The sequence below is a fragment of the Variovorax sp. YR266 genome (assembly GCF_900107295.1).
Taxonomy (GTDB): Bacteria; Pseudomonadota; Gammaproteobacteria; order Burkholderiales; family Burkholderiaceae_C; genus Variovorax.
This window is the reverse complement of record NZ_FNPM01000006.1, coordinates 283682-336572: the sequence shown is the minus strand read 5'-3', so window position 1 is coordinate 336572 and position 52891 is coordinate 283682. Positions and strand designations below refer to the sequence as shown.

The window sequence follows — 52891 nt, the reverse complement described above, 5'->3', positions numbered from 1 at the left end:
GGCACGCCCAGGTCTTCCACGATGGCCGAGCGCAGCGCTTCCATGCCCAGCGGCGGCGCATAGGCGTGAAAGCTCTCGTCGTCGATGGCGTCGTGCAGCGCCTTTCGCACGGCCGGGTGCAGCGGAAAGTGGTTGGTGTTCTGGCCCAGCCACATCAGGTCGGGGTTGGTGAACAGGCGGTCGAAATACTGGTTGCGGGTTTCGGCGTCGCTCGTCACGGCCGGCACTGCAACGGCGGGGCTCAGCGCTGCGTTCATGCCGCGAGCCTCCGGGCCTGCTCGGCCTCGACCACCTTCTTGCTGGTCTTGATGATCGAGCCGCGCGCCGCGATGCCGCCGTCGATGGTCACCACCGTGCCAGTGATGTAGCCCGCACGCGGCGAAGCCAGAAACACCATCAGCTCGGCCACCTCTTCCGGCGTGGCCGGGCGGCCGCCGGGGTAGTTGTCGAACAGCTCTTCCCAGCGGCCTTCGTCGCCATGGGTGTCGAAGGCGCGGCGCTTCATGAGCTTGACCATGCGATCGGTCGCCACGGGGCCGGGGTTCACGCCCACCACGCGGATGCCGTCGTCCAGGCTCACACCGCCGAGCGCACGCGTGAAGGCCATCACGGCCGCATTGCCGGTGGAGCCGGCGATGTAGTTGGCGTCCCAGTTCTCTCCGGAGTTGCCGATGTCGTTCACGATCACGCCGCCGCCCGCGGCCTTCATGCGCGCGTAGTAGATCTGGCTGAGCTCCATGTAGCCCAGCACCTTGAGCTGGAAGCCCCGGCGCACCACGGCGAAGTCGAGCGATTCGATGGGGCCGGCAGGAATGTCGCCCGCGTTGTTCACGAGGATGTCGACGTGCCCCACAGCTTCGGCCAGCTGCGCCATCGCGCCGGGCGCGGCCAGGTCCATCGGGTGGATGCGCACGTTGATCGGGTAGATCTTCTCGATCTCTTCCTTGGCGGCCGCCAGGGCGGCGCCGTCGCGTGCGGCCAGTTGCAGGTGGCAGCCTTCGGCCGCGAACGAATGGGCGGCCGCAAGGCCGATGCCCTTGGAGGCGCCGGTGATGAGTACGGTCTTGCCTTCGAGTTCGAGTTTCATGGAGTGATGTCCTGGGATGCGATCGAAAAAGGGTGGCGTTGAGTGCGTTGAAAGAAGGGGCTCAGGCAGCCCCGTTGTCCTGCTCGGACAGTGCGGCGATCAGGTCGACGATGTCGTCCTCGAGCAGGCTCACGTGGTCGATGGCAGCGTTGAATGCGGCGCCCGGGTCGTTGCGCCGGATGGCGTCGAGGATGGCGCCGTGCTCGCCGATGGTGGCGGTCATGCGGCCGGGCTGGAAGGTCACGTAGCGGCGGTACACGCGCACGCGCTTGCGCAGCGCGCGCGTCTGCTCGGCGAGGTAATGCGTGTTGGAGGCTTCGTAGAGCGCGTCGTGAAAGTCCTGGTTCACGTCGTAGAAGCGCGAGTGGTCACCCGAGGCGAGGATGCTCGTCAGCTCATCGTGCAGCTGGCTCATGCGCTGCTTCTGCGCCTCGGTGGCGCGGCGCGCGGCGAACTTGGCGCACAGGCCTTCCATCACCGCCATCATCTGGAACATCTCGATGAGCATGGGCAGCGAGATGCGTGCCACGCACACGCCCCCCTGGCGGCTGCGCAGGTCGACAAGGCCGGTGGCGGCCAGCGCCTTGAGCGCCTCGCGCACCGGCGTGCGCGACACCTTGAAGCGTTCGGCCAGCTCGGCCTCGTCGAGCCGCGCGCCGGGCTTCATGACGCCGCTGACGATCAGGTCTTCGAGCGTGTCCTTCAGTTCGTCGGACAGCGTGGCACCCTTGCCGCGCTGGCGCTCGCGTCCGCGCAGCGCCGGAGGTTCTGCTGCCATCTCGGGTTCGTTCGGTTCCATGCTCTTGCCTTCTTTGTTGTGCTTGTCTTTGTCGGTTTTCAAACGCGGGGCCTGCTCGGCGGATAGGAATCTCAGAAGGGGCGGTCGCCAGCCACGGTGGTGCGATGCATCACGCGGCGGTACACGTTGTCGTCGTACGGCGTGGCGCGGTGCATGGTGCAGCGGTTGTCCCACACCAGCAGGTCGCCCGCGAGCCACTTGTGGCGGTAGCTGAACTCCGGCGAGATGGCGTGCGCGTTCAGCTCGGCCAGCAGCGCGGTGCTCTCATCGGCGGGCAGGCCGTCGATGTGCTTGACCACGTCTTCGCCCACGTAGAGCGATAGGCGACCGGTTTCGGGGTGCGTGCGCACCAGCGGATGCACCACGTCGGGCGTGGCCGCCAACTGCTCGGGCGTGAGCGGGTTGCGGTCGGCGAAGGCCTTGCCGTAGTAGTTGGCGTAGCTGTGCGTGGCCGTCATGGGGCGGATGCGCGCCTTCATGTCGTCGTCCAGCGCTTCGTAGGCGGCATGCATCGAGGCGAAGAAGGTGTCGCCTTCGACCGGCGGCACTTCGAGCGCGTAGAGCAGCGCACCCATCGAGGGCTCGGCCTTGTACGAGAGGTCGGAGTGCCAGTTCCAGCCCTCCTTGTGGTTGCCGATGGGTTTGCCGTTTTCCGACACGTTCGACAGCACGTAGACCTCGGGGTGCTCCTTCTTCAGGAACTGCGTGAGCACGTGCCCGAGCAGCGGCCCGAAGCGGCGCGAGAAGGCCACGTGCTGCGATTCGTTGATGCTCTGGCCGCGAAACAGCAGCACCGAACGCTGGTTGAGCGTGTCGCGCAGCACCGCGAAGTCGGCGTCGCTCACGGGCTCGCGCAGGTCGATGCCTTTGACTTCGGTGCCGATGAAGGAGGTGAGGTTCTCGAGTTGCATGGTCGAAATGTGTCTCTGGGAATGAAGAGGAAAGTGCCGGCGTTCAGAGCCGGTAGTCGGGCTGGGTGCGCTCCAGCATGCGCAAGAACGCAGGCCATTCGCGCGTGCCGGGCGGCAGAATGTCGCCAGCGAATTCGGTGAACTGGCGCGCGGCCAGATCGCTCACTTCGGGCTGCGGGTACACCAGCGATTCGCCCGGCGCCACACCGCCCTGCGCGAGCAGTTGCACCTTGGCCGCCTTCTCGAAGTAGTACATGAGGATGAAGGCCTCGGGAATCGTGCGGCCCACCGTCAGGATGCCGTGGTTGCGCAGCACCAGTGTGTGGTGCGGGCCCAGATCGCGCACCAGCCGCTCGCGCTCGCCGGTTTCCAGCGCCACGCCTTCGTAGTCGTGGAAGGCGGTATGGCCCTGGTAGCGCATCGCGAACTGGCTCAGCGGCGTGAGGCCGTTGGGCATGGCCGCGATGGCGGTTCCGGCCTCGGAGTGGGTGTGCAGCACGCACAGCGCATCGGGGCGCCCTGCATGGATGGCGCTGTGGATCACGAAGCCGGCCTGGTTGACCTCGGCGTCCGTGTCGTCCACCTTGTTGCCGTCCAGGTCGATCTTCACCAGCGACGAAGCCGTCACCTCGGAGAACAGCAGCCCGTACGGGTTGATGAGGAAGTGATGCTCCGGCCCCGGCACGCGTGCCGAGATGTGGTTGTAGATCAGGTCGTCCATGCCGAAGTGCGCCACCAGCCGGTAGCAGGCGGCGAGCTGCACGCGCAGTTCGGCTTCAGTGTCGGGGTATGCCGCGGGATTCGTCTTTGCCATCAGCGCCACCACACCAGTTTCTGGTCGATCCACACCAGCAGGCCGTAGAAGACCATGCTCGCGATCGACGCAACGAGCACCGCCGACCACACGCTCAGCAAGTCGACCTGCTGGGTCGATTCATAGATCATTCGCCCGAGCCCCGCATAGGCGCCCAGCATCTCGCCGACGATCGCGACGATCATGCTGCGCGGCACGCCGATGCGCAGCGCTGTGACCACCGAGGGCATGGCCACCGGCAGGCGCAGGCGCCACACGATCTTCAGCTGCCCTGCCCCGAAGCTGCGCATCAGGTTCACCGCCGAGATATCGGCCTGCTTCAGGCCATGCAGTGCATTCACCAGCATGGTGAAGCCGACCGCCAGCGCCACCAGCGCGATCTTCGAAGCAGCGCCCAGGCCGAACCAGATCAGGAACAGCGGCGCATAGGCCACCGTCGGCACGGCATTCACCGCAACCGCCAGCGGCATCACGATGCGCTCCAGCGGCGGCGCCAGCAGCAACACCACTGCCAGCAACAACCCGAGCACGCTGCCCAATGCATAGCCACCGAGCGCCTCGCCCAACGTGGCCAGCAGCGCGGCCATCAGGCGCCCGGTGTCGGTGAGCGCATGCTGCACGATCGTGCCCAGGCTGGGCAGCACGAATGGCGGAATATTGAAGAGCAATATCGCGCCCTCCCACACCGCGAGCAGCACGACGATGCCCAGCACCACCGGCACGACGGGCGACTCCATCAGCTTTCGCTGCGCCACCATACGAGCCTCCTTTCCACGAAGGTGAGCAGCCCGTAGAGCAGCGCACCCATCAGCCCGCAGGCAAACATCACCACCCACAGGCGCACCACGAGGTCGGCGTTCATCGCCTCCATGAGCATCACGCCCAGGCCCACGGTTTCGCCGAACCATTCGCCAACCACCGAGCCGATCAGGCTGAGGCCAATGGCCACGCGCAGCCCGACCATGATCTGCGGCAGCGCCGAAGGCACGGCCAGCTTGAAGAACATCACCAGGCGGTTGGCGCCGAAGCTCTTCATCAGCGCGATGCGCTGCGGGTCGCACGACTTCAGGCCGCGCAGCGTGTTCACCGTGACGGGGAAGAAGGTCAGGAAGAACGCCGTCATCACCTTGGCCAGCAGCGAGTTGCCGAACCAGATGACGATGAGCGCGCCGAAGGCCACCACCGGCACCGTCTGCGACACCACGAACAACGGGAACACCGAGCGCTCCATCCAGCGTGAATAGGTGAACACCGTGCCGCAGGCGCAGCCGAACACCGCTCCCATCGCAAAGCCGAGCACGGTTTCGAGCAGCGTGCGGCCGAAGCCACGCGCAAGCTGCGGCCACACTGACCACGCGTCCTGCGCGATGGCGCTCAGCGCCGGCAGGTAACGCGGCGACGGCGCGAAGGCGTGTACGCAGATCTCCCACACCAGCGCCAGGCCCACGAAGGCCAGTGCGGGCGAGCGCACCGCGCGCTGCAGCATGGCGTTCACGAGGCGGTGCCCTCCTGCGCAAAGGTCTTCTGGCTTTCTTCCTCGATCTCGGCCAGCAGGCGCTGCTTGATGCGAATGAACTCAGGCGACAACACCACCGACGGGTCGCGCGGGCGCGGCAGGTCGATCACGGTCTCGCTCTTCACCGTGCCGGGGCGCGCCGTCATCACCAGCACCTTGTCGCCGAGCAGGATCGCTTCGTCAATGTCGTGCGTAATGAAGAGCACCGTGCGGCGATGCCTGGCCCAGAGCTCCAGCAGCCAGTGCTGCATGCGAGTGCGCGTGAGCGCGTCGAGCGCGCCGAAGGGCTCGTCGAGCAGCATCAGGTCGCGCTCGAACAAAAAGGTGCGCATCAGCGCGACACGCTGGCGCATGCCGCCCGAGAGCTGGTGCGGATAGTGATTGGCGAAACCCGCCAGGCCGAACTCGGGCAGCATGGCGCGGGCCCGTTCGCGCGCTTCCTTGCGCGGCACGCCTTCCACCTCGAGCGCGAGGATGGCGTTGTCGAGCACGGTGCGCCAGGGGAACAGCAGGTCGCGCTGCGGCATGAACGACACCTTGCCGAGCAGCTGGCCGTCGCGCTGCGGTGCGCCACCGAACAGCAGTGAGCCGTCGTCGTCGGGCGGCAGCAGGCCCGCGATCATGTTGAAGAGGGTCGACTTGCCGCAACCCGAGGGGCCCACGAGCGTGACGAACTCGCTCTTCGCGATCCGCAGGTTGACGCCCGACACCGCGACGGTCCTGGCCTGCGCTTCGCCGAAGCGCTTCCATACGTTGACCAGCTCGAGCATGGGCGGCGCCGTGTCGCTCACGGCGGGCGGCATCACTTCGTGAGGCATGAATTTCATGGCTGCGGCGATGCGGCTCAGAACTTCTTGTCGGCGGCGGGCACCTGCGTCCAGAAGCTGGCGTCGTAGGCCTTCGACAGATCGGCCGGCGCCTTCAGCGCCTTGTAGCCGACGAGCTGCGCCTGCATCTTCTCCACCGTGGGCAGGTCGATGGCGAGGATGCCGTCGGTGGTGCCCTTGCCGGCCTTCACGAGCTTCTCGAATTCGTCGAGCATGGCCTCCTGGTGCGCGCGGTTCAGGCTGGGGGCGGCGGCCATGACGATGTCGATGGCTTCCTTCTTGTTCTGCAGCGCGTACTTCCAGCCCTTGATGGTGGCGGTCAGGAAGGCCTGCACCTGCTGCGGCTTCTCGTTGCGGTACTTCTCCGAGACGAGCACGGTGTCCTGCTGCACGACCACACCGTAGTCGTCGGGCTTGATGAGCGTGAGCTTGTCGCCCAGGCCCTGCTCCTTCAGCGTGTTGAGCTCGTTGTAGTAGGTGGCCGCGGCCACGTCGAACTGCTTCTCGACGAAGGGCGCCATGGAGCCCGACTGGGGAACGATGGTGAGGTCGCTCTGCTTCACGCCCGCCGAGGCCAGCATCGAGTACAGCGTGTACTGCGTGCCGGTGAACCAGGTCGCGACCTTCTTGCCCGCGAAGTCCTTCACCTTGGTGATGCCGGAGTCCTTGTAGGTCACGTATGTGAAGGGCGTGTTCTGCACGGTCACGCCGATGCAGACCAGCGGCAGGCCTTTCTCGCGGGCGAGCAGCACGGTCTCGGTGCCGCCGGCGAGGCCGAAGGTGTCGTTGCCGGAGGCGACCAGCGTCTCGACGTTCAGGTTGGGGCCGCCCGGGTTGATCGTCAGGTCGAGGCCGCCCTGGTCATAGAAGCCCTTGGCCTTGGCTACGTAGAAGCCGGCGAACTGCGCCTGCGCCAGCCACTTGAGGCGCAGCGAGACCTTCTCGGCGGCAGACGCGGGCATGCCCGCCAGAAGAGCCATCGACGTTGCGACGGCGGCCAGGATACGCAAGGACTTGAAAGACATTGGATGGCCTCATGGATACAAAAAACTCTCAAAGCAGTATTCATGCCATGCAGTTTCAGCCTGTTTTCTGGCGCCAGAATCGCGAATTGGCCCGAAACATGCACCGGAGTGCAGCTTCCGCCCCACTTCGAGCCTTCATGAACCGAATCCATGCGCTGACCGATCTTTCCGCCCGCGAAGCCGCCGGGCAGATGGCGCGCGGCGAACTGCGCCCCACCGACTACGCGCAGGCGCTGCTGGAACGCGCCGGCGCAATCGCACCCTTCGGCGCCCTGCTCCACCAGGACCCCGCGGCGCTTCGCGCAGCCGCCGCCGCGCTCGATGCCGCACCGCGCCCCACGCCAGGAACGCTGCCCCTATATGGCGTGCCGTTGGCCTTCAAGGACAACATCGACGTCGCCGGCATGCCGACCACAGCTGGCAGCCCGTGGATGGCGGACCACCGGCCGCGCATGCACGCCGGCGTGACGCAGCGGTTAATCGACGCAGGCGCGCTGGTGCTCGGCAAGACGAATCTGCACGAGTGGTCGCAGGGCGTTACCGGCAACAACCACGGCTTCGGGCCGTCGCGCAATCCGTTCGACGCTGCACGCGTCACGGGCGGCTCCAGCGGCGGTAACGCTGCGCTGCTGGGTCTGCGCGCCGCGCCGGTGGCCATCGGCACCGACACGGGCGGCTCGGTGCGCGTGCCGGCCGCGCTGTGCGGGCTGGTGGGCTTCAGGCCGACGGTGCACCGCTGGCCGGACGAAGGGCTGGTGCCGATATCGCCGACCTTCGACACCGCCGGCGTCATGGCGCGCTGCGTGGACGACTGCGTGCTGGTCGACCACGCGGTGGCCGGCGGGCCGCTGCAGATTGCCTCGACACCGCTCACAGGCGTGCGCCTTGGCGTGCCCGAAGCCTACTTCTGGGAAGAGGTCGATCCGCCCGTGGCCGAACTGGCCCGCGAGCGCCTCGAACTATTGCGCGCAGCCGGCGCCGTGCTGGTGCCTTGCGACCTGGCCGAAGCCGGCGCACTGTTCCAGGAAGGATCGATGACGATCTCGCTGCACGAGATCCTGCCCGCGCTGGCCGCCTACTTCGCGCGGCACGACCGCCCCTTCGACGCTCGCACGCTCACCGACGCGGTGGTCAGCCCCGACGTGCGCCCGCTGTTCGAACGCCTCTTCGGCGCGACGGCCATCACGCCCGAGGCCTACGCCCACGCGCTGCACACCCTGCGCCCGCGCATGCAGGCGGCGTACCGCAATTGCTTCGCGCGGCACGACCTGGCCGCCCTCGTCTTCCCGACCAGCCCGCTGACGGCCGCGCGCATCGGAGAGGACGTGGAAGTAACGCTGTGCGGCCGCCCCATCTCTGCTTTTTCGGCCTACATCCGCAACACCGGCCCGGCCGGCATGGCGGGCTTGCCGGCGGTGAGCCTGCCGATGGGCCTCGCCTCCAACGGCCTGCCTGCCGGGCTGGAATTGACCGGCGCGCAAGGCACCGACACGGCGCTGCTGGCACTGGCGCTCGGCATCGAAGCCGCGCTGCCTGAAGCACCAATCGCCCCAAGCGTGCAGAAGTTGGCAAGCCACTGAACACGGCGTCGCCAAAACACTACGCCCCTTCGCGTAACAGGCCTTCACGGCTTGATGCGGGATCGGCGATGCTCAAGGCATGCTCGCAAATTCACGACCGCCCCAACGCCCCGGATGGCGCGCCGCCGCACTGATCTACACGATCACCGGCGCCGTCTGCATCCTGGCCTGCGCCGTCGTGCCCGACAGCGAGGCCGGCATGCTGGTCGCCATCGCGGGCGGGTTGCCGTGGTCGCTGAGCCTGCTGACGCTCGACCTCTCGCCCGGCGTCGCGAACACGGCGCTGATGATGCTGGCCGGTAGCTGGGCGATCAATGCCGCGCTGCTGTGGTGGCTGGCGCTGCGGCGGCCCGGGCACCATGGGCCGTCGCACCCGGCATAGCGTCACCCTCCGCGGCATCGGCATCCAGCCCCAGGTAGGCGCGCCGCAGCTCCGGCCGCGCCATCAGTTCTTCCGGCCGGCCCAGCGCGACGATGCGCCCTTCTTCCAGCACCGCGGCGCGCTCGGCCACATCGAGCGCCATGCCCACGTTCTGCTCCACCAGCAGCACCGCGATGCCGTCGGCATGGATGCGCCGGATGGCGGTGAACATGTCGAGCACGATGCTCGGCGCCAGCCCCAGCGAGGGCTCGTCGAGCAGCAGCAGCTTGGGGCGCGCCATGAGCGCGCGGCCGATGGCCACCATCTGCTGCTGGCCGCCCGATAGCGACCCGGCGGGCTGCTCCAGCTTTTGGGTCAGCGCCGGGAACAGCGTGCAGACGTGCTCCATCGAGCGAGCGCGCTCCAGCCGCGCCGCGCGCAGGTAGCTGCCGAGCTCCAGGTTCTCGCGCACCGTCATCTCGGTGAACAGGCGCCGCCCCTCCGGCACCAGCGCAATGCCCTGGGCGCAGAAGCGATGCGGCGCCAGGCGCGAGATGTCCTGCCCCTCGAAACGCATGCGCCCGGCGCTGATGCGGTGCAGCCCCGCCACCGCATTGATGAGCGTGCTCTTGCCCGCGCTGTTCGGCCCGACGATGCACAGCAGTTCGCCCTTGCCGATGGACAGCGACACATCCCACAGCGCGGTGGCCTGCCCGTAGGCGACGCGGATGGATTCGAGTTCAAGCATGGGCCAGCTCCCTTTCGACACCCACCGCGGACGACTCGGCAGTTGGCGCGGCGGGCGCCTCCGGCTCCATGGCCTGGCCCAGGTAGGCCGACACCACTTCGGGCCGCTGCATCACGTCATGCGGCGCGCCTTCGGCCAGCACCTCGCCGCGGTTGAAGACCACGATGCGGTCGCACAGCGCCATCACCGCGCGCATCACGTGCTCGACGAAGACGATGGTCGCGCCCTGGTCGCGGATGCGGCGGATCAACGCCACGGCCTCGTCGATTTCTGACGGAGTGAGGCCCGACAGCACCTCGTCGAGCATCAGCACCTGCGGCCGCGAGGCCAGTGCGCGCGCGAACTCCAGGAACTTGCGCTGGTGCAGGTTCAGTTCCGCCGGCAAGGCGTGCGCGCGCTCGGTCAGGCCAGTGAAGGCCAGCCATTGCCAGGCTTCGGCCTCGGCCGTCCTGCGGTCGAGCGCGGCGGCGCCGAACATCGCCGGCAGCGCCACGTTCTCCAGCACCGTCAGGTGCGCGAAGGGACGCGGGATCTGGTACGTGCGCGCAATGCCGCCCTGCGCGATGCGGTGCGCCGGCACGCCCGAGATGCGTCGCCCCTCGAACTCGATGACCCCGGCGGTCACCGCATAGTGGCCACTCGCGACATTGATGAAGGTCGACTTGCCAGAGCCGTTGGGCCCGAGCAGGCCGAGGATCTCGCCGCGCCGCACTTCGAGGCTCACACCGCGCAGCGCGTGCACGCCCTTGAAGGACTTGCGCACGCCCTCGGCACGCAGCAGCACCTCGCCTGTGATACCCGCGGGCTTCCGCACTTCATCAGCCACGGCCACGTGGACCGGCGCGGACGAGGCGGCGGGCGCACCGCGCCGAGCGCTCCACCACTTCAGCGCCTGCCCCAGCAGGCCTTCGGGCATGAAGAGGATCACCACGATCAGCACCAGCCCCGTCATGCCCTTGCCGATGATCGCGCTGTCGCCGCCCGTGAAGGCATACAGCAGCAGCGTGATCGCCGTCGCGCCGACGATCGGCCCGGCCCAGTGGCGCGTGCCGCCGAGCACCGACATCAGCACCACCGTGAGCGGCATCGCGATGGTGAAGGTATCGCCCGTGGTCACGTACGACACGAAGAGCGCATGCACGCCGCCCACCACGCCCGCCAGCCCGCACGAGAGCGCGAAGGCGCCGAGCTTGAAGCGGTACGTCGGCACGCCCATCACCTCGGCCACGTCTTCGTCGTCATGAATGGCGAACAGCCCGGTGCCGAAGCGCGAGTGGTACACGGCCAGCGACGCCAGCACCGTCAGCACTGCTACGCCCAGCGCCAGCAGATAGAAGGTGCCCGAGGCCGTCGGCCCGATCTGCGGCACCGCCACCGCGCTCATGTACACGCCGGGGCCGCCATCGATGGGCGTGTTGAGGATGATGGTCGCCACCACGAAGGTCGCCGCCAGCGTGAGCAGCGAGAACAGCTCGGCGCGCACCGCCTGCACGCGGAAAGCCACGGCGCCCAGCAGCGTGCCGAACAGCGCGGCCACCACGGCGGCGGCCAGCAGCGTCCAGAGAAACGGAATGTCGAAGCGCGTTGCCAGCGTGGCCGTGGTGTACATGCCGATGCCGAAGAACGCACCGTGCCCGAACGAGAAATACCCCGAGTAGCCCGACAGCAGGTTCCACGAGGTGGCCAGCGCGACCCAGTGCAGCACCAGGTACAGGATCGACTCATAGAACGCCGGCAGCCCGAGCCACGGCACCACGGCAAGCCCCGCGCCGGCCGCAAGAATCAGCAGGAACGAGCGCTTCATGCCACCCTCCCCGGCCGCACCAGCAGCACGAACATCAGCAGCGAGAACGACACCAGCGGCGCCCACGATGGCGCGGTGACGGTCATGGTGACGGCCTCGGTCACGCCGATGATGCAACCCGCGATCAGCGGCCCGAGCGGGCGGCCGAGCCCGCCCAGCATCACGGCCGCGAACACCACGCCGATCCACGCATAGATCTGCGAGGGCGACAGCGTGTACGCCAGCGCAATGCACACGCCCGCCACGCCGGCCAGCGCCGCGTTGAGGCCCGAGAGCATCAGCGCCAGCGCGTTCTGGTTCACACCGAAGGCGGCGGCGATGGGTGCGTCTTCAGCGGCGGCGCGCATCGCCTTGCCCAGGTCGGTGCGGCGCAGCGCGAACCACACTGCCAGCGATATGCCCACGCCCAGCGCCAGCGTGATGAGCTCGGGCACCGGCAGGTAGAGCGGGCCGATCTGCAGCTTGTGCTCCGCGTAGCTCGATTCGAGCTTGCGGTAGTCGGCCGTCCAGGTCCACTGCAAGAGCGCCTCGATGATCACTGTGATGCCGAAGGTCACAAGCAGCGAGTTGAAGGGGCTCACCCGAAAGCGCGTCAGTACCCAGTGCAGTGCCACGCCCAACACGAAGAACAGCGGCACGATCACCACCAGCGTGAGCAGCGGATCGACACCATGGTGGCTCGACAGTTCGTAAGTGAGATAGGCGCCAAGAAAGGCGAGCGCGAAGTGCGCGAGGTTGATCTGCCGCAGCATCCCCCACGACAGGCTGAGGCCGAGCCCCAGCAGGCCGTAGAGCGCCCCGGTGAACAGGCCCGCCAGGATCGACTGGGCCAGCAGCGTGGCACTGGGGAAGCTCATTAGCTGGTCACCCCGCGCGTCTGCAGCTTCGCGCCGGGGGCGGCCCACTCCTTCGGCCACACCACCACCCACTTGCCGTTCTGCACCTGCTTCACCTTGCCCAGGTCGTCGCCGAAGTTGCCGCGCTCGTTGAAGCGCAGCTTGCCCTGGATGGTGTCGACCTTGTTCGCGCGCAGCCAGGTGGCCATGGCCTTGTCGTCGATGCCCTTGGTGGCGACCACGGCGGCCTCGATGATCTGCCAGGCCGAGAACGACGCGGCGGCTTGTGTCTCCACCGCCGTGTCGGGCATGCCGGCCTTGGCCGCGCGCTCGCGGTAGACCTTCACGAACTCGGCGGCCGTCGGGTTGTCGGTAAACGGCGGATGGTCTTCGAAGATGGTGGTGGCCAATGCGCCGTTGGCCTCGGGCGCCTTGAGCATCGGCGCGGGCGCGGGCACGTGATAGAAGTGATGCAGCGGCGCGTAGTCGATCTTCTTCATCGCATCGAGCAGCTGATTGCCCTCGAGGCCGATGGCGCCGTTCCAGATGAAGTCGGGGTTGGCCTCCTTCAGCCGGCCTGCGATGGGGCCGAAGTCGCGGTTGCCGAAGTCCCATTCGAGGAACAGCACTTCCTTCAGGCCGCGCTGCTTGGCCACCTCGCGCGCGCCCAGCGCCACGAAGTGCACCGAGGGGAACTTGCTGGTGACGATGGCGATGGTCTTCGGCGGCTTGGGCGAGGTGGCCAGCGCATCCATGACCATGGCGGGCATCGTCTTCTCGGGGTCGGGGCCGAGCGACCACGCCGGAAACTGCTGGTCGTACTTGGCCAGGCTCGGAATGCCGAAGGTGTGGTGCACCAGCGTCTTGTTGTAGCGCTGGGCCACGCCCATGGCCGAAAGAATCGCGCCCGTGGCATACGGGCCGATGAGCAGGTCGACCTTGTCGGCCGTCACGAGCTGCTCGTACAGCGTGCGCGCGAGGTCGGGCTTGGACTGGTCGTCCTTCAGCACCCACTCCACCGGCCGGCCGAGCAGGCCGCCGCGCTGGTTGAGCGACTCCACGTAGATCTCGCCCGTGAGCTTGTGCACGAGCCCCGTGGCCGAGAGCGGCCCGGTGAGCGCCAGCGTGCCGCCCACGCGGATGGGCTTGCCCGAAGGCTGCTGTGCGGCGGCGGTGCCGCTGAACAGCGCGCCAGTGCCGAGGGCACCGAAAGCGCTGGCGGCCGCGACGAAGGAACGACGATCGATGCTCATTTTTTGTCTCCGTAATTGTTTTGGTCAGCGCGGCCTTGGTGCTGCTGCCGCTGCTCAGTCTCCGTCGACGACGGGGTTCGAAAGAAGGCCCACGCCTTCGATCTCCACTTCACACACGTCGCCGGCCTTCATGAAGATCTGCGGCTTGCGCGCCAGGCCCACGCCCGAGGGCGTGCCGGCGATGATGATGTCGCCCGGCTGCAGCGCGAAGGGCTCGGAGCACACCGACACCAGCGTGGCGACGTCGAAGATCATGTCGCGCGTGTTCGCGTCCTGCAGCACGGTGCCGTTCAGGCGCGTCTGCAGCTTCAGGCCGGTGGCGCCCGCGGGCAGCTCGTCGGCGGTGACGAACTCGGGGCCGAAGGAGCCCGAGCGGTCGAAGTTCTTGCCCATCATCCATTGCGCCGACTTGAACTGGTAGTCGCGGATGGAGCCGTCGTTGAACACCGAGTAGCCCGCCACGTGGTTCAGCGCATCGCCCTTTTTGATGTAGCGCCCGGCCTTGCCGATCACCACCAGCAGCTCGCCTTCGTAGTCGAACTGCGTCGACACGTGCGGACGCACGATCGGCTGCTTGTGGCCGACCCAAGACGACGGAAAGCGATGGAACAGCACCGGGTAGGTCGGCGGGTCGAATTTGCTTTCGGCCGCATGGTCGATGTAGTTGAGGCCCACGGCAATGGCCTTGGAGGGCGATTGCACCGGCGGCAGCCAGTCGATGCCTGCGAGCGGCAGGCGCGCGCGGGCCGCGTCGCCGGCCTTCTTCGCGGCGGCCATGGCTTCGGGGCCGGCGCGCAGCAGTTCATCGAGCGTGGCGGGCAGGCCTTCGGCGGTGAGGTCGACGACCTCCTGGCCGAGGCGCAGGCCGAGGGCCGGCTTGCCGTTATGGTTGAAGGCGAGGAGACGCATGGGATTCCTTTGTGATTCGGATGCAGAGAAGAAACGGTCTCAGGCCTTGGCGGCCTCGACCTCGAAATTGGTGACGAAGTCCTCGGGCACTTTCGGGCCCCAGGCGTAGAAGGAGTCTTCGGGCGGGTGGTCGGCGGCGCGCCAGTCGTAGTCGCCGGGCACGAAGTCCATGTCGCAGGAGTACTCCGAGTAGCTGCCCCACGGGTCGCGCACGTAGTGGAAGTAGTTCGAGCCCAGCACGTGGCGCCCCACGCCCCAGCCGCGCACGTGGCCGGCCGCATACATCTGCTCCATGCCCCGGCCGACTTCGTCGATGTTCGCGACGTCCCAGCTCAGGTGGTGCAGCCCCGGGCCGTTCGAATGCGCCATCGCAATCAGGTGGTGGTCGCTGCCGTGCACGCCGTGCATGAACACGATGAGATCGCCCGAGCGGTCGGTAACGCGCAAGCCCAGCGCGTCTTCGTAAAAGCGCAAAGCCTCTGGCACCTTGGCGCAGAACATCAGGATGTGCGAGAGCCGGCGCGGATGCACCTTCGGAATGCGCGCGCGGTTCGGCGAGGCGCCAGTGCCCACGGGCGGGCGCGGCGCGACGACGGGCTCGCTGCCCGCGTCCGGCGCGCTCTTCGCGGCCACGACGACCTGCACCGGAAAACCCTCCGGGTGCAGCACCCACAGGCCGCGGTCGTCGCCCAGCGGGTGCGGCGAGCAGCGCGGCACGCCCAGGCGCTCGATGCGCGCGGCGATGGCGTCGAAGTCTTCCGCGAAGCAGGCGAAACGCAGGTACTGCAGCTTCTTCACCCCGGGCGCCTGGTACAGCGAACCCCAGGCGTGCGGGTGGCCTGCGGTGTACAGGTCGAGCCGGTCGCCCTCACGTTTCGGCTCCAGCCCGAAGGCGTCGTAGAAGCGCGCGGCCTCGTCGAGGTCGGGCACGGTGAAGACGAAGGCATCGAGCGAATGAACGCTGTGCAACGCCGCGCGCTCGGGGCTTTTGTGGGTGCGAAGCTGGATATCGGCCATGTCGTATGTCTCCAATCGGCTATCCATGTTGGAACAAATAATATATTCTTTCAATGTTAGTCTATTGTTTAGCCATCCATGGATCATTAGGGTTAACAAGTAACATCAGGCCGTTTTTCGCGGTGACGGGAGTGCAATGAACGAAAAAACGAAAGGCATGAGCCAGACACGACAGGTGTTCACCGAGCTGCGCACGGCCATCGTGGGCGGGCGGCTGCTGCCGGGCTCGAAGCTCAACATCGCCGCGCTGGCCGAAGAGCTGGACGTGAGCGCAGGCGCGGTGCGCGAAGGCCTCGCCATGCTGGAAGCCGAGGCGCTGGTGGTGTCGGAGCCGGCGCGCGGCTACCGCGTGAGCCCCATTTCAGCGACCGACCTCGAAGAGCTGGTGAAGGCACGCATCGAGATCGAAAAGCTGTGCCTCGCTGAAGCCATCCGCCACGGCGACCTCGCCTGGGAAGGCAGCGTGGTCTCGGCGCACCACCGCCTCTCGCGGCTGGCCGAGCGCGACGCGGCCATGCCCACGATGCTGAGTGCCGAATGGACGGCGAGCCACGCGGAGTTCCACAACGCGTTGGTGGCGGGCTGCCCGAACGGTTGGCTGCTGCGCATGCACCAGATGCTCTACCAGCAGAGCGAACGCTACCGGCAGCTGTCGGCGCCGCTGTCGAAGCAGGCGCGTGACGTGGGGGCCGAACACCAGGCGCTGCTCGATGCGGTGCTCAACCGAGACATCCAGGCGGCGCAGACGCTGATTGCCGAGCACCTGCAGACCACCGGCCGCCTGCTGATGACGGCGCTGAAGGCGAGCCCGCCGGCCGACAGATAGGAGGCAGGCATTTCGGTGCGATCATCTCGCCCCGATCTCCTCCACAAAGCGCCTCCACGAAGGCTTTTCCCCGATGCCCCAAGACCTGCTGCAAGTCAACGCGCCGCTGATCGGCGTTCCCGGCGGACGCCATCTTCTCGACACCCCCGCCCTGCTGATCGAGCTGCCCGCGATGACGCGCAACATCGAACGAATGGCTGCCTTTGCCAAGGCCCACGGCGTCAACCTGCGCCCGCACGTGAAGACGCACAAGTCGGTCGAGATCGCACGGCGCCAGGTGGCGGCCGGCGCCGTCGGCGTGAGCTGCGTCACGCTGGGCGAGGCGGAGGTGATGGTCCAGGGCGGCATTCCGGGCGTGCTCATCACCTCGCCCGCAGTCACGCCGAGCAAGATCGCGCGGCTCATCAAGCTGGCGCAGCGCGCGCGCCCAGGCGACGTGATGGTGGTGGTCGACAACCCGCAGAACCTGGCCGACCTGGCGCGCGCCGCGAGCGAACTCACGCACCCGCTCGACGTGCTGGTGGACTACGGCGCGGGCTACAACCGCACCGGCGCCGCCACGCAGGCGAAGGTGCTCGAGCTGGCGGCGCTGGCAGCTGCCGAGCCACGCCTGCGACTGCGCGGACTGCAGTCGTATGCGGGCAACCTGCAGCACATCGTGTCGCGCGACGAGCGCAGCGCGGCGGCGGCCGGCCTGCGCGAAACCGTGGCGGGCATCGTCGCGGCGGCAAAGCGGCAGGGCCTGAACTTCGACATCGTGACGGGCGCGGGCACCGGCACGCACGACCTCGATTCGCAGGAAAACGCGTTCACCGAACTGCAGGCGGGCTCGTATGTGTTCATGGACGCCGAATACACGAGCGTGCTGGCCAGCGGCGAACAGCCCTCGCCCTTCGACGTCTCGCTGTTCGTGCAGACGGCGGTGGTCAGCACGAATGCGCCCGACTGGGTGACGGTGGACGGCGGCACCAAGTGCTTCTCGACCGACAGCGGCGTGCCGCTGGTGGCGAAAGGCGCCGACGCGTCGAGCCGCTACGCCTTCTTCGGCGACGAGCACGGCAAGCTGATGCTGCCCCCGGGCTCGCAGGCGCAGCGGCCGGCGCTGGGCGCTCGCGTGGAGTTCATCACCCCGCACTGCGACCCCACGGTCAATCTGCATGACGCGTACCACGTGGTCGAAGGCGGCACGCTGGTCGCCATCTGGCCGGTGGACGCGCGCGGCCGGCGGTAAGGGATAGGAACGGGCGGCATAAGAAAACTCGAAAAGCGTATTTCACAAGGGCCCCGCCACGGGGGACAGTCGGGCGCCTGTCTCTCTCCTTCCGGGCGCCCTTCCGGGGCCGCCCAGCCTCCATGGAATCCATCCAAGCAACGACGCGGCCCGCAACGCACGTCCCAGGCGTGCAAGCGCCTTCCTCGCAGCAGCTCGCAGCCCGCTTCCGCCCCATCTTCCAGCGCATCGCCGAGCATGCGGCGCAGCGCGAGAACGAACGCGAGCTCGCCTACGAGCCCGTGGCCTGGCTCAACGCAGAGCGCTTCGGCGCGCTGCGTGTGCCGCTCGAACATGGCGGCCTGGGCGGCTCGGTCGAACAGCTCTACGACCTGCTCGTCGAACTCGGCGAGGCCGACTCCAACCTGCCGCAGATCCTGCGCGCGCATTTCGGCTTCATCGAACGGCTGTTCGCGGAGATCGACCCCGCCCTGCAAGGCCCGTGGATGCGCCTCGCGGCCGAGGGTGTGATCTTCGGCAACGCCACCACCGAGCTTGGCGAAGGCCCGCTCGGGGCACTGCAGACCACGCTGAAGCGCGACGGCGACGCGTGGCGGCTCGATGGCGACAAGTACTACAGCACCGGCACGCTGTACGCCGACTGGATCTCGGTTTCAGCCCAGCGCTTGAACGACGACGGCAGCAGCGATCGCGTGATTGCGCTCGTGCCGGCCGAAGCACAGGGCGTGGAGCGCGTGGACGACTGGCGCGGTTTCGGCCAGCGGCTGAGCGCATCGGGCACCACGCGCTTTCGCAACGTGCGGGTGAAAGCCGAGAACGTGCTGCTGTACGTGCGCGACCAGCCCACTCCGCTGACCGCGCATTTCCAGCTCACGCACCTCGCCACGCTGGCCGGCATTGCCCGCGCCATCGTGCGCGACGCCGTGGCCTTCGTGCAGCCGCGCAAGCGCGTCTACAGCCACGGCAGCGGCGACACGCCGCGCGAAGATCCGCTGGTGCAGCAGGTCATCGGCCAGCTTGCGAGCACGGCGTTCATCGCGACCTCGACCGTGCAGGCCGTGGCGCGCGGGCTGGGCGAAGTCGACCGCTTCCGCCAACGCGGCGAAGCCGTGCCCGAAAGCCTGCTGTTCGAGGTAGAGCTGAACACCGCCAAGGCACAGGCCGGCATCGTTGATGCGGTGCTGCAGGCGGGCACGCGGCTGTTCGACATCGGCGGCGCCTCGGCGCTGCAGGAAGACCGACGGCTAGACCGGCACTGGCGCAATGCGCGCACGCTGGCGTCGCACAACCCGACCATCTACAAGGGGCGCGTGGTGGGCGACCATCTGCTCAACGGGGCAAGGCCGACTTTCTATTGGGCGGTGGGAAGCAGCAGCGCTTAAAGTCGCGGGTCTTTCACCCGACCCGTCTTCTTTCATGCGCCGATTGCTGCTCGCCCTTCTTCCCCTCGCCACCGTCATTGCCGGCTGTGCCACTCCCGTGACCGGCGTGGTGCGTCTCTACGACGGGATCCTTCGGGCGGCGAGTCCGCAGGAAGCGGAGGCCTACTGCCGCAAGGACGGAAACCCGATCCGCTTTCTGGAGCAGGCCGATGCGCCGAACACACCGGGCAGCGGCGTGCTCTTCAGGTGCGACTGAAGGAAGTGCGTCAGACGCGCGGAAGCGCCGCCAGGAAGGTGGACACGACAATCGCGGCGGCGCGGTCGAGCTGCAGGATGTCTCCCACTTCGAAAGCGTGCGGCGCTGTGCGTCCACTCGAACCGAGTGGTTTGCGGATCTCGACAAGAACTTCGGCCGCCAGCTCGCGGTCACTGCGCGGCTGGCCGTCGGGGTGCATCACCCATTCATCGACTTGATCGAATGGAATGCTGCGAAAGACCCCCACGATGGGGATGTACTTGTAGCGATCCTCGCCCACCAGAATGGGCACGCTGAGGTTGCAAAAAAACGTGGTCGTCGACATGCAGGATCGCCGTCGCTAAGCAAAGCTTTCAATTGTTAATGAGTGCGCTGTCAGGAGCCATCCTCCGCGGAAGCCATCAGAGAGGAAGACGTGACCTTCTGCACACAAATTGCCTCCATTCCCGTCCATTCTCCCTTTAAAACAACTACTTAATTCTTACACAAAGACACTTAAAAAGCACTTTGCATTCTTTTCGGCTGTTTGGGCGCGAGATTGAAGGGCCCGCCCACAGGCAAACGCGGGCTCGACTGCACCCGTAGAAGATGGGGTGCGAGGGTGCGCGAAGTTCGGCCCCCGCGGGCTGGGGGATTACCCGGCTGCCCGGGCACAAATGATGAGTCGCACGGGCCCGGGAGCCCGGCGGATCAGGCCGGAGCGCTGAAACGCGGCGCGCGCCGCTCGATGTTGGCCTTCACGGCTTCGACCTGGTTCGGGCTGCCGATCAGGGCCTTCTGCTCTACCGACTCGGCCAGCAGCATCTCGGCTGCGCTGTGCGATGCCGACGCGTTGAGCAGCCGCTTGCCGGCGCGGATCGCGTCGGGGCTCTTGCCGGCGATCTCGTGTGCCATCTGCAGTGCCTCGGCCAGCGGATCGGCTGCGACGCGGGTGGCGAAGCCGATGCGCAAGGCTTCCTCGCCCGAGAAGATGCGGCCCGTGAAGGTGAGTTCGCGCACCACGTCGCTGTGGGCGAGTTCGCGCATCAGCACCATGCCGGCCATGTCGGGCACCAGGCCCCACTTGATTTCCATCACCGAAAGCTTGGTGTCGGGCGCGACGATGCGGATGTCCGCACCCAGCGCTACCTGCAAGCCGCCGCCGAAGGCCACGCCATGCACGGCGGCAATGACCGGCACCGGCACCTCGCGCCAGACCATCGCCACCTGCTGCGCGGCGTTCGAGATACCGTGTGTGCGCACCAGCAGGTCGGCGCCGGCAGCGCCCTCGCCCAGCACTCCGGAGCCCGCGCCTTGCTTCTGCATGCGCTCGAAAGACGCCATGTCGAGCCCCGCGCAGAAAGCCTTGCCGCGGCCCGAGATCACCACGGCCCGCACCGCCTTGTCGTCGCGCAGCGCCTCGCCGGCTTCGATCAGCGCGTCGAACATCGCGGGGTCGAGCGCGTTCATCTTGTCGGCGCGTGCGAGCTGCAGTTCCACCACGCCGTCGGCGTGGCGGGTCCATTCGATGCGGTCGGTCATTCGATGTCTCCTGGGCGGTTGCCGCGCCAGTATCGCCGGGTGCGGCGCCCGGCGATGATCGTGGCTGTCGCCTACACAACAACACCCACTGCCATGCCCCTGGATCGTCGTCACTTTCTTCTGCAATCGGGCTCCGCCGCTGCCGTGGTGGCGCTCTTCGGCCAGGGTTGCGCCGTGCCTTCCTCGCCCACGGGCCGCGGCAACGTGCTGGGTTTCACGGGCGTGCCGGCCTCGTTGCGCGACGGCATCGTCGTGCCGCCCGAATACGAGTGGCAATTGCTCTATCCCTGGGGCACGCCCACCGGCGTCGCGGGCAGCATGCCGGCCTTCGCGCCCGATGCCGGCAACAGCGCCGACGACCAGGCCGTGCAGGCCGGCATGCATCACGACGGCATGCACTTCTTCGCGCTCGACGCAAGCGGCGACCGCGGCCTGCTCGTGATGAACCACGAATACACCGACGAGCAACTGCTGCACACCGACGGCGTCAAGGCGTGGACCGCCGAGAAGGTGCGCAAGTCGCTGCACGCCATGGGTGTCTCGGTGATCGAGATCCGGTGCACCGGCCAGGGGTGGCAGCAGGTGCGGCCCTCGCCCTTTGCACGTCGCGTGCACGGCAACACGCCGATGCGCATCACCGGCCCCGCCGCGGGCACGCCGCTGATGCGCACTGCCGCCAACCCGGCGGGCGACGCGGTGTTCGGCACCTTCGCCAACTGCGCAATGGGCGTCACGCCCTGGGGCACCTACCTCACCTGCGAGGAAAACTTCCATGGCTATTTCGGCGGCCCGAAGGAAGCGGCTCAGGGCGCAACGGCGGCGCAGCGCCGCTACGGCACGGTGGCCGGCTCGCAGTGGGTCGAGTACTGGCGCTTCGACGAGCGCTTCGACCTGAGCCGGCATCCGAACGAGCCGCACCGCTTCGGCTGGGTGGTCGAAATCGACCCCTTCGATCCGACCGCCGCTCCCATCAAGCGCACCGCACTCGGCCGCAAGCGGCAAGAGAGCGCCACCTGCACCGTCGCCAGGGACGGCCGGCTGGTGGTCTACATGGGCGACGACTCGCGCTTCGAATACATCTACAAGTTCATCAGCCGCGAGAAGGTGCGTCCCGGCACCGATGCCGCCGCTCGTGCCGCCAACCGCCACCTGCTGGACGACGGCACCCTCCACGTGGCGCGCTACGACGCCGGCGGCCGCGGCCGGTGGCTCGAGCTCGTGCACGGCCGCGACGGCCTCGACGCGGCGCACGGCTTCGCCGACCAGGCCGAGGTGCTGATCCATGCGCGGCTGGCGGGCGACGTCGTAGGCGGCACGAAGATGGACCGCCCCGAGTGGATTGCCATCCACCCGCAAAGCGGCGAGGTCTACGTCACCCTCACCAACAACAGCCAGCGCGGCGACGCCGGCAAGCCCGCCCCCGACGCGGCCAACCCGCGTGCCAACAACCTCTTCGGCGGCATCCTGCGCTGGCGCGAGGACGGCGGCGACGCCGCCAGCACCGGCTTTGCCTGGGACCACTTCGCGCTCGCCGGCGATCCGGCGCAGCCCGGCAGCGGCGCACGCTATCCGTCGGGCGATGCCGACATGTTCGGTGCTCCCGACGGCCTGCACTTCGACCGGGGTGGCCTGCTCTGGATCCAGACCGACCTGAGCGGCCAGGTGCTCGGCAAGCCGCCCTACACCTCGCTGGGCAACAACCAGATGCTGTGCGCCGACCCGGCTTCGGGCCGCATCAAGCGCTTTCTTACCGGGCCCAACGGCTGCGAGATCACGGGCTGCGTGGTCACGCCCGACCGGCACACGCTGTTCGTCAACATCCAGCATCCGGGCGAGGCGCGCGACGACGGCGACACCAGGCACAACAGCGCCTGGCCTGATGGCACCGAGCCGGGCAGCGCGCGGCCGCGCTCGGCAACGCTGGCAATACGCCGGCGAGACGGCGGTATCGTCGGCACCTGAGACATCGACTCAAAGCCCAAGGGAAAAGGAAGAACACCATGAGCATCCGCATCGTCCGCCTGGGCACCCCGCGTGCGCCCGGCGAAGGCCTGCGCGTCGGCACCGTGCGCCGTCCGCCGCGCGGCGTTCCGAAGACCGAGTTCGCCTCGCAGGACTGGTACGACGTGTGGTACCCGAACCTCGCGCCCTCCGTCGAGACGATGAAGCAGGCGCAGGAGGCCCAGAAAGCCGACTCGCCCGCGCAATGGAACGCCTTCGTGCGCAAGTTCAAGGCCGAGATGGCCGAGTCCGACGCGAGCCGCAGCCTCGACCTGCTGGCCGCGCTATCGCACAGCACGGCCCTGTCGGTAGGCTGCTACTGCGAGGACGAAGCACACTGCCACCGCTCCGTGCTGCGCAGCCTGCTGGCCGAGCGCGGCGCGGACATTGCGGACTGAGCAAGGGCAAAGCGAACCTCGCATGAACATCGACAGGAAAGACCGGCAGATCCTCGAAGCGCTGCAGGCCGACGCGCGCCAGAGCCTGGCCGCGTTGGGCAAGCGCATCGGCCTGTCGCAGCCGGCCATGAGCGAGCGCGTGCGCAAGCTCGAAGAGGCCGGCGTGATCGAGGGCTACGGCGCGCGCGTCAACCTGCGCGCGCTGGGCGTGGGCCTGCAGGCCATCATCCGCATCGACACCACGCACGCGGGCATCGCCAAGTACCTGAAGCTGTTCGACGCCATGCCCGAGGTGCTGAGCGCCGACCGCGTGACCGGCGAAAGCTGCTTCATCGTGCGCTGCGCGATCGCCGAGCCGGCCGACCTGGAGCGCGTGGTGGACGCGCTGGCGGTCGACGGCTCAGTGACGACATCTCTGGTGCTGTCGAGCCCGGTGAACAAGCACATCACCGTGCAGGCGGCCAGGACGCCAAAGAAGTAGTCAGCGCTGCGTCTTGTCCTTCTGGTTCTGCGCCTCGATGCGTTCGCGCGCGGCCAGCCAGTCGGCGTCGCTCCACTGGCGCAGCTCGTAGAAGTTGCCGCCGGTGGCCAGCGCATTGCCGCCGTCCATCATGATGCTCTGGCCCGTGAGCCAGTCGCACTGCCCCGGCGCCATCAGGAAGGAAGCGAGGTTCTGCAGCTCGCTCATGCGGCCGGTGCGCGCCATCGGGTTGCTCTGCTTGCTGCGTGCGCCGGGCTCCTCGCCGGGGTTCAGGCGCTTGCTCATGCCCTCGGTCGGAATCTCGCCGGGGCCGACGGCATTCAGGCGGATGCCGTGGCGCGCCCACTCCACCGCGAGCGACTTGGTCATCACCTCGATGCCGGCCTTGCTCATGGCCGAGGGCACGACGTAGGGGCTGCCGTTGTCGACCCAGGTGACGATGATGCTCATCACGCTGCGGAAGGCATCGCCCTGCTTCCACTGGCCCGACTTGGCCTGGGCCACCCAGCGCTTGCCCACGGCCTGCGTCACGTAGAAGCTGCCATGGAACACGATGTTGGCGATGGCGTCGAAGGCGCGCGGCGAGAGATTCTCGGTCGGAGAGACGAAGTTGCCCGCCGCGTTGTTGACGAGCCCCGTGAGGCCGCCGCTCTGGAACAGGCTTTCGACCATCTCGTCGACCTGCTGCGCGATGCGGATGTCCACGCCGAAGGTGTCGATGCGCCGGCCCGGGAACTGCTGCCGCCATTCGGCCGCGGTTTCTTCGCAGACCGACTGGCGCCGGCCGCAGATGGCCACGTCGGCGCCAAGGCTCAGGAAGCGCTCGGCCATCGCGCGGCCAAGGCCCGTGCCGCCGCCGGTCACGAGGATGCGCTGGCCGTTCATGAGGGAAGCTTCGAACATGTTTCGTCTCCTTGGTCGTTGCGGCAGCGGCAAGGACGAGCGCTGCCATGGCGCATGCTACGCGCGCCGCCTCGATGGCGGCTTGCGGAATCTGGCTTCCCGTGCCGCACGGGTGAGAATGACTGCTGGCCTGTTTTCCGGATCGACGCCTCATGTCCAGCCCCACCCAAGATTCCTTCCAGCCGCTCGAAGGCGTGCGCGTGCTGAGCCTTGCGCTCAACCTGCCCGGGCCGGCCGCGCTGCTGCGCTGCCGCGGAATGGGCGCCACCTGCCTGAAGCTCGAGCCGCCGGGCGGCGACCCGATGGCGCTCTACAACAAGCCCGCGTATGCCGCACTGCACGAAGGCATCGCCATCGAAACGGCCGACCTGAAGACGGACGCGGGCCAGCAGCAACTGCACGCCGAACTCGCGAAGACGGACGTGCTGCTCACCTCGTTCCGCCCTTCCGCGCTGCGCAAGCTCGGCCTCGATTGGCCTGCGCTGCAGGCGCGCCATCCGTCGCTGTCGCAAGTGGCCATCGTCGGCGCGCCGGGCGAACGCGCCGAGGAGCCGGGCCATGACCTGACCTATCTCGCCGAAAGCGGACTGGTCACCGGCACCGAACTGCCGCCAACGCTCTACGCCGACATGGGCGGCGCACTGCTCGCAAGCGAAGCGGTGCTGAAGGCCATGCTGCTGCAGTCGCGCAAGGCGGGCGGCGTGTACCTCGAAGTGGCGCTGAACGCCTCGGCCGACTGGCTCGCCCTGCCCCGCACCTGGGGCCTGACGCAGCCCTCGGGCACGGTCGGCGGCGCGCATGCCGGCTACTGCGTCTACCCCTGCGCCGATGGCCGCGTGGCCGTGGCCGCGCTGGAGCCGCATTTCGCCAGCCGGCTCTGCGAGGCGGCGCAGATCGACTCGCGCGACATGCTGGCGCCTGCCACGCACGAAGCGCTGGCCGCATGGCTGGCGACGCGCACGCGCGCCGAACTCGAAGCCATGAGTCGCGAGCGCGACGTGCCGCTGCTCACGCTGGCCAGCTGATTCATCAGCGACTGGCGCCGTCGCGCTGCCGGTCTTCGCGCTTGAGCGCGAGGTAAGTGTCGAGATCGACTTCGTGCAGCTGGCGCGGGTACTGCTCGGCCGCCGCGAACCAGCGACGCTGACGACGGTCGGCCTGCTCCGGCCCCGGCGCCGAGAGGTAGGCATCCAGCGTCAGGAAGTAGCGCATCGCATTGCGCTCCACCAGCCCGCGCAGGCCGCGGATGTAGTCGGGCTGGCCTTCCGGCGTCTTGCCCAGCACGGTAAAGCCCACCTTGTCGCTGCCGAAGGTCGCCAGGTAGGCCATGGTGCCCAGCCGCACCATGGTGTTGTGGTCATAGCTGTAGCTGAAGTGCAGGAAGCTCTTGCGCTCGTCGAGCGCCACGGCCTCCAGCGTGACGCGATAGTTGCTGGTGCCCAGCGGCCCGCTCTCGGCCGACAACTCGACCATCAGGTGCTCGGGCGTGGCACTGGCGACCCGGTAGACGAACGGCAGCTCGAAGGCCTGGTCGATGGGCTTGTCATAGCGCCGCACCACGTAGAGCGTCAGCATCTCGCGTCCCTGCGGGCCGCTGGCCGTGCTGCAGCGCCGGTTGTTGATGTGCAGGGTCAGCACCTCGCACCAGTGGGCCGACCCCTTCAGCGCGGTGCCGATTTCCGCGAGCGGATGCTCGACCACGGCGTAGACGTCGCCCTGCAGGCCATCGGCCGTCTCCATGGAATCGAGCTGCACGGGCCGCCCGAAACTGCTCTTGTCGAGCTTGTCGCTCAAGCGCTGGTGGGTGGCGCGCAGCGCCTGGGCGGAAGAGTTCTCCGGCGCGGCGGCAAGCGCCTGTTGCGCCAAGGCTGCGAGCAGTAGCAGCAGCGCTCCCGCCAGGGTGCGCATCGTCCATGAAGCCGACGGGTAGTACGAACTGCTCATGGACCACACCATACAGCGGACCGCCCCACCCTCGCCTTCAGTCGGACTGCGTGGGCTTGCTGCGCCGCACCAACAGCGGCATTGCGCCCGCCATGGCCGATCGATACGGGATGTACCTTAGGCTCCCACTCTTTTCGAGGAACCAAAGATGCCACTCGTCCGGATCGATCTTTCCAATGACAGCCCCGAGACCCTGGGTCCGGCCATCGGGGATCTCATTTATCAGGCCATGCGGGACACCATCAACGTGCCGGAAGACGACAAGTTCCAGGTCATCACGCGGCACGATGCACGCGAGCTGGTCCATCCGGCAAGCTACCTCGGTGTTGTCTACTCGCCGGGCTTCGTGCTGATCCAGATCACGCTGAATCACGGAAGAACGACGGAGATGAAGAAAGCCTTCTACAAGCGCGTGGCCGATGATCTGCACGCCCGGCTGGGCATCCGGCGCGAGGATGTCTTCATCAACCTCGTCGAGGTGGCGAAGGAGAACTGGTCGTTCGGAAATGGCGAGATGCAGTACGCATAGCGGCGAGAATCCCGCCGATGAAACGCCAGGGCACGCTAGTTCGATGGGAGAAAGACCGGGGCTTCGGCTTCATCCGCTGCCCCGAAATCTCCGCCGATGTGTTCGTGCACCTGCGCGACTTCACCGACCGGGGCACCGCGCCGCAGGTCGGCATGAGGGTGAACTTCGAGGAGATCCATGTGGGCGGCAAGGGGCCGCGTGCGATGTCGGTGCAGGCAGCCGGTGCGGCGCGGCAGCCGCAATCACAGCCGCAGCGGAGGTCCGCGCCGCCTCGCCGGCAACCTGATCGCTCCGTGCGTTCCTCGGCCTCTTCTTCGCCCCCTTTGCCGATGGTTCTTCTGCTCGTGGCATACGGCGCGCTGCTCGGCTATGGCGTGTGGACAGCACGCCTTCCGCCGATCGCGCTCGGCGTATTGGCGCTGCTCAGCCTGCTGACTTTCTTCATCTACGGCTTCGACAAGAACGCAGCCGAAACAGGCCGCTGGCGCACCGCGGAGAAAACGCTGCACCTGCTCTCGCTGATCGGGGGTTGGCCGGGCGCCTGGGTCGCGCAGCGGTTGTTCCGCCACAAGGTGCGCAAGGCGAGCTTCATGGCGGGCTACTGGGCCACGGTGCTGGCACACATGGCGGCCATGGGCGCCTGGGTCGGCAAGCTGCTGCCAGCGGGACTGCTGGCGTTCTGAAACTCAGCGCGGCTTGCGGATGCTGCCGCGCACCGGGCCGGCAGCCTTGCGCGGCGCCGCGGCCGAACCGTTGTCGCGTGGCGGCAGGCCGGTGTGCTGCGTAAGGATGCGGCCCTTCGAGGGCTTCACCGGCGCCAGCTTGACCGGCGCGGACTTGTTGACCGCCGGAGCGACGGTCGAGTTCTTGCGACGCGCGCTCGTGTAGCCGCCGTCGGTCAGCGGCTGCCACGTCGGGATGAGGTGGTGCTTGCCGTTGCCGATCAGGTCGGCGCGGCCCATGCTCTTGAGCGCCTCGCGCAGCAGCGGCCAGTTGTTGGCGTCGTGGTAGCGCAGGAAGGCCTTGTGCAGGCGGCGGCGCTTGTCGCCGCGCACGATGTCCACCGTCTCGCTCTCGCGCGTGATCTTGCGCAGCGGGTTCTTGTTGGTGTGGTACATCGTCGTGGCCGTGGCCATCGGGCTCGGGTAGAACGTTTGCACCTGGTCGGCGCGAAAGCCGTTCTTCTTGAGCCAGATCGCGAGGTTCATCATGTCCTCGTCGCTGGTGCCCGGATGCGCGGCAATGAAGTACGGAATCAGGTACTGCTTCTTGCCCGCCTCGGCCGAGTACTTCTCGAACATCTGCTTGAACTTGTCATAGCTGCCGATGCCGGGCTTCATCATCTTCGTGAGCGGACCCTGCTCGGTGTGCTCGGGCGCGATCTTCAGGTAGCCGCCAACGTGGTGCTGCACCAGCTCCTTCACGTACTCCGGCGACTGCACGGCCAGGTCGTAGCGCAGGCCCGAGCCGATGAGAATTTTCTTGATGCCCTTCAATGCACGCGCCCGACGGTAGATCTTGATCAGCGGGTCGTGATTGGTGTTGAGGTTCGGGCAGATGCCCGGGTACACGCAGCTGGGCTTGCGGCAGGCCGATTCGATCTCGGGCGACTTGCAGCCGATGCGGTACATGTTGGCCGTGGGGCCGCCGAGGTCGGAGATGGTGCCGGTGAAGCCCTTCACCGAATCGCGAATGGCCTCGACCTCCTTGATGATCGAATCTTCCGAACGACTCTGGATGATGCGGCCTTCATGCTCGGTGATCGAGCAGAAGGTGCAGCCGCCGAAGCAGCCGCGCATGATGTTCACGCTGAAGCGGATCATTTCCCACGCGGGGATCTTGGTCGCGCCGTCGTGGCTGCCGTTCTCGTCGGCGTAGCGCGGATGCGGGCTGCGTGCGTACGGCAGATCGAACACGTGGTCCATCTCGGCCGTGGTGAGCGGAATGGGCGGCGGGTTGATCCACACGTCGCGCGCAGTGGCGCCTTCGCCGTGCGCCTGCACCAGCGCGCGGGCGTTGCCCGGGTTGGTTTCGAGATGCAGCACGCGGTTGGCGTGCGCGTAGAGCACCGGGTCGCTGCGCACCTGTTCGTAGGCCGGCAGGCGGATCACCGAACGGTCGCGCGGCGGAACGGCGATCTTGCCGCGGGGCTGCAGCGCCGGGTTGGGCACGAAGTTCAGCGGCTTGATGGCCGGGTTGACCACCGAGCCGGCGGCTTCGGCCGCCTTGGCAACGGCGTCAGCCTCGTCTTCCTTCGCGCAGGTGGCGCCGTTGGCCTTGGCCTGGTCGGACACCATCAGGTAGGGGTTGACGTGCGCTTCGACGCGGCCGGGTTCGTCGATGCTGGTGGAGTTGATCTCGAACCAGCCCTCGGGCGTTTCGCGCCGCACATAGGCGGTGCCGCGCACGTCGGTGATCTGCTGCACCGGCTCCTTGGCGGCCAGGCGGTGCGCGATCTCGACGATGGCGCGCTCGGCGTTGCCGTACAGCAGCAGGTCGCACTTCGAGTCGACGACGATGGAGCGGCGCACCTTGTCCGACCAGTAGTCGTAGTGGGCGATGCGGCGCAGGCTGCCTTCGATGCCGCCGAGGATGATCGGCACGTCGTTCCAGGCTTCCTTGCAGCGCTGCGAATACACGATGGCCGCGCGGTCGGGGCGCGAGCCGCCGACGTCGCCGGGGGTGTAGGCGTCGTCGCTGCGGATCTTCCGGTCGGCCGTGTAGCGGTTGATCATCGAATCCATGTTGCCGGCAGTCACGCCGAAGAACAGGTTCGGCTTGCCCAGTGCCTTGAAGGGCTCGGCGCTCTGCCAGTCGGGCTGCGCGATGATGCCGACGCGGAAACCTTGCGCCTCCAGCATGCGGCCGATGACCGACATGCCGAAGCTGGGGTGGTCGACGTAGGCGTCGCCCGTGACCACGATGATGTCGCAGCTGTCCCAGCCGAGCGCTTCCATTTCCTTGCGCGAAGTCGGCAGGAACTTGGCCGTGCCGAAACGGGCCGCCCAGTACTTGCGGTAGCTGGTCAGCGGCTTGGCGGCGCGCGCGAAAAAGGAGACGTCGACGGGGGCGTTCATCGGTGAGAGTAGACAGCGCCGTGGGAGCGCCGTTGTGGGCAACCCTCGATTTTAGGGTTTTCCATCATGTCTGTCGCGGCAAACATCCTGTGACCGGGCCCCTTCGGGGCCTCAATTAATTGCCAAAGTCAACCCTCTGAATGACAATGGCAACCATGTCAGCCACTTTACCCTCCATCGACCCCGCCGCCGTCAAGGCGATCCGTCAATTCAACCGCTTCTACACCCGCCGCATCGGCGCCCTCGACCCCTACCTCGGCAGCGCCATGTCGTTGACCGACGTGCGCGTGCTGTACGAGCTGGCGCACCGCGAAGTGGCGGTCGCGAGCGAAATCGGGCGCGACCTCGGGCTCGACGCGGGCTACATGAGCCGCATCCTGCGCCGCTTCGAAAACGAAGGCTGGCTCACGCGCGAGCCGCATCCGCGCGATGCGCGCCAGAGCGTCCTGCGCCTGACCGAGGCCGGCCACGCCGCATTCGCGCCGCTGCAACAGAAATCGCGCGAAGAGGCCACCGCCCTGCTCGCCTCGCTCGCGCCGCCGCAGCGCCAGCAGCTGGTGCAGGCCATGGGCACGGTGCAGTCGCTGCTCGACCCCGAAGCCGCCCCGGCCAAGACCCAGGCCGCCATCCTGCGCGACCCGGCACCCGGCGACATCGGCTGGGTGGTGCAGCAGCACGGCGAGATCTATGCGCGCGAGTACGGCTGGAACAGCACCTTCGAGGCGCTGGTGGCCGGCATCGCGGGGGAGTTCCTGCTCAAGTTCCAGCCCGAGTGGGAGCGCTGCTGGATTGCCGAGCTCAACGGCGAGCGGGTGGGCGCGATCTTCGTGGTGCGCAAGTCGGCCGCGGTGGCGCAGCTGCGCCTGCTGATCCTCGCGCCCGCCGCGCGCGGGCTCGGCCTGGGCGGCAAGCTGGTGGACGAATGCATCGCCTTCGCGCGCCTCAAGGGCTACAAGAAGATGGTGCTGTGGACCAACAGCTGCCTGGTGGCCGCACGCGGCATCTACGCCAAGCGCGGCTTCCAGCTCACCAAGTCGGAGCCGCACGAGGGCTACGGCTCGCCACAGGTCGGTGAAACCTGGGAGCTGAAGCTGTAGCGTCTGCTTATTGCATGAACCAGCCGTGGCTCACGACGAGCGACTGGCCGGTGAGTGCATTGGTCGGGAAGCCCGCGAACAGCAGCGCGACGCGCGCCACGTCTTCCGTGGTCGTGAATTCGCCGTCGACCGTTTCCTTCAGCATCACGTTCTTGATGACTTCCTGCTCGCTGATGCCCAGGGTCTTGGCCTGCTCGGGAATCTGCTTTTCGACGAGCGGCGTGCGAACGAAGCCCGGGCAGATCACGTTGGCACGCACGCCGTGCTTGGCGCCTTCCTTCGCAACCGTCTTGGCCAGGCCGATGAGGCCGTGCTTGGCGGTAACGTAAGGAGCCTTCAGCAGCGAGGCTTCCTTCGAGTGCACCGAGCCCATGTAGATCACGCTGCCGCCGCGGCCTTGTGCATACATGTGCTTCAGGCAAGCTTTCGTGGTGAGGAAGGCGCCGTCGAGGTGAATGGCGAGCATCTTCTTCCAGTCGGCGAAGCTGAACTCTTCCACCGGGTGAACGATCTGGATGCCGGCGTTGCTGATGAGGATGTCGATGCCGCCGAAGGCCGCAGCGCCCTCTTCGACCGAGGCGTTGACCTGGTCTTCGTTCGTCACGTCGACACCCACGCCGATGGCCTGTGCGCCCGTGGCCTTGAGCTCGGCCGCGGTGGCGTCGGCCGCTTCCTTGTTGAGGTCGGCAATGATGATCTTGGCGCCCTCCTGCGCGAACAGGATGGCGATTTCCTTGCCGATGCCGCTGGCCGAGCCAGTGATGTAGGCGACCTTGTCCTTGAGTTGCATGGTGATGTTCCTTGGTAAGAGTCGGGTTTGAAAAGGGCAGCAAGAATCAGGCGAGATAGTCGTGCTCGACCGTGCCGAGTGCGAGCGTCATGTCCGCGATGTAGTGCACGGCCGATTCGACCTTGAGCACCGGCAGGTCGGCCACGGGTGCCAGCGCGTGCGGGTGCAGTTCGAGCGAGCCGGGCCCGCCCCATGCGCCGTGCAGCGTGACGTCGACCATGTGATAGCGCACCAGTTCGCAGATGCGCGCCGTGCCGTCGACGTGCGGAATGATCTTGAGCAGAAAGTTCGGCTGCGCGATGCCCGCGAGGATGGGCTCCGGGTCGAGCGCGCGGTGCTTGAAGCCCATCGTGGCCTTGGCGACGCGCACCTTGCCGTAGTCGAGCGTTCCGACCACCACGTCGGTCTCGTAGTCGAGCACCGGCGAGGCGAGCTTCTTCGGAAAGCCCCAGAGCTCGCGCCCGCCGGCAATGGGCGGATGGTCGTTGAGGTACATCGCGTGCACGTACGCGCCCTTCTCCACGCCCCTGGCGGTGCGCAGCTGCACCGGAATGACCTGGCCCGACTCGGTGTAGTCGCCGAAGCCGGTGGAGTCGGGCATGCGGATGAATTCGTACTTGACCAGCGGCTCGACCACTTCGAGCGGCTCGGGCACCACGGCGCGCAGGGCGTCCATGTCGGTGCGGTACGTGAGGATGAGAAATTCGCGCCGCACGAAGCGGTACGGGCCGGGCGGAAAGGCGGGATTGGTCAGCGGCATCGCGAATGCCGTTCGTCGCACATCTTCAATGTTCATGAAAACATTTCCTCCTGTTGAAGTGACGGCCCAGTCTCGCGCTGGTTTCTTAGTTGGAACTGAATCGCCCGTGTCAGCGCGACAGGCCCGGCCGCTTGACGCGCCCCGAGCCGTGCTCGCCAAGGTCGAAAGTGGTCACACCGTTGACGGTTGCATCGGCGCGCAGCGTCTCAGGGTGGGCCAGCGTGTTGCGCATGTCGCGCGCGCCCGAATCCCAGTGCTCTTCAACGGCGGCGCGCGAGAACTCGTAGTCCTTGGACTCCAACTCGTAGGGCTTGTCGCGGTAGATCAGGTGGAAGATGTCTATGGGCTCGTGCGTGAGCTGCGACTGCACCGCGAGCACGCTCGGGTCGTTGCGCAGGCCTGCCGGCAGCTTGGAGATCAGGTCGGCAATCGCCTGCTGCAGGTTCATGTTGGCGGCCAGCGCATCGGTGTTCATGCGGGTGCGGCTCGAGTAGGTGATGTCCTTCTGCCGCTCCATCACGCCCGCCATGGTGCGCGGCATCTCGCCGCGCGCATTGAACAGGTCGACCTGCAGCACCACCAGCGGCTCGCTGCGCGGATGCGTGTCGAGCACGTACTGCAGCGGCGTGTTCGACACGATGCCGCCGTCCCAGTAGTCGTCGCCATCGATGCTGATTGGCGCGAAGCCCGGCGGCAGCGCGCCGCTGGCCATGATGTGCTCGGGCCCGATGAGCTGGCGCGTGTTGTCGAAGTACACCGAGTTGCCGGTGCGCACATTGACCGCACCCACGCTGAAGCGCGCCTCGCAGGCATTGATGCGGTCGAAGTCGACGAGGCGCTCCAGAGTGGACTTGAGCGCGGAGGTGTCGTAATAGCTCAGCAGCGGCGCCGCGCCACCCATCAGGAAGGCCGGCGAGTACCGCGGCTCGAAGAAGCCCGGAATGCCCACCAGCGAGGCCATGGTGGCGCTGTACTGGTTCTGCAGGGCCCGGTCGCCCAGCCAAGAAGGCAGGCGCTGCGAGGGGCCCGAAGACACAAGGTGCCAGAACTCGCGCAGCCGGTCGACGCGCGTTTCCGGTGCATTGCCCGCAATCAGTGCCGCGTTGATGGCGCCGATGGAGACGCCGGCAATCCAGTGCGGCTGCAGCTCGGTTTCGCTGAGCGCCGCATACACGCCGGCCTGGTAGGCGCCGAGCGCGCCCCCACCCTGCAGCACCAGCGCCTTGCGGGCGGTGCGCATGTCTTCGCGGCGCGAAGCAAAAGGGTTGAGGGGCTTGGAGGAGGCGGCACGGGGTTTCTTCTTCGGTGGTGTCGTCGTCATGCGTTCATTTGACACCAGCCCCGCGACACCAACCTGACCAGGGGTTGTTGCCCCCGGGACGATGTCACATCTTCGGCAGCATCTGTCCGCGGATCTCGCCGCCCGGGTTGGCGGCGGTGTGCACGTTGGCGTACCACTTGCCCGCGGACAGGTCGGCGGCCTGTGCCGGCGTGAGCGTGGCCTGGCCTTCGATCGGGCTCGCCGGGTTGGCAAAGGGCAGCACCACGCCCGCATTGGCGCCCGCGGCGGCCGGGCCGTGGAAGTGCGCCATGGTGGCCGGGCCGCTCAGGCCGGTGTAGGTGATCTTGTACTTGAGCACGTTGGTGTCGCGGTCGAGCCAGGCCTCGGCCATGCCGCTGCCGCGCGTCATGTTGGGCGGGACTTCGCTGGCTGCGTTCATCGCGCCGCTGAAGCTCGCGACGTTCGACTTCGACATCATTCCGCAGCCGACCAGCGCGGCACTGGCCACCCCGGTGATGAGGGCTGCGCGCAAAAGGGTGCCATATTTGGTCATGAGCTTGATCTCCTGAGTTATGAAAGCCTCCACAGCATAGGCAGCACGGCGGGCTTGGCTTGTCGGCCACCACCCCGACTTTGACGGCCGCCCAACGGCTGATAAAGGGCTGAAAAAGGGCTGAAAGGCTGAAAGAAAATGCAACGATGACTTTCAACGCCCTCCCCACCGCCCGCGACGTGGTCGATTTCTGGCGCGAAGCCGGCCCGGACCGCTGGTTTGCCAAGAACGACGCCTTCGACGCCGAATTCGCCGCCCGCTTTTCGCATGCCCATCAGGCCGCAGCCCGCGGCGAGCTCGACCACTGGACATCCGACGCCGAAGGCGCCCTGGCCTTGCTGGTGCTGTTCGACCAGTTTCCCCGCAACACCTGGCGCGGCAGCCCGCACATGCTGGCCACCGACGGCAAGGCGCTGGCCGTGGCGAAGCAGGCAGTCGAATCAGGCTTCGACCTGCAGTGCGAACCGGTGCTGCGACGTTTCTTCTACCTGCCCTTCATGCATTCCGAAGTGCTGGCCGAGCAGGAGCGCTCGGTCGAACTCAACGCGGCGCTCGACGCCAATACGCAGCGCTACGCGGTGCTGCACCGGGACATCATTGCGCGCTTCGGCCGCTTTCCGCACCGCAACAGGATGATGGGGCGCAGCACCACGGCGGAAGAGCAGAAGTACCTCGACGAAGGCGGCTTCGCCGGCTGAAGCGAGGCTCAGGTGTCGTTGTGTGGCAGCGGCACGTTGCGCGTCGGCGACGGGTTCAGGTCGGCGATGCCCTTCGTGTCCTTCATCGAGCCGTAGGTACGCGCATAGACCCAGGTGAACTCGGCCCCCAGCAGGAAGATCTGCGCCGAGTAGTAAACCCACACCAGCACCACCACCAGCGAGCCCGCCGCCCCGTAGCCCGAGGCCACGCTGCTCTTGCCGATGTACAGCCCGATCAGGTGCTTGCCCACGGTGAAGAGCAGCGCCGTGACGGCCGCCCCCACCCACACGTCGCGCCACTGCACCTTGGCGCGCGGCATGATCTTGTAGATCATCGCGAAGATCGCCGTCACCATCGCGAAGCTGAAGACGAAGTTGACGGCCTGCGCCGTTGTCTCCCACGCTCCGAACACCGGCGACCACCACTTGCCCAGGGCCGCAAGCGCGGCGCTCGCCACCAGCGACACCATCAGCAAAAAGCCGATGCCCATGATCATGCTGAACGACAGCATCCGCACGCGCAGCATGTTGAACAGCCCCTTGTTCTTGGCGCGGGCCGGCGCGCGCCAGATGCGGTCGAGCGCGTCCTGCAGTTCGCCGAAGACGGTGGTGGCGCCCAGCACCAGCAGCCCGATGCCGATCACCGTGGCGACGATACCTTCGGCCGGCTTGTTGACGGCCTTCAGCATGCCCTGCACCGCCGCCGCACCCTGCTCGCCCATCAGGCCCGAGAGCTGCGCGAAGATCTCGCCGCGCGCGGCCTCCTGCCCGAAGACCAGGCCGGCCACCGCAATCACGATCAGCAGCAGCGGTGCAATGGAGAACACTGTGTAGTAGGCCAGCGCGGCGCCCATGCTCGGGGCGTAATCGTTCGACCAGGAGTTGAAGGCCCGCTGGCAGAGATCGAAGAGTGCGCGCAGTTGCTTGACCATGCTGAAGTGTCCCTGTGGAATCGCCCGGCGCCATGTCGATCCGGCGCCCGGCATGTTGAAAGCGTGCCTACGATAATCGCTCCACATGCACCCGTCTCCCCCCGCTGCCCAGCCCCAGTCGCCACGCGACCTTTTTGTTTCATTCACCTGGCTCGCGTTGCAGGGCTTCGGCGGTGTGCTCGCCATCGTCCAGCGCGAGATGGTCGAGAAGAAGAAATGGCTCACGCCCGAGCAGTTCCTCGAAGACTGGGCCGTGGCGCAGGTGATGCCGGGGCCCAACGTGATCAACCTCGCGCTGATGATCGGCGACCGCTACTTCGGCTTGCGCGGCGCGCTCGCCGCCCTGGCGGGCATGTTGACCATTCCGCTGGTTGTCATCCTTGCGCTGGCCGTGCTGTATGCGCACTTCGCCGGCAACCCGCAGGTGGCAGCCGCGCTGCGCGGCATGGGCGCGGTGTCGGGCGGACTGATTGCCGCGACCGGCATCAAGCTGGTGCCGCAGCTGCGCAAGCATCCGCTGGGCTTTGCAACCTGCCTCTCCTTCATGGCGCTGGTGTTCGTGGCCATTGCGGTGTTCAAGATCCCGCTCGGATGGGTGCTGCTGGCGGTCGGCGGCGTCGCCTGCGTGTGGACCTGGAAGAAGATCGCGCCATGACCATCACGATGCAATGGCACGACTGGCTGGCCCTGTTCGGTCAATACGCGCTGCTGTCGCTGCTGTCGATCAGCGGCGCCATCACCACGGTGCCCGACATGCACCGCTACCTCGTGGTCCAGCACAGCTGGCTCACCGACGCGCAGTTCAGCTCCTCCATCGCCATCGCGCAGGCCGCGCCCGGCCCCAACGTGCTGTTCGTGGCGCTGATGGGCTGGAACGTCGGGCTCAACGCGGGCGGCGGCATCAGCGCCGGGCCCTCGGCCTGGCTGCTCGGCTTCTTCGGGCTGATGCTCACGATGGTCGGCATCATGCTGCCGAGTACCACCCTCACCTACTTCGCCACGCGCTGGGGCCACCGCAACCGCACGCGCCGAGAGGTGCGCGCCTTCAAGCAGGGCATGGCGCCCGTGGTGGTGGGCCTGCTGATTGCCACCGGCTGGGTGCTGGCTGCGGGAAACCATGCCGGCAATGCGCCTGCCTGGCACCTGTGGCTGCTGACCGGCGTTTCCGCCCTTATTGTCTGGCGCACGCGCATTCATCTGCTCTGGCTGCTCGGCGCCGGGGCGGCGCTGGGCGCCGTGGGCTTCGTCTGATCCTTCGTCTCATCCCTTTCTTCTTCAGGAACACTCGACATGTCGCAACTCCGCCCGCTCGGCCGCTCCGGCCTCCTGGTTTCCCCGCTCGCCTTCGGCGGCAACGTGTTCGGCTGGACCGTCGACGAAGCGGCGTCGTTCAAGCTGCTCGATGCCTGGCTGGACGCGGGCTTCAACTTCGTGGACACCGCGGACGTGTATTCGGCATGGGTGCCGGGCCACACCGGCGGCGAGTCGGAGACGATCATCGGCAAGTGGCTCAAGCACAGCGGCAAGCGCAACCGCGTGGTGCTGGCCACCAAGGTCGGCAAGCCGATGGGCGAAGGCAAGGTGGGCCTGGCACCCAAGTACATCCGCGAAGCCGTCGAGGCCTCGCTCAAGCGCCTGCAGACGGATTACATCGACCTCTACCAGTCGCACGACGACGATGCCGGCACGCCTCTCGAAGAATCGCTCGGCGCCTTCGACGACCTGATCAAGGAAGGCAAGGTGCGCGCCATCGGCGCCTCGAACTACAGCGCGCCGCGGCTGGCCGAGGCGCTCGACGTGTCGGAACGCCTGGGCATCGCCCGCTATGAAAGCCTGCAGCCGCTGTACAACCTGTACGACCGCGCCGTATTCGAAGATGCGCTGGAGCCGCTGTGCATCAAGCGCGAAGTGGGCGTGATCAACTTCTACGCTCTGGCCGCCGGCTTCCTCACGGGCAAGTACCGCACCGAGGCCGATGCCGCCAAGAGCGCGCGCGGCGCCAACACCACGAAGAAGTACCTCAACGAGCGCGGCCTGCGCATCCTCGACGCACTCGACAAGGTGGCCCAGCAGTACAACGCCAAGCCGGGCCAGGTCGCCATCGCCTGGCAGATCGCGCGGCCGGGCGTGACGGCGCCCATTGCCAGCGCCACCTCCATCGCGCAGCTCGAAGAGCTCGTGGTCGCGACGCAGCTGAAGCTCGACGCGGGCACCATCGAGATGCTCGACCGCGCCAGCGCTGAAGCAAAACCCGCTGCCTGAGCGGCTCCCGGCGATGAGCGTGTTCGACACCATCGCAGCGCCCGCGCTCGAGCACTTCGTCGACCTGCGCGTCGAGGTGGGCGTGCCGCAGGTGCTGGGCAACAGCCCGCGCGGGCTGCGCCGCGTGGTGCCGATCACGGGCGGCGAAGCCATCGGCCACGGCTGGCGGGCGCGCGTGCTGCCGGGCGGCAGCGACTTTCAGCTGATAGTGAGCGACACGCTTTCCGAACTCGACGCGCGCTATGGCCTTGAGACCGATGCGGGTGACCTCGTCTACGTGCAGAACCATGCAGTGCGTTCGGCCTCGCCCGAGGTCATGGGCAAGCTGCTGCGCGGCGAGCCGGTCGATCCGTCGCAGGTGTACTTCCGCTGCAGCCCGCGCTTCGAGACCGCCTCGCCTTCGCTGAAATGGATCAACGAGCGCATGTTCGTCGGCGCCGGTGTGCGCCACCCGGCCGAGGTGGTGATGCGCTTCTTTGCGCTGATCTAGCTGCTAACCGTCGACGGGATTCATCGGCGTCGCAAGAATGCGCTGGTAGAAGGCCACGTCGAGCCAGCGGCCGAACTTGAAACCGGCCTGCCGCACCGTGCCCGAATGCTCGAAGCCCAGGCGCTCGTGCAGCGCGATGCTGCCGGCGTTGGCTGCATCGATGGCGCCGACCATCACATGCACGTCGCGCGCGATGGCCTCGGCAATGATCGCTTCCATCAGCGTGCGGCCCAGGCCCTCGCCGCGGTGCGCGCTGTCGACGTAGACCGAGTGTTCCACCGTGTACTTGTAGGCAGGAAAGGCGCGGAACGTGCCGTAGCTCGCGAAACCCAGCAGCTTGCCGGCATCGTCCACGGCACCTATCACGGGAAAGCCGTTGGCGCGCTTGGTGGCAAACCACGCGACCATGTTCTCTGGCGTGCGCGGCTTGTAGTCGTACAGCGCGGTAGAAGTGACGATGGCCTCGTTGAGGATGGCCAGGATCGCGGCGGAGTGCGCTTCTTCTGTGCAGGGGATGAGACGCATGGTGTCCTCGTGGAAATTTCGTTCAATATAGGAGAATAATAATCTCATATGAGAAACGATTCATCTCCCGCCGACACGCCCGGCCAGAACATCGACATGCTCATCGCCACCCGGCTGCTGGCGCTGAGGCAGGCGCAAGCACTGAGCCTCGCGGAGCTGGCTGAGCGTTCGGGCGTGAGCAAGGCCATGATTTCCAAGGTGGAGCGTGCGCAGAGCAGCCCCACGGCCGTGCTGCTGGGCCGGCTGGCCGCCGGGCTCGGGGTGCCGCTGGCGCAGCTCCTGACGGAAGAGAAAGAGCAGCCACAGCGCCTGCGCACGCGCGCCGAGCAAGAAATCTGGCGCGACCCGAAGGCCGGCTACCTGCGGCGCCAGGTCGCCGAGCGTCATGCGGGCGGCGGCGTCGAGTTGGTCGAGGTCGAGCTGCCGCGCTCGGCGCAGGTCGACTACCCGCGCTGGAGCGGCAAGCCCTACCGGCAATGCCTGTGGATGCTCGAAGGCGCGTTGCGGGTGGACTACGGCGACGAGCGCTTCGAACTCGCACCGGGCGACTGCCTCGACTTCGGCGTAGACCGGCCGCTGGTCTTCAAGGCGCTGGGGCGCACCGCCTGCCGCTATCTGCTGGCGGCAAGCCCGGAGTAGCCGTACGCGCAGGGTAGGCAAGCTCCGACACGCACTGGCGGTCGACGCCTGTGTGGCGCCTGCCACCCCTCGGGATACTGCAAGGCATCTCAGCTTCCAGAGGAACGACGATGTCATTCGCGCTCTACATGATCGGTTTCGTGATCTTCCTGGGCGGCCTCATCTGGGGCGCCTCCGTCGCCGGCGTGCCGACGCTCTACATCGGCATCGGGGCGGTGATCCTGCTGGGGATCGGCATCTTCAGCGCGGTGAGCCGCACGCGTGGCAAGGATCCGTCCTGACCGGCCGGGTGCATCCACCAGGTTCACACAGGCTTCACGCCGCACGCACATGGCGTAGCTAACTTCGCATGCGCACCGCAGACCGCGGTGCGCAACGAATCCAGTTGGCTGCCCCATGCACACTTCTTCCAGCTTCTTTTCTCCCCTCGCCTCCTCATCCTGCGCAGCGCCCCAGCCGGCCCCGGCTCCGGCAGCAAGCCCCGGCAACATCAAGGTCGACCTTCTCGTCGTGGGCGCGAGCTTCGCGGGCCTGGCCTGTGCCCGGGCCGCGGCCCTTGCAGGTCTCAGCGTGATGGTGCTGGAGAAGAAGAGCAGTGCCGGCGCCAAGCTGCACACCACCGGCATCATCGTCAAGGACGCGGTCGACAGCGTGCCGTGGCTGGCCGAAGTGCCACCCGCGCTAGTGCGCCGCATCGAAGGCGTGCGGCTCTATGCGCCCAACATGCGCCATGTCGACCTGCATGCGCCGGGCTACTGGTTCTGGGCCACCGACGCGCCCGCCCTGCTCGACTGGATGGTCGGCTCGGCCCGCGCCAGCGGCGTCGACGTGCGGCTGGGCACGCTGTTCGAGCAGGCGCTGTGGCTCAACGGCCGGTGGGAAGTGCCGGTGACGCAAGGGCCCTGCATCACGGCCACCTACCTCGTGGGCGCTGACGGCCCCCACTCGCGCGTTGCCAAGGCCCTGGGCCTGTCGCGCAACACGCGCTTCCTCTACGGCATCGAGCACGAGTACCAGGGCGCGCGTATGGCGCCCGGCCTGCTGCATTGCTTCATCGACCGCAAGCTCGCGCCAGGCTATATCGGCTGGGCGCTCGACGGGGTCGGCGTGAGCCAGATCGGGCTGGCGCGCCGCATGGTGCACGACAGCGCGGGCGCACTGAAGCTCGATCCGCTGCTGCGCAAGATTGCCTCGGTGGTCACGCCCGGCGACGCCCCGCCGGTCGCGGTGCGCGCGGGAATGATCCCGTGCGGCGGCGTGCTGCCGGTGGTGGCGCGCGAGCGGGCCCTGCTGGTGGGCGATGCGGCGGGCATGGTGTCGCCGGTGACTGCCGGCGGTATCCACACAGCGCTGCTGCACGGGGAGCGCGCGGGCGAGGCCGTAGCGCGCTTCGTGCGCGGCGAGGCCGGCGACCCGGCCACGTGGTTCGTTCGTGGCTACCCGGGCTTCCGGCTCAAGCGCGCGCTGCGCTGGGCCTTCGACCATTTCCAGAGCGACTGGATGTTCAACCACCTGCTGGGCACGCCGCAGATGCGGCGGGTGGCGGAGCTCATCTACTTCCACCGCAAGGGTGGATCGCTGCCCAAAAGCTAAAAGAGACGGCGCTCAGGCGCCGCGCTGGCGCATCGCCTCGTAGAGGCACACGCCACTGGCCACCGAGACATTCAGGCTCTCGACCGCACCGGCCATCGGAATGCTCACCAGCTCGTCGCAGGTCTTGCGCGTGAGCTGCCGCATGCCTTCGCCTTCGGCGCCCAGCACCAGCGCCAGGGGGCGCTTGAAGTCGCTCTGGTAGATGGTGCCCGGCGCGTCGTCGCTGGTGCCCACGCACCAGATGTTGCGTTCCTTGAGTTCGTTCAGGGTGCGCGCGAGGTTGGTGACCATGAAGTACGGCACCGTCTCGGCCGCGCCGCTCGCCACCTTGGCCACGGTGGCGTTGATGCCGGCCGCGTGGTCCTTGGGGGCGATGACCGCATGCGCGCCGGCGCCGTCGGCCACGCGCAGGCAGGCGCCGAGGTTGTGCGGGTCGGTCACGCCGTCGAGCACCAGCAACAGGGGCACGGTGCCGGCCTCTTCGAGGCCCTCGAGCAGTTCGTCGAGCGAGCGGACCTGGGCCACGGGTTCGACCCGTGCCACCACGCCCTGATGGCCGTGGCTGCCGCTGAGCTTGGACAGCCGCAGGCCGTCAGCCTCGACCAGCCGCACACCGGCCTCCTGCGCACGCGCGATGAACTGTTTCATGCGCGCATCGCGCCGGCTGGCGTCGAACATCACTTCGAGCACCGATTTAGGCGCGGTCTTGATGCGCACGCCTACGGCATGGAAGCCGAAGATCACTTTGGGGGAAGACATCCCTGGATTATCCCTACCCCCGGGACCTGGCCATTTCGCGTGGTCAGGCGATCGGCAAACCACTGAGCGCGCGGGTGCGCTCGTCGTGCAGTTCCTGCACCGCCAGCGCGCTCGGGTGCACCTTCGCACCGTTGCCCACGCTCTCCAGGTACTGGCAGGCCGCGTGACCCTCAGCTGCCTTTTCGTAGCGCGCGATCCAGGCGTCGCGCGCAGGCAGCTTCTCGGGCGACACCGGCCATATGCCCGGCTGGGGCCGCATGTGTTCGCCGATGCCGATGCGCCAGGGTTTGGCGCTCACCCGGGCACGAAAGCATTTCTGGTTGCGGCACATGCGTGCGTAGACCTTGTCGACGCCCATTGCATGAAAGCAGTCGGCCACCGCGGTGTCGGTCGGATCGAAGACATCGTGCATCGCCAGCACCCGGAAGCCCGCGGGCGTGCGGTAGATGCGCAGGTGCCAGTCGGGGTGCTGCTGCATGAAGCGCCCGATGCGCTCGGCCGCCCGCTTCTCAGGCGCGGGGTTGCCGCTGTGCTCGCCGCGCTTCTTGCGCTGGCCGATGACCCATGCCACGACGAAGACCACGATGCCCGCGATCAGCCCGCCCAGCCAGGTCTTGGCGGCCCAGCCGCCGACCACCCCGGCGATCAGCGCCGGCACCAGCGCAAAGCCGAACACGCTGCCGCGCAAGGGCTCCTCGAAGTCGATGTCGACGAACAGCACGTCGGGCGTGTTGAGGCAGCGCGCGCCGTAGGTGTTGCGCGTGATGACAGTGTCGCCCTGGCGCTCGACGATTTCCTCGCGGATCGGCATGCCGTCGGCGCCGTTGTAGGGCATCTTGCGTTCGCGGCGCTCGAGCTTCTCGCCCTTGTGGACGATGCGATCGAAGGCATCGCGCGTGCGCTGGTCGGCGTGCGCCTGCGCGGCCAGCGGGCTCTCGTCGGACCAGCCGAAGCGGCGCACGGTGAACTGCTTGCCGGCCACGCTCTCCTGGATACGGCCTTCGGCCCAGAACTGGGGAACGATCATCGACTCAAGCCTTTCCGGCAATCAACAACCAGGCCATGACCGCCGCCAGCACGATGATCAACGCCGGCAGCCATTTGTAGCCGTCGCCATGCACGCGGCCCGGTTCGTCCATCTGGCGGCGGGGCATGTGCTGGGTCAGGGGGCTGAAACTTCCGAGCGCCGGATCGTCATGGTTGTCGACCAGCCGCTTGGCCGCGGACAGGCTCAGGCCCGTGGCTTCGCGCGTGAGGCGGATGGCCTCGATCTTGTTGCCCTGCGCCAGGGCTGCGAGTGCGATGGAGGGCATGGAGGCGAAGCCGCGGTCCTGCATGGCGGCGGCAGGCGCACCGCGTCCGCTGGCTTCGCCTTCCCCCCGCTCCAGCCTGTCGGCGTAGCGATCGACAGCGTCCTTGGCCGACTTGAGGTCCACGCCCGTGCGGGCGCGCACGATCTTGATGGCCTCGATCATCCTGCCGCGCTGCAGCGCCAGGACGGCGTCGGGCGGAAGCTCCTCCATGAATATCTCCTGTGTGGCTGGCTATTTACTTATGTTTAATAGCTTATTGCGCTTGTCAGGCGGGCGCCAGAGCCACTTTTTCATTAAGTGCGACACGACCGGCCTCGATGGTGATGCGTCGCTCGCATCGGGCCGCGATGCCCCGGTCGTGGGTGACGAGCACGAGCGTGGTGCCGAGTTCGCGATTGAGGTCGAACATCAGCCGCATCACCTGCTCGCCGGTGGCGAAGTCGAGGCTGCCGGTGGGCTCATCGGCCAGCAGCAGCGCCGGTTGCACCACGAAGGCGCGGGCCAGCGCCACGCGCTGCTGCTCGCCGCCCGAGAGCACCTTGGGGTAGTGCCCGAGCCGCTGGCCGAGGCCAACGCGGCCGAGCATTTCGGTGGCAGCCTTGCGCGCATCCTTGCGGTTGGCCAGCTCCAGCGGCAGCATCACGTTTTCGAGCGCGCTCAGGTTGCCGAGCAGTTGAAAGCTCTGGAACACAAAGCCCACGCGCTGCGCGCGCACGGCGGCGCGCTCATCCTCGTCGATGGCGAAGATGTCTTCGCCGGCGATGCGCACCGTGCCGCTCGTGGGCGTGTCCAGCCCCGCGATGATCGACAGCAGCGTGCTCTTGCCGGAGCCCGAGGCGCCGACGATGGCTGCGGTTTCCCGCGCGCCGAGGGTGAAATCGATGTCCTGCAGAATGTCCAGCGTGCCGGCCGAATCGGTGACGGACTTGAAGACATGCTCGACGGCGACAATTGCATCAGACGGGGGTTGGGACATGGAAAGGCTTTGGTTTTGAATCGACGTGACTTTATCTTGACCACCGCCGCGCTCGGCAGCGCGGGGCTATGGACGACCGCGGCGCAGGCCCAGGCTCAGGCCCAAGTACCGATGGCTGGCAAGCCGGTGATCCTGGTGCTCGGCGATTCGCTGAGCGCAGAGTACGGCCTCAAGCGCGGCGAAGGCTGGGTACCCTTGCTGGAAAAAAGGCTTGCGCAGCAGAAGATCGCGGCCACCGTGGTCAACGCCAGCATAAGCGGCGACACCAGCTCCGGCGGGCGCTCGCGCCTTGCTTCGCTGCTGGCGCAGCACAAGCCCAGCCACGTGGTGCTGGAGCTCGGCGCCAACGACGCGCTGCGCGGCCTGCCGCTCTCCGACACCGAAAGCAACCTGATGCAGATCACCAAGGCCGCGCAGGCCGCGGGCGCGAAGGTGCTGATCGTCGGCATCCAGGTGCCGCCGAACTACGGCGGCGACTACACGCGGCGCTTCGAGGCGGTGTTCTCCAAGGTGGCGGGCGCGACCAAGTCCGCGCTCGTACCCTTCCTGCTCAAGGGCGTGGCCGATGCGCCTGACGCGCTCTCGCTGTTCCAGGCCGACCGCATCCACCCGACGGCCGCGGCGCAGCCGCAACTGCTGGACAACGTCTGGCCCGAGCTGCGCAAGCTGCTGCCGAAATAATCAAGAAAAAAGCCGCCGCAGGCGCGGGCCTGCGGCGGCTTCTTGATGGGTACGCCAGGAGCGGATCAACCGTTCTTGGTGGGCAACTCGGGCACCGTGGGTGGATCGCGTTCGAGCGAGGCCACATCGGTTTCCGGATCTCCGGGGGCCAAGCCGTCGCTGCTCGGATTGAGTTTGCGGTTCGCCTTTTCCCGGAGCTTTTCTTCCTTCTTCTTCTTCTTGGCCAGCTCTTTCTGGCGCTTCTCGTAGCCGTAATTGGGTGTTGCCACTGCTTCTCCTTGGGCGAGGCAGTCAGGGTGACTGCGCGTGGCCTACTGTAAGCGATAACGGTGCAGTCCCAAGACGGTACCCACTGACGCTCCCAGAGAGTGAGAAGCGATTTTTTACATCCGCGCCAGCGCCTGCTGCAAGTCGGCGCGCAGGTCCTCCACGTCTTCGAGGCCGATCGAAAAACGAACGAGCGTGCCCTTGTAAGGCCAGCGTGCCACGGAGGCATCGCGCATCAGGCCGATGTCGTACGGCACCACCAGGCTGATGGGACCGCCCCACGAATAGCCGAGGCGGAACAGCTGCAGGCTGTCGCAGAAGCGGTCGACCTGCTCGGTGCTGTAGCGCTCGTCGAACACCACCGAGAACAGGCCTGCGGCCAGGTCGGTCTCGCCGCACAGCGCGCGCCAGTGCACGTGCCCGGGCGAGTCTTCGAGCGCGGGGTGCAGCACCTGCGCGATCTCGTCGCAGCCGTTGAGCCAGCCGGCCAACTCGCGCGCCGCGCGGTCGTGAGCGGCATAGCGCAACGCGATGCTGGGCAGCGAGCGCAGCAGCGTCTCTACGTCGCCCACGCCGATGCCGAAGCCCATGCGCATGTGCGTGAGCTTGAGCGCGCGGTGCAGCCGCTCGTCGCGCGTGATCACGCTGCCCATGAGCACGTCGCCGCCGCCGCTCGGGTACTTGGTGAGCGCGTGCACCGAGATGTCGACGCCCTGCCCGCTGTCGTTGAAATCGAAAGGCGCAAAGGCCAGGCCCGCGCCCCAGGTGTTGTCGAGCGCGGTCATCACGCCGCGCGCGCGGCAAACGTTCACGAGCGCAGGCAGGTCGGGAAACTCCATCGTCACCGAACCCGCCGCCTCGACCCAGACCAGCCGCGTGCGGTCCGACAGCTTGGCCGCGAGGTCGGCCGGATTCATCGCGTCGTACATGCGATGGGTAATGCCGAAATTCGCCAGTTCGCCGGTGGCCAGCGCCTTGTTGGGGCCGTAGGCGTTGTCGGGGATCAGCACCTCGTCGCCGGTCTTGAGGAAGGCGAATGACACCAGCGAGATGGCCGCAAGCCCGCTGGGCACGAGCAGGCATTCGGTGCCGCCTTCGAGCGTGGCCAGGCGCTCTTCGAGCGTGAAGGTGGTGGGCGTGCCGTGCAGGCCGTAGGTGTAGCCGGCCTTGGTGCGCCAGTCGCGCGCGCGCATGGCGGCCACGTCGGCGAAGAACACGGTCGATGCCTTGAACACGCCGGGCTGCGGCGCGGCGAAGGTGGCTGGCGGAACGTAGGGGTGGTGGATCAGGGTCGTGGAAGGCTTGCTCATGGAGCGATGCTAGCGCGAGCGCCGCATCCGGGGATTTCGCGGGCGGGGTGATTGCGCCGCGTGGCGGCTCGGCAGACACTTCCCGCGTCATGCAGCTGACCCGACCACCCTCCCCTCATCTGCGGCCCTTTGTGCGGCTCCTGTGGGCCTCCGCGCCCGATGAGCCGCACGAGGGACAGCCGGGCGCGCGCGAACACGTGCTGCCCACGGGTGGCATGCACCTCGTGTTCCGGCTTTCGGGGCCGCCCTTGCGCCTGTTCCAGGACGATGCCGATGCGCGGGGCTTCACGGTGGGCCATGCCATGGTGGGCGGAGCCCGCTCGGCGTTTTTCGTGCGCGACGTGTCGGTGCAAACGCGCTCGGTCGGCGCCATGCTGCAGCCGGGCGCGGCCAAGGCGCTGCTCGGTGTACCCGAGGACGCGCTGGCCGACCGCCACACCCCGCTGGATGCGCTCTGGGGCGTGGACGCAGACTTCGCGCTAGAGCAGCTCCACGGCACCGACTCGCTGGCGCGGCAACTAGCGATCGCCGATGCCCTGCTGGGCGCACGCCTCGCCGCCTCCGCCATGCACGGACTGCATCCTGCGGTGGCGCAGGCACTGGCCAGCATGGCAAGCGCGAGCGCCCGTGACGACGATGCGCAGGCCGGCGCCATCCGCGAACTGGTGAAGCAAAGCGGCTACAGCCACCGGCGCTTCATCGCTCTGTTCCGCGGCATGACTGGCCTGGCGCCCAAGCAGTACGCGCGCATGCTGCGCTTCGACCGCGTGATCGGGCAGTTCGCCATGGACCCCACCCAGCCCTGGGTCGATCTGGCGCTGCAGGCCGGCTACAGCGACCAGGCGCACTTCAACCGCGATTTCCTGGCCATCGCCGGCATGTCGCCGCAGGCGTACCGGCGGGCAGCGCCAGCATCGTCCCGGCATGTGCGAATCTGACTACGAGCCCGCAGGTCAAATTTGTTCAAGACCTGAAAAGCAACGGTCGCCAGAATCGCAGCCGTCTCATCAACCCGACTGGACAAGAGCATGGCCATCCACGAACTGTTTCCGTACCTCTGCGTCCACGATGCCGGCGCAGCCATCGAGTTCTATTGCAAGGTCTTCGAAGTGAAGGAAATCTTTCGCCTGACCGAGCCGAGCGGTCGCATCGGCCATGCGGAGCTGGACTTCAACAATGGCGCGATCCTGATGATCTCGGACGAATTTGCCGAATTCAACATCCACAGCGCAAAGACGCTGGGCGGCACGGCCGTCACGTTGCACCTGCACGTGGACGATGCCGACGCGGTGGTGGCGCGCGCGGTCGCCGCGGGCGCCACGTTGAACATGGCGCCGCAGGATCAGTTTTATGGGGAACGTTCCGGCGTCTTTCACGACCCATTCGGCCATCGCTGGAACGTGGGGCACAGCATCGAGAAGCTGACGCCGGAAGAAATGCAGCGGCGCTATACCGCGATGCTCAGCGACGCCGGGTGAGCCGGCAGCGCTGCTTATTGCCGAAGGGTCGGCCGATGGATCAGACCGACCACTTCTCGATCAGCTTCTCGGCGCCCATGGAGTCGTAGCCTTCGAAGGGCTGGTGGATCCACGGGTTGGTGGCAAGGAATTCCACCTGGTAGTCGGGCGTGAAGGTCGACAGCGCCTTGGTCCAGATCACCGCGCTGCGCAGCTCGGTGATGGGCGGGTAGTTGTTGCGCAGCATGTCCATCACGGCATGCAGCGTGTGGCCCGAGTCGGCCAGGTCGTCCACCAGCAGCACGCGGCCGGCAATCTCGCCCTTGGGCGTGGTGATGAAGCGGGCGATGTCGAGGTGGCCCTGCACCGTGCCGGCGTCGGCGCGGTACGAGCTGGTCGACATGATCGCCAGCGGCTTGTCGAAGATGCGCGAGAGCACGTCGCCAGGGCGCATGCCGCCGCGCGCCAGGCACAGGATGGTGTCGAACTGCCAGCCCGACTGATGCACCTTGATCGCGAGCTTTTCGATCAGGTTGTGGTACTCGTCGTAGCTGACGTAGAGATGCTTGCCGTCTTCGGTCAACATGGTTCTTCTTTTCCTCTTCAGTCGGCCAGGTAGGGGTGGCGCATCATGATCGTGTGGTCGCGGTCGGGGCTGGTCGACACCATGTGGATCGGCACGCCAGTGACCTGCTCGATGCGCTGCAGGTACAGGCGCGCATTGATCGGCAGCTTGTCGTATTGCGTGACGCCGACGGTGCTTTCGCTCCAGCCTTCGAGGGTCTCGTAGATCGGCGTGCAGCGCTCGATCTCGTCAGCGCCCATCGGCAGGATGTCGGTGATTTCGCCGTCGAGTTCGTAGCCGGTGCACAGCTCGAGCTTTTCGAGGCCGTCCAGCACGTCGAGCTTGGTGATGCACAGGCCCGACAGGCCGTTGACCTGCGCCGAGCGCTTGAGCAGCGCGGCGTCGAACCAGCCGCAACGGCGGCTGCGGCCAGTGGTCACGCCCTTTTCGGCGCCCACGGTGCTCATGTGGTAGCCCGGGGTGCCGGGCGTGGCCCAGTCGAGTTCGGTGGGGAACGGACCGCCGCCCACGCGCGTGCAGTAGGCCTTGGTGATGCCGAGGATGTAATGCAGCATGCCCGGGCCCACGCCCGAACCGGCAGCGGCATTGCCGGCCACGCAGTTGCTGGAGGTGACGTACGGGTAGGTGCCGTGGTCGACGTCGAGCAGCGTGCCCTGCGCGCCTTCGAACAGCAGGTTGGCGCCGTTCCTGTGCGCGTCGTTCAGCTCGCGCGAAACGTCGGCCATCATGGGCTTGAGCAGCTCGGCGTGCCTCATGGCCTCGTTGAAGACTTCGTCGAAGTCGATGGCCGGGGCGCTCAGCACCTGCGTCAGCACGTGGTTGTGCAGGTCGAGCAACACGCGCAGCTTGGCCGCGAAACGCTCGGGGTGCTTCAGGTCCTGCACGCGCAGGGCGCGGCGGGCGATCTTGTCTTCGTAGGCAGGGCCAATGCCGCGGCCGGTGGTGCCAATTTTTTCGATGCCGCCCTTTTCGCGGTAGGCCTCGCGCGCGATGTCCAGCGCGGCGTGGAACGGCAGGATCAGCGGGCAGGCCTCGCTGATGCGCAGGCGCGAACGCACCTCGACGCCAGCCTTCTCCAGCCCTTCGATTTCCTCGAACAGCTTGGCGGCCGACAGCACCACGCCGTTGCCGATGTAGCACTTGACGCCGGGCCGCATGATGCCGCTCGGGATCAGGTGCAACGCGGTTTTCACACCGTTGATGACCAGCGTGTGGCCCGCGTTGTGGCCGCCCTGGAAGCGGACCACGCCCTGGGCGCTTTCCGTCAGCCAGTCGACCAGCTTGCCTTTGCCCTCGTCGCCCCATTGGGTGCCGACGACGACCACGTTTCTTCCGGTGGTTACGCTCATGCTCGTTCCATTACTTCAAAAATTCAGATCGCTCGGACAGTCCACTGGCCAGCTTGCTCGACGAGCTCGCGGTCGCAGTGGAATTCATCAACTTCGCTGCCATGGCCCGGCAGCACGCAGACTACCGTTTCGCCGGCCTTGCGCAATTGGGCAATTGCCTGACGCAGCCCGGCCGCGTCGCTCCAAGGTGCACGGATGGCGGCGCGCAGCGGGCGGGCCGGCAGCACGCCGACCAGTTCGCGCACGTCGAGGCTGAAGCCGACCGCCGGACGGTTGCGGCCGAACACGGCCCCCACTTCGTCATAGCGGCCGCCGCGCACCAGCGAATCGGCCGCGCCGGGCACGTAGATGCCGAAGCGCATGCCGCTGTAATACGCATAGCCGCGCAGGTCGGCCAGGTCGAAGCTGATCTGGCGACCGGCCACGCCCTGCAAACCGGCGGCGAGCTGCTTCAGGTCGGCCAGGGCAGCACCCACGGCGGGCGTGCCTTTCAGGGCCTTGGCGGCCTCGTCGAGCACCGACGCGTCGCCGTACAGCTGGATGAGGGCACGCAGCCCCTCGCGCGAGGCGGCGGGGAAATCCTTGGTGAGCGATTCGAGTTCACTCGCGTCCTTGGCGGCCAGCGCTGCATGCACCCGGGCCAGCGCGGCCGCATCGACCGGCACGCCAGCGAACAAGGCGCGCACGATGCGAGCATCGGCCAAGTCGACGATCACGCCGTCGCGCAGGCCGGCGGCATCGAGGCAGTCGAGCGCCAGCAGCAAGGTTTCGATGTCCGCTTCGAGACCGGCATGGCCATAGATCTCGGCGCCGAACTGCAGGGGCTCACGGGTGGCGTGCGGGCGATCAGGCCGGGTGTGGAGCACCGGACCGCAATAGCACAGGCGGGCAACACCGTCACGGTTCAGCAGGTGGGCATCGATGCGCGCCACCTGGGGGGTGGTGTCGGCACGCAGGCCCATGCTGCGGCCGGAAAGCTGGTCGACAAGCTTGAAGGTTTGGAGATCGAGCGCCTCGCCGGTGCCCGAGAGCAGCGATTCGAGATGCTCGAGCAGCGGCGGCATCACCAACTCGTAGCCATAGCCACGGGCGGTATCGAGCAGCTGGCGTCGAAGTTCTTCGATGTGGCGCGCCTCGGAGGGCAGCACATCGGCAATGTGATCCGGGAGGACCCAGGCGGACATGGGGATCGGGGGCGTGGTTAAACCGGGATTCTACCGGGACCGCGACCAGCCCAAGACTAGGCCAGGATCCAGAGCAGTATCAACCCCAGCAGGATGCTGCAAAGTCCGAAGAAACGAAGCTGGCCGTCGCGCAGCTGCATGAGCTGCCCGAAGCCGCGCCGCCACCCTCCCGGCGAGACGAAAGGCAGGATGCCTTCGATCACCAGGACGAGCGCCAATGCGCTCCAGAAAGTGTCGGCGCTCACGGCTCCTGGCGAAGAATCAACGACGAGGCGCGTTGGTGGTCGAGCCCGAGCCTTGCATGGCGCGGAAGAAGTCCGACGATGGGTCGAGCACCATCACGTCGCTCTTCTTGTTGAAGCTCTGCTTGTAGGCATCGAGGCTTCGGTAGAACTGCGCAAACTGCGGATCGCGGCCGAAGGCTTCGCTGTAAGCGGAAGCGGCCTGGGCATCACCCTCGCCCTTGATCTTCTGGGCGTCGCGGTAGGCGTTCGCCACGATCACCTCGCGTTGGCGATCGGCATCGGCGCGAATCTTTTCGCCTTCAGCCGTACCAGTCGAACGCAGCTCGTTGGCCACGCGCTTGCGCTCGGCTTCCATGCGGCGATAGACCGATTCGGTGATGGCTTCCACGTAGTCGACACGCGTGATGCGCACGTCGACCACGTCCACGCCCCAAGGCTTGGCACCCTTCACCACCGACAGCACTTCGCGCTGCACGTCGGCCATGAGGGCTTCGCGGCGCACCGAGATCAGGTCGCGCACGGTGCGCTTGTTGATGTTCTCCTGGAACGCATTGCGCACCACGCGGTTGAGCTGCATTGCACCGGCGTTCTCGTCGAGGCCGACGTTACGGATGTAGGCCTGCGGGTCGGAGATGCGCCAGCGCACGTACCAGTCGATCACCACGCGCTGCTTCTCGGCGGTGAGCATGGGCTCGGTGTCCACGCTCGACAGCGTCAGCAGGCGCTTGTCGATGTACGACACGTTCTGGAACGGCGGCGGCAGCTTGAAGTTCAGGCCGGGCTCGGTAATGACCTGCTTGATCTGGCCGAGGGCATAGACCACGCCGAACTGGCGCTGGTCGACCACGAAGAGGGTCGAGCTTGCCAGCACGAGCAGCACGAGGATCGACGTGGCGATGAATCCGATTCTGTTCATATTCTTTCGGGCCTTTCTCAACGCACGTCGCGGTCACGCGAGCGGCCATCGCGGCCACGCACATCGGTCGTCGCGGGGGCCACCGGGATCACCGAGGACTGGGCCGGCGCGGTGCCGGCAACGTTGGGACTGGCCGCATCGACCGGGGTGGCCGCGGCGGCGCCGCTGTTGCCGCTCATCTGCATGAGCTT

Annotated in this window: 62 protein-coding genes (2 of these 62 cut by a window edge); 24 read left to right on the top strand and 38 right to left on the bottom strand. The window is 67.2% G+C overall.

Annotation, left to right across the window (positions count from 1 at the left end; all coding sequences use genetic code 11):
* The 9 genes from BLW48_RS18150 to BLW48_RS18110 form a co-directional block, all read right to left on the bottom strand.
* A protein-coding gene (locus BLW48_RS18150) for a pyridoxal phosphate-dependent aminotransferase (protein ID WP_093176712.1) crosses the window boundary here: on the bottom strand, window positions 1–257 show its 5' portion. The gene continues 919 nt to the left of window position 1, outside the view; only the first 257 of its 1176 coding nucleotides appear in the window; it begins with the start codon at window positions 255–257; its stop codon lies beyond the left edge, outside the window.
* Window positions 254–1087: an SDR family oxidoreductase gene (locus tag BLW48_RS18145; protein WP_093176710.1), complete on the bottom strand. Its 834-nt coding sequence runs from the start codon at window positions 1085–1087 to the stop codon at window positions 254–256. The genes BLW48_RS18150 and BLW48_RS18145 overlap by 4 nt, the downstream gene beginning before the upstream one ends.
* Window positions 1088–1148: 61 nt before the next feature.
* On the bottom strand, window positions 1149–1886 hold the full coding sequence (locus BLW48_RS18140; RefSeq protein ID WP_093053149.1) for a GntR family transcriptional regulator: 738 nt from the start codon (window positions 1884–1886) through the stop codon (window positions 1149–1151).
* 71 nt (window positions 1887–1957) lie between these two features.
* Window positions 1958–2797 carry a TauD/TfdA dioxygenase family protein gene (locus tag BLW48_RS18135; protein ID WP_093176709.1) on the bottom strand — a complete coding sequence of 280 codons (840 nt, stop codon included), beginning with the start codon at window positions 2795–2797 and terminating at the stop codon, window positions 1958–1960.
* A gap of 43 nt (window positions 2798–2840) precedes the next feature.
* Complete coding sequence (locus BLW48_RS18130; RefSeq protein WP_093176833.1) at window positions 2841–3611, bottom strand: class II aldolase/adducin family protein; 771 nt, start codon at window positions 3609–3611, stop codon at window positions 2841–2843.
* A complete protein-coding gene (locus tag BLW48_RS18125) occupies window positions 3611–4369 on the bottom strand; it encodes an ABC transporter permease (protein WP_093176707.1) in 759 nt (252 codons plus the stop codon). The genes BLW48_RS18130 and BLW48_RS18125 overlap by 1 nt, the downstream gene beginning before the upstream one ends.
* Window positions 4348–5097: an ABC transporter permease gene (locus tag BLW48_RS18120; protein WP_256330823.1), complete on the bottom strand. Its 750-nt coding sequence runs from the start codon at window positions 5095–5097 to the stop codon at window positions 4348–4350. Before BLW48_RS18120 ends, BLW48_RS18125 begins: the two co-directional genes overlap by 22 nt.
* Window positions 5098–5102: 5 nt before the next feature.
* Window positions 5103–5954, bottom strand: coding sequence for an ABC transporter ATP-binding protein (locus BLW48_RS18115; protein ID WP_093078147.1), 852 nt, complete (start codon window positions 5952–5954; stop codon window positions 5103–5105).
* Between the two features lie 17 nt (window positions 5955–5971).
* Complete coding sequence (locus BLW48_RS18110; protein ID WP_093052056.1) at window positions 5972–6979, bottom strand: ABC transporter substrate-binding protein; 1008 nt, start codon at window positions 6977–6979, stop codon at window positions 5972–5974.
* A 137-nt stretch (window positions 6980–7116) separates the two neighbouring features.
* Between BLW48_RS18110 and BLW48_RS18105 the strand changes: the two genes are divergently transcribed.
* Both BLW48_RS18105 and BLW48_RS18100 read left to right on the top strand, forming a co-directional pair.
* Complete coding sequence (locus BLW48_RS18105) at window positions 7117–8559, top strand: amidase family protein (protein WP_177142354.1); 1443 nt, start codon at window positions 7117–7119, stop codon at window positions 8557–8559.
* 79 nt (window positions 8560–8638) lie between these two features.
* Entirely contained in the window at window positions 8639–8941 is a 303-nt protein-coding gene (locus BLW48_RS18100) for a hypothetical protein (protein WP_093176703.1), read from the top strand.
* Here the strand turns inward: BLW48_RS18100 and BLW48_RS18095 are convergent.
* From BLW48_RS18095 to BLW48_RS18070, 6 genes are read right to left on the bottom strand one after another with little or no spacing between them, the layout of a single operon-like run.
* The gene (locus BLW48_RS18095) at window positions 8871–9668 is read right to left on the bottom strand and encodes an ABC transporter ATP-binding protein (protein WP_093176701.1); all 798 of its coding nucleotides are present in this window, start codon (window positions 9666–9668) and stop codon (window positions 8871–8873) included. The two genes, BLW48_RS18100 and BLW48_RS18095, sit on opposite strands and share 71 nt — an antisense overlap.
* Window positions 9661–11472: a branched-chain amino acid ABC transporter ATP-binding protein/permease gene (locus tag BLW48_RS18090; RefSeq protein WP_093176699.1), complete on the bottom strand. Its 1812-nt coding sequence runs from the start codon at window positions 11470–11472 to the stop codon at window positions 9661–9663. Before BLW48_RS18090 ends, BLW48_RS18095 begins: the two co-directional genes overlap by 8 nt.
* On the bottom strand, window positions 11469–12329 hold the full coding sequence (locus BLW48_RS18085; RefSeq protein ID WP_176928731.1) for a branched-chain amino acid ABC transporter permease: 861 nt from the start codon (window positions 12327–12329) through the stop codon (window positions 11469–11471). Before BLW48_RS18085 ends, BLW48_RS18090 begins: the two co-directional genes overlap by 4 nt.
* On the bottom strand, window positions 12329–13561 hold the full coding sequence (locus BLW48_RS18080) for an amino acid ABC transporter substrate-binding protein (protein WP_093052069.1): 1233 nt from the start codon (window positions 13559–13561) through the stop codon (window positions 12329–12331). Before BLW48_RS18080 ends, BLW48_RS18085 begins: the two co-directional genes overlap by 1 nt.
* A gap of 54 nt (window positions 13562–13615) precedes the next feature.
* Window positions 13616–14470 (bottom strand): fumarylacetoacetate hydrolase family protein, encoded by an 855-nt coding sequence (locus BLW48_RS18075; RefSeq protein WP_093176698.1) that lies wholly within the window; start codon window positions 14468–14470, stop codon window positions 13616–13618.
* Between the two features lie 39 nt (window positions 14471–14509).
* Window positions 14510–15487 carry a VOC family protein gene (locus tag BLW48_RS18070; RefSeq protein WP_093053158.1) on the bottom strand — a complete coding sequence of 326 codons (978 nt, stop codon included), beginning with the start codon at window positions 15485–15487 and terminating at the stop codon, window positions 14510–14512.
* A gap of 157 nt (window positions 15488–15644) precedes the next feature.
* On the opposite strand from BLW48_RS18070, the gene BLW48_RS18065 reads away from it, so the two are divergent.
* From BLW48_RS18065 to BLW48_RS18050, 4 genes are all read left to right on the top strand, one after another.
* Complete coding sequence (locus tag BLW48_RS18065) at window positions 15645–16313, top strand: GntR family transcriptional regulator (protein ID WP_177142353.1); 669 nt, start codon at window positions 15645–15647, stop codon at window positions 16311–16313.
* A 73-nt stretch (window positions 16314–16386) separates the two neighbouring features.
* Window positions 16387–17544 carry a DSD1 family PLP-dependent enzyme gene (locus BLW48_RS18060; RefSeq protein WP_093176694.1) on the top strand — a complete coding sequence of 386 codons (1158 nt, stop codon included), beginning with the start codon at window positions 16387–16389 and terminating at the stop codon, window positions 17542–17544.
* Window positions 17545–17666: 122 nt separating this feature from the next.
* Window positions 17667–18926 carry an acyl-CoA dehydrogenase family protein gene (locus tag BLW48_RS18055; RefSeq protein ID WP_093176693.1) on the top strand — a complete coding sequence of 420 codons (1260 nt, stop codon included), beginning with the start codon at window positions 17667–17669 and terminating at the stop codon, window positions 18924–18926.
* 34 nt (window positions 18927–18960) lie between these two features.
* Window positions 18961–19182, top strand: a complete 222-nt coding sequence (locus BLW48_RS18050; RefSeq protein ID WP_093176691.1) for a hypothetical protein — start codon at window positions 18961–18963, stop codon at window positions 19180–19182.
* 10 nt (window positions 19183–19192) lie between these two features.
* On the opposite strand, the gene BLW48_RS18045 is transcribed toward BLW48_RS18050, so the two are convergent.
* On the bottom strand, window positions 19193–19507 hold the full coding sequence (locus tag BLW48_RS18045) for a hypothetical protein (protein ID WP_093052086.1): 315 nt from the start codon (window positions 19505–19507) through the stop codon (window positions 19193–19195).
* Between the two features lie 365 nt (window positions 19508–19872).
* Window positions 19873–20703, bottom strand: a complete 831-nt coding sequence (locus BLW48_RS18040; protein WP_093176689.1) for a crotonase/enoyl-CoA hydratase family protein — start codon at window positions 20701–20703, stop codon at window positions 19873–19875.
* Between the two features lie 93 nt (window positions 20704–20796).
* Here BLW48_RS18040 and BLW48_RS18035 point away from each other — a divergent pair, with 93 nt between their 5' ends.
* Genes BLW48_RS18035 through BLW48_RS18025 form a run of 3 tightly spaced genes read left to right on the top strand, consistent with a single transcriptional unit; the run spans window position 20797 to window position 23583 of the window.
* Window positions 20797–22665 carry a PhoX family protein gene (locus BLW48_RS18035; RefSeq protein ID WP_093053161.1) on the top strand — a complete coding sequence of 623 codons (1869 nt, stop codon included), beginning with the start codon at window positions 20797–20799 and terminating at the stop codon, window positions 22663–22665.
* A 38-nt stretch (window positions 22666–22703) separates the two neighbouring features.
* Window positions 22704–23102, top strand: a complete 399-nt coding sequence (locus BLW48_RS18030; protein WP_093176688.1) for a DUF488 domain-containing protein — start codon at window positions 22704–22706, stop codon at window positions 23100–23102.
* Between the two features lie 22 nt (window positions 23103–23124).
* Window positions 23125–23583 (top strand): Lrp/AsnC family transcriptional regulator, encoded by a 459-nt coding sequence (locus tag BLW48_RS18025; protein WP_093052095.1) that lies wholly within the window; start codon window positions 23125–23127, stop codon window positions 23581–23583.
* Here BLW48_RS18025 and BLW48_RS18020 read toward each other — a convergent pair whose 3' ends face one another.
* Entirely contained in the window at window positions 23584–24486 is a 903-nt protein-coding gene (locus BLW48_RS18020; protein ID WP_093176686.1) for an SDR family oxidoreductase, read from the bottom strand.
* 152 nt (window positions 24487–24638) lie between these two features.
* On the opposite strand from BLW48_RS18020, the gene BLW48_RS18015 reads away from it, so the two are divergent.
* The gene (locus tag BLW48_RS18015; protein WP_093176685.1) at window positions 24639–25511 is read left to right on the top strand and encodes a CoA transferase; all 873 of its coding nucleotides are present in this window, start codon (window positions 24639–24641) and stop codon (window positions 25509–25511) included.
* Window positions 25512–25515: 4 nt separating this feature from the next.
* On the opposite strand, the gene BLW48_RS18010 is transcribed toward BLW48_RS18015, so the two are convergent.
* A complete protein-coding gene (locus tag BLW48_RS18010; protein ID WP_093176831.1) occupies window positions 25516–26430 on the bottom strand; it encodes a hypothetical protein in 915 nt (304 codons plus the stop codon).
* A 148-nt stretch (window positions 26431–26578) separates the two neighbouring features.
* On the opposite strand from BLW48_RS18010, the gene BLW48_RS18005 reads away from it, so the two are divergent.
* Window positions 26579–26959, top strand: coding sequence for a tautomerase family protein (locus tag BLW48_RS18005; protein WP_093176684.1), 381 nt, complete (start codon window positions 26579–26581; stop codon window positions 26957–26959).
* A 17-nt stretch (window positions 26960–26976) separates the two neighbouring features.
* On the top strand, window positions 26977–27642 hold the full coding sequence (locus BLW48_RS18000) for a DUF1294 domain-containing protein (protein ID WP_093176682.1): 666 nt from the start codon (window positions 26977–26979) through the stop codon (window positions 27640–27642).
* Between the two features lie 3 nt (window positions 27643–27645).
* Here BLW48_RS18000 and BLW48_RS17995 read toward each other — a convergent pair whose 3' ends face one another.
* Window positions 27646–30036, bottom strand: a complete 2391-nt coding sequence (locus tag BLW48_RS17995) for a YgiQ family radical SAM protein (protein WP_093176681.1) — start codon at window positions 30034–30036, stop codon at window positions 27646–27648.
* A 146-nt stretch (window positions 30037–30182) separates the two neighbouring features.
* Here BLW48_RS17995 and BLW48_RS17990 point away from each other — a divergent pair, with 146 nt between their 5' ends.
* Window positions 30183–31133, top strand: a complete 951-nt coding sequence (locus BLW48_RS17990) for a bifunctional helix-turn-helix transcriptional regulator/GNAT family N-acetyltransferase (RefSeq protein ID WP_256328887.1) — start codon at window positions 30183–30185, stop codon at window positions 31131–31133.
* 7 nt (window positions 31134–31140) lie between these two features.
* On the opposite strand, the gene BLW48_RS17985 is transcribed toward BLW48_RS17990, so the two are convergent.
* The 4 genes from BLW48_RS17985 to BLW48_RS17970 form a co-directional block, all read right to left on the bottom strand.
* On the bottom strand, window positions 31141–31923 hold the full coding sequence (locus tag BLW48_RS17985) for a 3-hydroxybutyrate dehydrogenase (RefSeq protein WP_093052117.1): 783 nt from the start codon (window positions 31921–31923) through the stop codon (window positions 31141–31143).
* Between the two features lie 46 nt (window positions 31924–31969).
* The gene (locus BLW48_RS17980) at window positions 31970–32719 is read right to left on the bottom strand and encodes an acetoacetate decarboxylase (protein ID WP_093052120.1); all 750 of its coding nucleotides are present in this window, start codon (window positions 32717–32719) and stop codon (window positions 31970–31972) included.
* 73 nt (window positions 32720–32792) lie between these two features.
* A complete protein-coding gene (locus BLW48_RS17975) occupies window positions 32793–34004 on the bottom strand; it encodes a patatin-like phospholipase family protein (RefSeq protein ID WP_093052123.1) in 1212 nt (403 codons plus the stop codon).
* A 64-nt stretch (window positions 34005–34068) separates the two neighbouring features.
* Complete coding sequence (locus BLW48_RS17970) at window positions 34069–34518, bottom strand: CHRD domain-containing protein (RefSeq protein ID WP_093052127.1); 450 nt, start codon at window positions 34516–34518, stop codon at window positions 34069–34071.
* A 146-nt stretch (window positions 34519–34664) separates the two neighbouring features.
* Here BLW48_RS17970 and BLW48_RS17965 point away from each other — a divergent pair, with 146 nt between their 5' ends.
* The gene (locus BLW48_RS17965; RefSeq protein ID WP_093052130.1) at window positions 34665–35216 is read left to right on the top strand and encodes a DUF924 family protein; all 552 of its coding nucleotides are present in this window, start codon (window positions 34665–34667) and stop codon (window positions 35214–35216) included.
* 8 nt (window positions 35217–35224) lie between these two features.
* Here BLW48_RS17965 and BLW48_RS17960 read toward each other — a convergent pair whose 3' ends face one another.
* On the bottom strand, window positions 35225–36148 hold the full coding sequence (locus BLW48_RS17960; protein ID WP_093052133.1) for a YihY/virulence factor BrkB family protein: 924 nt from the start codon (window positions 36146–36148) through the stop codon (window positions 35225–35227).
* Between the two features lie 85 nt (window positions 36149–36233).
* Here BLW48_RS17960 and BLW48_RS17955 point away from each other — a divergent pair, with 85 nt between their 5' ends.
* Genes BLW48_RS17955 through BLW48_RS17940 form a run of 4 tightly spaced genes read left to right on the top strand, consistent with a single transcriptional unit; the run spans window position 36234 to window position 38900 of the window.
* Entirely contained in the window at window positions 36234–36803 is a 570-nt protein-coding gene (locus BLW48_RS17955; RefSeq protein ID WP_093176679.1) for a chromate transporter, read from the top strand.
* Window positions 36800–37399: a chromate transporter gene (locus BLW48_RS17950; protein ID WP_093176678.1), complete on the top strand. Its 600-nt coding sequence runs from the start codon at window positions 36800–36802 to the stop codon at window positions 37397–37399. Before BLW48_RS17955 ends, BLW48_RS17950 begins: the two co-directional genes overlap by 4 nt.
* Before the next feature lie 39 nt (window positions 37400–37438).
* Window positions 37439–38410, top strand: coding sequence for an aldo/keto reductase (locus tag BLW48_RS17945; protein WP_093176676.1), 972 nt, complete (start codon window positions 37439–37441; stop codon window positions 38408–38410).
* Between the two features lie 13 nt (window positions 38411–38423).
* Window positions 38424–38900 carry a DUF3237 domain-containing protein gene (locus BLW48_RS17940; RefSeq protein ID WP_093176674.1) on the top strand — a complete coding sequence of 159 codons (477 nt, stop codon included), beginning with the start codon at window positions 38424–38426 and terminating at the stop codon, window positions 38898–38900.
* 3 nt (window positions 38901–38903) lie between these two features.
* Here the strand turns inward: BLW48_RS17940 and BLW48_RS17935 are convergent, their stop codons facing one another.
* Window positions 38904–39425 carry a GNAT family N-acetyltransferase gene (locus BLW48_RS17935; protein WP_093078113.1) on the bottom strand — a complete coding sequence of 174 codons (522 nt, stop codon included), beginning with the start codon at window positions 39423–39425 and terminating at the stop codon, window positions 38904–38906.
* Between the two features lie 48 nt (window positions 39426–39473).
* On the opposite strand from BLW48_RS17935, the gene BLW48_RS17930 reads away from it, so the two are divergent.
* The 3 genes from BLW48_RS17930 to BLW48_RS17925 all read left to right on the top strand — a co-directional run bounded on the left by BLW48_RS17930 (window position 39474) and on the right by BLW48_RS17925 (window position 41657).
* On the top strand, window positions 39474–40064 hold the full coding sequence (locus BLW48_RS17930) for a helix-turn-helix domain-containing protein (protein WP_093176672.1): 591 nt from the start codon (window positions 39474–39476) through the stop codon (window positions 40062–40064).
* Between the two features lie 110 nt (window positions 40065–40174).
* A complete protein-coding gene (locus tag BLW48_RS35420; protein WP_176928733.1) occupies window positions 40175–40345 on the top strand; it encodes a hypothetical protein in 171 nt (56 codons plus the stop codon).
* A gap of 115 nt (window positions 40346–40460) precedes the next feature.
* The gene (locus BLW48_RS17925; RefSeq protein ID WP_093176670.1) at window positions 40461–41657 is read left to right on the top strand and encodes an NAD(P)/FAD-dependent oxidoreductase; all 1197 of its coding nucleotides are present in this window, start codon (window positions 40461–40463) and stop codon (window positions 41655–41657) included.
* A 12-nt stretch (window positions 41658–41669) separates the two neighbouring features.
* On the opposite strand, the gene rlmB is transcribed toward BLW48_RS17925, so the two are convergent.
* From rlmB to BLW48_RS17905, 4 genes are read right to left on the bottom strand one after another with little or no spacing between them, the layout of a single operon-like run.
* Window positions 41670–42416: a 23S rRNA (guanosine(2251)-2'-O)-methyltransferase RlmB gene (rlmB, locus tag BLW48_RS17920; protein ID WP_007828317.1), complete on the bottom strand. Its 747-nt coding sequence runs from the start codon at window positions 42414–42416 to the stop codon at window positions 41670–41672.
* A gap of 43 nt (window positions 42417–42459) precedes the next feature.
* On the bottom strand, window positions 42460–43443 hold the full coding sequence (locus BLW48_RS17915) for an inorganic phosphate transporter (RefSeq protein ID WP_093052157.1): 984 nt from the start codon (window positions 43441–43443) through the stop codon (window positions 42460–42462).
* 4 nt (window positions 43444–43447) lie between these two features.
* Window positions 43448–43939 carry a hypothetical protein gene (locus BLW48_RS17910; protein WP_093176668.1) on the bottom strand — a complete coding sequence of 164 codons (492 nt, stop codon included), beginning with the start codon at window positions 43937–43939 and terminating at the stop codon, window positions 43448–43450.
* A gap of 55 nt (window positions 43940–43994) precedes the next feature.
* Complete coding sequence (locus BLW48_RS17905) at window positions 43995–44705, bottom strand: ABC transporter ATP-binding protein (RefSeq protein ID WP_093176666.1); 711 nt, start codon at window positions 44703–44705, stop codon at window positions 43995–43997.
* Window positions 44706–44741: 36 nt separating this feature from the next.
* On the opposite strand from BLW48_RS17905, the gene BLW48_RS17900 reads away from it, so the two are divergent.
* On the top strand, window positions 44742–45386 hold the full coding sequence (locus tag BLW48_RS17900) for an arylesterase (protein WP_176928734.1): 645 nt from the start codon (window positions 44742–44744) through the stop codon (window positions 45384–45386).
* A gap of 65 nt (window positions 45387–45451) precedes the next feature.
* On the opposite strand, the gene BLW48_RS17895 is transcribed toward BLW48_RS17900, so the two are convergent.
* Window positions 45452–45655 carry a hypothetical protein gene (locus tag BLW48_RS17895; protein WP_093052173.1) on the bottom strand — a complete coding sequence of 68 codons (204 nt, stop codon included), beginning with the start codon at window positions 45653–45655 and terminating at the stop codon, window positions 45452–45454.
* A gap of 114 nt (window positions 45656–45769) precedes the next feature.
* Window positions 45770–46963, bottom strand: a complete 1194-nt coding sequence (locus tag BLW48_RS17890) for a PLP-dependent transferase (RefSeq protein ID WP_093176665.1) — start codon at window positions 46961–46963, stop codon at window positions 45770–45772.
* A gap of 89 nt (window positions 46964–47052) precedes the next feature.
* On the opposite strand from BLW48_RS17890, the gene BLW48_RS17885 reads away from it, so the two are divergent.
* Together BLW48_RS17885 and BLW48_RS17880 are read left to right on the top strand one after the other, a co-directional pair.
* A complete protein-coding gene (locus tag BLW48_RS17885; RefSeq protein WP_093176663.1) occupies window positions 47053–47901 on the top strand; it encodes an AraC family transcriptional regulator in 849 nt (282 codons plus the stop codon).
* Window positions 47902–47991: 90 nt separating this feature from the next.
* On the top strand, window positions 47992–48441 hold the full coding sequence (locus BLW48_RS17880; RefSeq protein WP_093052182.1) for a VOC family protein: 450 nt from the start codon (window positions 47992–47994) through the stop codon (window positions 48439–48441).
* A 40-nt stretch (window positions 48442–48481) separates the two neighbouring features.
* Here the strand turns inward: BLW48_RS17880 and BLW48_RS17875 are convergent, their stop codons facing one another.
* The 6 genes in view from BLW48_RS17875 to hflK are tightly spaced (at most 56 nt apart) and all read right to left on the bottom strand, a layout consistent with a single transcriptional unit that may run on beyond the window.
* On the bottom strand, window positions 48482–49006 hold the full coding sequence (locus BLW48_RS17875; protein WP_081269111.1) for a phosphoribosyltransferase: 525 nt from the start codon (window positions 49004–49006) through the stop codon (window positions 48482–48484).
* 17 nt (window positions 49007–49023) lie between these two features.
* Window positions 49024–50355, bottom strand: a complete 1332-nt coding sequence (locus BLW48_RS17870; protein WP_093078104.1) for an adenylosuccinate synthase — start codon at window positions 50353–50355, stop codon at window positions 49024–49026.
* 23 nt (window positions 50356–50378) lie between these two features.
* The gene (locus BLW48_RS17865) at window positions 50379–51539 is read right to left on the bottom strand and encodes an ATP phosphoribosyltransferase regulatory subunit (RefSeq protein WP_093176661.1); all 1161 of its coding nucleotides are present in this window, start codon (window positions 51537–51539) and stop codon (window positions 50379–50381) included.
* Window positions 51540–51595: 56 nt separating this feature from the next.
* The gene (locus BLW48_RS17860) at window positions 51596–51784 is read right to left on the bottom strand and encodes a DUF2065 domain-containing protein (RefSeq protein ID WP_081269108.1); all 189 of its coding nucleotides are present in this window, start codon (window positions 51782–51784) and stop codon (window positions 51596–51598) included.
* Between the two features lie 16 nt (window positions 51785–51800).
* Window positions 51801–52700 carry a protease modulator HflC gene (hflC, locus tag BLW48_RS17855; RefSeq protein ID WP_093176659.1) on the bottom strand — a complete coding sequence of 300 codons (900 nt, stop codon included), beginning with the start codon at window positions 52698–52700 and terminating at the stop codon, window positions 51801–51803.
* Window positions 52701–52717: 17 nt separating this feature from the next.
* On the bottom strand, window positions 52718–52891 hold the end of the coding sequence (gene hflK / locus BLW48_RS17850; protein ID WP_093052194.1) for an FtsH protease activity modulator HflK. The gene runs 1206 nt beyond the window's last position; only the last 174 of its 1380 coding nucleotides appear in the window; its start codon lies beyond the right edge, outside the window; the stop codon is at window positions 52718–52720.

Bases quoted from the DNA above. Each gene is read 5' to 3' on its own strand.
- BLW48_RS18120 (WP_256330823.1), bottom strand. From the start codon at position 5,097: ATGCTGCAGCGCGCGGTGCGCTCGCCCGCACTGGCCTTCGTGGGCCTG.
- BLW48_RS18125 (WP_093176707.1), bottom strand. From the start codon at position 4,369: ATGGTGGCGCAGCGAAAGCTGATGGAGTCGCCCGTCGTGCCGGTGGTG.
- hflC (WP_093176659.1), bottom strand. From the start codon at position 52,700: ATGAACAGAATCGGATTCATCGCCACGTCGATCCTCGTGCTGCTCGTG.
- rlmB (WP_007828317.1), bottom strand. From the start codon at position 42,416: ATGTCTTCCCCCAAAGTGATCTTCGGCTTCCATGCCGTAGGCGTGCGC.
- BLW48_RS17915 (WP_093052157.1), bottom strand. From the start codon at position 43,443: ATGATCGTTCCCCAGTTCTGGGCCGAAGGCCGTATCCAGGAGAGCGTG.
- BLW48_RS17925 (WP_093176670.1), top strand. From the start codon at position 40,461: ATGCACACTTCTTCCAGCTTCTTTTCTCCCCTCGCCTCCTCATCCTGC.
- BLW48_RS17975 (WP_093052123.1), bottom strand. From the start codon at position 34,004: ATGACGACGACACCACCGAAGAAGAAACCCCGTGCCGCCTCCTCCAAG.
- BLW48_RS17930 (WP_093176672.1), top strand. From the start codon at position 39,474: ATGAGAAACGATTCATCTCCCGCCGACACGCCCGGCCAGAACATCGAC.
- BLW48_RS17935 (WP_093078113.1), bottom strand. From the start codon at position 39,425: ATGCGTCTCATCCCCTGCACAGAAGAAGCGCACTCCGCCGCGATCCTG.
- BLW48_RS18115 (WP_093078147.1), bottom strand. From the start codon at position 5,954: ATGAAATTCATGCCTCACGAAGTGATGCCGCCCGCCGTGAGCGACACG.
- BLW48_RS18100 (WP_093176703.1), top strand. From the start codon at position 8,639: ATGCTCGCAAATTCACGACCGCCCCAACGCCCCGGATGGCGCGCCGCC.
- BLW48_RS17880 (WP_093052182.1), top strand. From the start codon at position 47,992: ATGGCCATCCACGAACTGTTTCCGTACCTCTGCGTCCACGATGCCGGC.
- BLW48_RS18015 (WP_093176685.1), top strand. From the start codon at position 24,639: ATGTCCAGCCCCACCCAAGATTCCTTCCAGCCGCTCGAAGGCGTGCGC.
- BLW48_RS17885 (WP_093176663.1), top strand. From the start codon at position 47,053: ATGCAGCTGACCCGACCACCCTCCCCTCATCTGCGGCCCTTTGTGCGG.
- BLW48_RS18065 (WP_177142353.1), top strand. From the start codon at position 15,645: ATGAGCCAGACACGACAGGTGTTCACCGAGCTGCGCACGGCCATCGTG.
- BLW48_RS18020 (WP_093176686.1), bottom strand. From the start codon at position 24,486: ATGTTCGAAGCTTCCCTCATGAACGGCCAGCGCATCCTCGTGACCGGC.
- BLW48_RS18095 (WP_093176701.1), bottom strand. From the start codon at position 9,668: ATGCTTGAACTCGAATCCATCCGCGTCGCCTACGGGCAGGCCACCGCG.
- BLW48_RS17945 (WP_093176676.1), top strand. From the start codon at position 37,439: ATGTCGCAACTCCGCCCGCTCGGCCGCTCCGGCCTCCTGGTTTCCCCG.
- BLW48_RS17910 (WP_093176668.1), bottom strand. From the start codon at position 43,939: ATGGAGGAGCTTCCGCCCGACGCCGTCCTGGCGCTGCAGCGCGGCAGG.
- BLW48_RS17950 (WP_093176678.1), top strand. From the start codon at position 36,800: ATGACCATCACGATGCAATGGCACGACTGGCTGGCCCTGTTCGGTCAA.
- BLW48_RS17965 (WP_093052130.1), top strand. From the start codon at position 34,665: ATGACTTTCAACGCCCTCCCCACCGCCCGCGACGTGGTCGATTTCTGG.
- BLW48_RS17875 (WP_081269111.1), bottom strand. From the start codon at position 49,006: ATGTTGACCGAAGACGGCAAGCATCTCTACGTCAGCTACGACGAGTAC.
- BLW48_RS18075 (WP_093176698.1), bottom strand. From the start codon at position 14,470: ATGCGTCTCCTCGCCTTCAACCATAACGGCAAGCCGGCCCTCGGCCTG.
- BLW48_RS18080 (WP_093052069.1), bottom strand. From the start codon at position 13,561: ATGAGCATCGATCGTCGTTCCTTCGTCGCGGCCGCCAGCGCTTTCGGT.
- BLW48_RS17955 (WP_093176679.1), top strand. From the start codon at position 36,234: ATGCACCCGTCTCCCCCCGCTGCCCAGCCCCAGTCGCCACGCGACCTT.
- BLW48_RS17890 (WP_093176665.1), bottom strand. From the start codon at position 46,963: ATGAGCAAGCCTTCCACGACCCTGATCCACCACCCCTACGTTCCGCCA.
- BLW48_RS18105 (WP_177142354.1), top strand. From the start codon at position 7,117: ATGAACCGAATCCATGCGCTGACCGATCTTTCCGCCCGCGAAGCCGCC.
- BLW48_RS17995 (WP_093176681.1), bottom strand. From the start codon at position 30,036: ATGAACGCCCCCGTCGACGTCTCCTTTTTCGCGCGCGCCGCCAAGCCG.
- BLW48_RS18060 (WP_093176694.1), top strand. From the start codon at position 16,387: ATGCCCCAAGACCTGCTGCAAGTCAACGCGCCGCTGATCGGCGTTCCC.
- BLW48_RS18110 (WP_093052056.1), bottom strand. From the start codon at position 6,979: ATGTCTTTCAAGTCCTTGCGTATCCTGGCCGCCGTCGCAACGTCGATG.
- BLW48_RS18010 (WP_093176831.1), bottom strand. From the start codon at position 26,430: ATGAGCAGTTCGTACTACCCGTCGGCTTCATGGACGATGCGCACCCTG.
- BLW48_RS17980 (WP_093052120.1), bottom strand. From the start codon at position 32,719: ATGAACATTGAAGATGTGCGACGAACGGCATTCGCGATGCCGCTGACC.
- BLW48_RS17985 (WP_093052117.1), bottom strand. From the start codon at position 31,923: ATGCAACTCAAGGACAAGGTCGCCTACATCACTGGCTCGGCCAGCGGC.
- BLW48_RS17970 (WP_093052127.1), bottom strand. From the start codon at position 34,518: ATGACCAAATATGGCACCCTTTTGCGCGCAGCCCTCATCACCGGGGTG.
- BLW48_RS18070 (WP_093053158.1), bottom strand. From the start codon at position 15,487: ATGGCCGATATCCAGCTTCGCACCCACAAAAGCCCCGAGCGCGCGGCG.
- BLW48_RS17940 (WP_093176674.1), top strand. From the start codon at position 38,424: ATGAGCGTGTTCGACACCATCGCAGCGCCCGCGCTCGAGCACTTCGTC.
- BLW48_RS18145 (WP_093176710.1), bottom strand. From the start codon at position 1,087: ATGAAACTCGAACTCGAAGGCAAGACCGTACTCATCACCGGCGCCTCC.
- BLW48_RS17990 (WP_256328887.1), top strand. From the start codon at position 30,183: ATGGCAACCATGTCAGCCACTTTACCCTCCATCGACCCCGCCGCCGTC.
- BLW48_RS17960 (WP_093052133.1), bottom strand. From the start codon at position 36,148: ATGGTCAAGCAACTGCGCGCACTCTTCGATCTCTGCCAGCGGGCCTTC.
- BLW48_RS18030 (WP_093176688.1), top strand. From the start codon at position 22,704: ATGAGCATCCGCATCGTCCGCCTGGGCACCCCGCGTGCGCCCGGCGAA.
- BLW48_RS17905 (WP_093176666.1), bottom strand. From the start codon at position 44,705: ATGTCCCAACCCCCGTCTGATGCAATTGTCGCCGTCGAGCATGTCTTC.
- BLW48_RS18040 (WP_093176689.1), bottom strand. From the start codon at position 20,703: ATGACCGACCGCATCGAATGGACCCGCCACGCCGACGGCGTGGTGGAA.
- BLW48_RS17870 (WP_093078104.1), bottom strand. From the start codon at position 50,355: ATGAGCGTAACCACCGGAAGAAACGTGGTCGTCGTCGGCACCCAATGG.
- BLW48_RS17865 (WP_093176661.1), bottom strand. From the start codon at position 51,539: ATGTCCGCCTGGGTCCTCCCGGATCACATTGCCGATGTGCTGCCCTCC.
- BLW48_RS18130 (WP_093176833.1), bottom strand. From the start codon at position 3,611: ATGGCAAAGACGAATCCCGCGGCATACCCCGACACTGAAGCCGAACTG.
- BLW48_RS18045 (WP_093052086.1), bottom strand. From the start codon at position 19,507: ATGTCGACGACCACGTTTTTTTGCAACCTCAGCGTGCCCATTCTGGTG.
- BLW48_RS18005 (WP_093176684.1), top strand. From the start codon at position 26,579: ATGCCACTCGTCCGGATCGATCTTTCCAATGACAGCCCCGAGACCCTG.
- BLW48_RS18085 (WP_176928731.1), bottom strand. From the start codon at position 12,329: ATGAGCTTCCCCAGTGCCACGCTGCTGGCCCAGTCGATCCTGGCGGGC.
- BLW48_RS18025 (WP_093052095.1), top strand. From the start codon at position 23,125: ATGAACATCGACAGGAAAGACCGGCAGATCCTCGAAGCGCTGCAGGCC.
- BLW48_RS18090 (WP_093176699.1), bottom strand. From the start codon at position 11,472: ATGAAGCGCTCGTTCCTGCTGATTCTTGCGGCCGGCGCGGGGCTTGCC.
- BLW48_RS18035 (WP_093053161.1), top strand. From the start codon at position 20,797: ATGCCCCTGGATCGTCGTCACTTTCTTCTGCAATCGGGCTCCGCCGCT.
- BLW48_RS18140 (WP_093053149.1), bottom strand. From the start codon at position 1,886: ATGGAACCGAACGAACCCGAGATGGCAGCAGAACCTCCGGCGCTGCGC.
- BLW48_RS18135 (WP_093176709.1), bottom strand. From the start codon at position 2,797: ATGCAACTCGAGAACCTCACCTCCTTCATCGGCACCGAAGTCAAAGGC.
- BLW48_RS35420 (WP_176928733.1), top strand. From the start codon at position 40,175: ATGTCATTCGCGCTCTACATGATCGGTTTCGTGATCTTCCTGGGCGGC.
- BLW48_RS18055 (WP_093176693.1), top strand. From the start codon at position 17,667: ATGGAATCCATCCAAGCAACGACGCGGCCCGCAACGCACGTCCCAGGC.
- BLW48_RS18050 (WP_093176691.1), top strand. From the start codon at position 18,961: ATGCGCCGATTGCTGCTCGCCCTTCTTCCCCTCGCCACCGTCATTGCC.
- BLW48_RS18000 (WP_093176682.1), top strand. From the start codon at position 26,977: ATGAAACGCCAGGGCACGCTAGTTCGATGGGAGAAAGACCGGGGCTTC.